Origin of the sequence: Chryseobacterium sp. 22543, assembly GCF_052044565.1 — a bacterium.
Taxonomy (GTDB): domain Bacteria; phylum Bacteroidota; class Bacteroidia; order Flavobacteriales; family Weeksellaceae; genus Chryseobacterium.
In genome coordinates this window covers 57,672-115,342 of the sequence record NZ_JBQENH010000003.1, presented here as the reverse complement: position 1 = coordinate 115,342, position 57,671 = coordinate 57,672, and the positions used below count along the sequence as shown (strand labels likewise).

Here is a 57,671-nt window from a genome sequence, read left to right as displayed (position 1 = left end):
GAGAGTTTTAATATTTAATTTTTCTGATTTTCTACTTCATCCAGAATTTCTTTTTTAGCGATATCAGTATCATCTTCCACAACAAGGTTTTCAAGAATGAAAGCTTGTCTGTCCGGAGTGTTTTTTCCCATATAAAACTCCAGAAGCTGTTCAATGGTTTGGTCTTTCCCCAATACCACAGGTTCCAATCTGATATCCTGACCTATAAAATTCTTGAATTCATCCGGAGAAATTTCTCCTAATCCCTTAAATCGTGTGATTTCAGGATTTTTCCCAAGATCATTTAATGCTTTTACTCTTTCAGCTTCTGAATAACAATATCTTGTTTCTTTCTTATTTCTTACCCTGAATAAAGGAGTCTGAAGAATATAAAGGTGTCCGTTTTTAATCAGATCCGGGAAGAACTGCAGGAAGAAAGTAATCATCAGCAAACGAATGTGCATCCCATCAACATCGGCATCGGTTGCAATAATCACCTGATTGTATCTCAGGTCTTCCAGACTTTCTTCAATATTTAAAGCAGCCTGAAGAAGGTTAAATTCTTCATTTTCGTATACCACCTTCTTGGTAAGGCCATAGCAGTTCAATGGTTTACCTTTCAGTGAGAATACAGCCTGTGTTTCCACATCTCTGGATTTTGTGATAGATCCTGATGCAGAATCTCCCTCGGTAATGAAGATCTGAGTATCACCTTTTCTTTCGGCTTTCTGATCGTTATAATGCTGTCTGCAGTCACGAAGTTTTTTGTTGTGAAGAGAAACTTTCTTAGCTCTTTCTCTAGCCAGTTTCTGAATTCCGGAAAGTTCTTTTCTTTCTCTCTCAGAAATCAATATTTTTCTTTGGATGGCTTCCGCAATTTCCGGGTTCTTATGTAAGAAATTATCCAGTTTACTTTTTAGAAAATCAATGATAAATGTTCTTACGGTAGGTCCGTTCGGCCCCATATCATTAGATCCTAATTTTGTTTTGGTCTGGGATTCAAAAACAGGTTCTTCTACATTGATGGAGATAGCGGCAATGATAGACTTTCTGATATCAGAAGCTTCAAAACTTTTATTAAAAAACTCACGGATTGTCTTCACATAAGCTTCACGGAATGCATTAAGGTGGGTACCGCCCTGCGTGGTATTCTGTCCGTTTACGAATGAGAAATAGGTTTCCATCTGAGATTTGTCAGTATGGGTGATTGCCACTTCAATATCATCATCTTTTAAATGAACAATAGGATAAAGGGTTTCACTTTCCAGTTCTTCTTCAAGGAGATCTTTAAGACCATTTTCAGAGAAATAGGTCTCTCCGTTGAAAAGAATTTTAAGCCCTGGATTCAGGTATGCATAATTTCGGAGCATTCTTTCGATATACTCTTTTCTGTATTTGAAATGCAGGAATATATCACCATCCGGAATGAAAGAAATTTCAGTACCGTTTCTGTCTGAAGTCTCTTTTTCTTCAAAGTTCTCTTTGATAAGTCCCTGGGAGAATTCTGCGGCTTTCATTTTCCCGTCACGGAAAGAACGTACTCTGAAATACTCAGAGAGCGCATTTACCGCTTTGGTACCTACCCCATTTAATCCTACAGATTTTTTAAATGCTTTACTGTCGTATTTACCTCCGGTATTCATTTTGGAAACAGCATCTACTACTTTTCCCAATGGGATTCCACGTCCAAAGTCACGAATTGTAACTTTTCCGTCATCCACTTTTATTTCGATTCTTTTACCTGATCTCATCCTGAACTCATCAATGGAGTTATCCAGGATTTCTTTAAGCAGAATATAAATACCGTCATCCGCGGAAGATCCGTCACCAAGCTTCCCAATGTACATGCCGGGACGCAGACGGATATGTTCCTGCCAATCGAGGGTTCTAATATTATCTTCTGAATAGGTTGGATTTATTTCTTGTGACATATATGATTTCAGCAAACATACAAAAGTACAAAATTGTATAAAATTATCCGAATTTTTCAGTTTGTTTTTTAAAGATTTCCCCAAAAAAATTGCAGTATTATCAATCAAATTATATAATTTTCACAATTATTCTACTAAATGTGAAAAAAATTATAATCTCTTGTTTATTTTTCTTCATTTTACTGGCTGTTTCATTATGTAATGCTCAAATTCCCGGGATGGTACATTATAATGAAGGAGACGGTCTCAACAGCTCATATACCTATGGATTGAATCAGGATGAAAATGGATTCATCTACCTGGGAAGCGACACTGGCTTTTTCAGGTTTGACGGAGCAGAATTTAAGCAGTTCGGAAGTAAAAACGGGCTCAAGAACATTGAGATCCTGGATTGTTTTCCAATTCCGGACAACGAAATGTTTATTATTTCTTTCCTGAATGATTTTGCATATCTGAAGAAAGGCAAAATCATCAACTCAGACCGCAATCCGGAGTTGAAAAAAATAAAATTTACTTATACTACACTCAGCCATATCAACGGAAATACGGTCTATCTGTATGAGGGAGACAATCCCAAAAACATATTAGTTTACAAGAACGAAAAAATCACGACAATACCTATTTTTATCCATCAGAATGCTTCGGATAATTATTTTACTTTCGGATTGAATATGGCAAACGGAAACCTTTATATTTCTGATAGATATAAAAAGAAGAATCTCGAAGTCTATAATGTTTTCACCCGAAAAAAAACAGTCTGCAATATTTCTATCGAAAAAAATACAGTGGTAACAAGGAAGGGAGATTTTTTTATTTTAAAAAACGGAAGAAAGATTGATATATACAGAGTTTATCATCAGTTCCATTTCAAAAAAATTGCTTCCTATACAGCTCCCGAAAACATACACCGTCTGGCCATTGATAAAAACTCCCGGATCTGGGCCTGTCTTGAAAATGGTGGTGTTTTATATTTCAAAAATCCTTTCATGGAAACAGAAGGCTTATCAAATCCTATCCGATTGATGGATGGCTACATTATCCATGATGTACTGACAGATAAAGATAACAATCTTTGGTTTTCTACCAGAAACAATGGCCTTTTCTTTATTTCGGACCTGTTTTTCAGAAATTATATTCATTTTCCTGTGAAGAACAATTCATCTCATATCACGGCTATTGCAAAAAACGGAAACAGGATCTACCTCGGTTATAATGAAGCCAAAGGCGGTATTTATCATAACGGAGTCATCACGAACCTTCATTTGGGAGAAAGCTCTCAAATGGAGAACAAAGCCATTTTGTCTGATGGAAATACAATCATCTTCGGACTTTCCAGAAATCCAGTCCGGTATAATACAGTAACAGGAGAAAAACAGGTCCTGAAGGAAAATGTCATTAAAAACATGGTTCCCTATACTTCGGGATCTGCACTTTTCTGTACTCTGGAAGGTCTTATTGCCTATAATCACCATAAAGGATCCTACGAAAAGCTGATGATGGGCAACCGGATTTATACTGCATTATCTTATACCCGGGACAGCATCTTTGCCGGAACATTTAAAGACCTCTATAAGCTGAATACCACTACAAAAAAGAAAAGGCTGTTTCTGGAGGGATATTATTTTACAGACATTAAAAAGCTCAGTGATAATCTGTATGCAGGTGCAACCAATCTTAACGGAATTATTTTGTTTAATAATTTCAGAGTGATCAAAAAAATCATGGAAAGCGATGGTCTTCCGACAAGACAGATCAAAAAAATAGAAATAGAGAATGAAAAGGTTTTCTGGGCAAGTACCAATTACGGTCTCAGCAGAATTGAATTTAAAGATAAAAAATTAAAAATCAATAATTTCACCCATACAGATGGTCTTCCCTCAAATGTTGTTGCAGGATGTATTATTTCCGGAGATACCGTTTATGCAGGTACATCAAAAGGTATGGGTATTCTCTCTATTAAAAACCTTTTGAGCCAGCAGAAATCTGTTCATAAAAAAGTAATCATTAATTCTGTAAAGATCGGGAATAATCTCTTTTATGATCCTGGCCAGCCACTGGAAGGCAAGACTCCGGATAACAGCCTGACTTTTAATGTAAGTTTTCCGGATTTTGCTTCACAAGGGCAAATCAGCTACCAGTATAAAGTTGAAGGACTAAGTGAAGACTGGCAAACCGGCAGTTCCCCGAATATTACTTTCAACTCTATTCCACCAGGGGATTATACTTTTAAAGTTTTCGGATTGGGTTACAACGGGAGAAAGTCGTATGTCTCTACCGATCTTCATTTTGAAATCAAACCTGCATTCTGGCAAACGTGGTGGTTTAAACTGCTTCTTGTCTTCATTGGAGCTGCTGCATTATCTATGCTGATCACATTTTATTTTCAGAAAAAGAGAAATAAAAAACTGGAGACTTTATATTATGAAAAGAAAATTGCAGAGCTGGAACTTCAGGCCATTAAAGCACAGATCAACCCGCATTTTATTTATAACTGTCTCAATTCCATTCATTTTTTACTGTATAAAAAAGATTATTATGAAGCGGAGAACTACCTTAATACCTTTTCTGTAATGATCCGGAAAACGCTTCATTATTCCGAAAAAACCTTCATGCCCATAAAAGAAGAAGCAGAATACCTGTCTTTATACCTGAATATGGAAAAACTGCGCCTGAAAGATCTTTTTGATTATAAAATTACCGTTTCTGAAAATGTAAATGAAAGCTGGACTGTTCCTTCACTCCTCATTCAGCCTTTTGTAGAAAATGCCATAAAACACGGTATAGCGAATCTTCAGGACAGAAAAGGAAACATTGAAGTGTTGTTTCAATATACAGGAACAGCTCTCTGTGTGATTGTTGAAGACAACGGTGTGGGCATTGGAAAGAAGCTTCATTCTAATGCAAATTCTTTTGGAGTAAAATTATCTGAAAAGAGAATTGAAACATTCAGACAGCTTTTTGATACTAATATCATATTAGAAATAACCGATCTTCAGGAGAAAGAGAAAAGACCGGGAACTCAAATCACACTTTATATTACACCTTATGAAAACCAAAATACAGGCATACATCATTGATGACGAGCAGGATGGAAGAGATTATATCTCCCTGCTGCTGGAGAATGAATTTCCAGAAATAGAGAACACCCACCAGGCAGCCAGTGTAGAGGAAGCCTATATTTATCTTTCCAAAAACTCACCAGACATTCTTTTTCTGGATGTTCAGCTGAAAGACGGAACTGCATTTGATCTTCTTTCAAAGTTCAGAGAAGTTGATTCAAAGATTATTTTCATTACAGCTTTTGAAAATTTTGCGATTCAGGCCATTAAAAACGGAGCTGCCGATTACCTTTTGAAACCCATCAAAAAAATGGAGTTCATCATTGCCGTGAATAAAGTACTGGAAAGCATCAGAAAAAGTAAAAATACAGTAAGTCTTCAAAATAATAAGATCAGCCTTCCAACACTGCAAGGATTTAAACTCACAGATATCAGTGAAATTATTCGCTGTGAGGCAGATTCCAGCTATACCACATTTTATTTCACAGATAAGAGCAAGATCATTGTTTCCAAAACACTCCACGAGTTTGAAGAACAGCTTTCAAAATATAGTTTTTTCAGGATCCATCATAAACATCTGATCAATCTGTCTCATCTTAAAGAATACATCAAAGGAAAAGGCGGCCAGGTAGTGATGGCAGATCATTCTGTATTGGATGTTTCTGTCCGCAAAAAAAATGATTTCCTTCACCGGATAGGATATCTTGATTAAAAAATAACTCAAGGCCCATCGAAAACTAAAATTACTATTCAACTACAATTAAATACAACTTACTGACACTTACTAGGATAACAAATACACTTATCAACCGGTATTACCGAACGCCTTAATATCATAATACCTTTACCAGAAGTCAATACACAAAATTTAATTCTAAAGTTTTTTGTTGATTTTTGATCTATAAAATCAATGCTGTATTATGATAAAAGCTTACATTTTTACCATCTGCATTTTTCTGGGCGGTCTGCTTTTCAAAGCACAGGCACCCTGCTCAGATTTTAATTCATCTACCTTGCCTGCCGGAAACTGGGTTCATGCTCCTTATCCTAATGGCAATGTAACCGTTTCAAGCGGCACTCCCAATGCTCTGGATGGTTCTCAGTTTCTAAAACTAATTGATGACTCCGGAGGTTCAAGACTTGTCAATACCGTAGATTTTAAAAATCTGGGGCAACGGTTTCCGGGGCAATGTTTATTTTTTGATTTCTATCTTGAAAATGATGGAACTTTTAATGGGTCTCCGCCCATACATCCAGCCATTCACATTATGTCCGGCAGCAAAATAATCACGTTTGTCGCCAATATCACCGTAACTGAAGGAAGCGGATGGGTACGGGTACGGGCTCCCATTGCCAATTGCAGCGGCTCTGTTCTGCCTTCCAATTCTGAAGGAACCTGGACAATGGATCCCAGCAGCGGTACAACCTGTATAGACTTCAACAACATCATCAATAATTCAACTGCTGTAATGATTACTCCCGATTATACATCAAATCCCTCTGAAATAGTATGGTATGACAACATCTGTGTAAAACCATGTGCTGACTGTGACCCGAATTTCAAACTTGAAACCTCATTCAGTTCTACAAGCAATACTGCAACAGCCAAGGTATTTTTAGACAGCTATAATCCTCCTAACAATTATTCTGTAAACTGGGGAGATGGAACACCGCTTACTGATCATATGACTTCACACACTTATAATACCCCCGGTTCATACACGGTATGTGTCATTCAATCTGATAGCAAAGGTTTAAAAAAATGCAGCACCTGCATTACATTTTGTTATTCAAGAAAAGTAATTTTAAAAGAAACTGACAACACAGGTCTCCGCAGTGAACATCCTGATCTGGAAGCCATTTCGAAAGAGGAGCTTCAGGCGGCCAGAAAAAGAGATATTTCTTTGGTTCCGAATCCTGCCAAAAATTATGTGGATGTACAGACATCTCTTTCAAAGAAGGAAAAAGCAGCCGTAAGAATTATTGACAGCTCAGGAAAAACAGTATTAGAAAAGTCTGAAAATCTCAATAGTGGAAACCAAAACATCAGATTGAATACTGAAAAGCTGATCCAGGGAACTTATATTGTTGAACTCACATCTGAAGGAAAAACCGGTTCACAAAAACTAATAATCTCCAAATAAATAGCCAAGAAAACAATAACCAAAATATGGTCTCAAAAGTCAAACAATTTAACTTTTGAGACTGTCTCTTTCCATCCCCCAATCATTTGTAAGGGGTAAATATTTATCTTTTTTCTAATTGTTCTATCATATTTTTCAGCATAGCAGGTACAATCAGCTTATGAAAAGGGTGAACAGGAAGAAAATATAATACACCCAGCCAGTTATGAAACTTTACTGTAGTTGATATGGTAAGTGATTTTTCGTCAAGATGTTCTTTATTTTCATCAAATAAAAGTGAAACTCTGAAATCCAGATGTTTATCATCTTCCCCAATAACAATTTCATTATTTGTTTTATCAAACACTTTAAAAATACCCATGCGCTCTCCCACTTCACATTTAAAATCCCTTTTCTGCTGACTTTCTGTTTCATATCCGGTCTTCAGCCCCAATAATCTTACTGCTTTATTTCTGAAACCAAACATTTTCTTTCCCCATTTAGGTCCGCTTGTAAAGAATATTTTTCCGATTTCTGAAATATCAATATTCCGGCTCCCATGGGTCAATTCTCCTTCAAAACTATCACTATAATCAAAATCTTTTTCCCCTTGGGATAAAACTGATTTTTCAGGAAACTCCGTCTTCTTAATCTTCATTGTCATTGTTTTTAATAGCTGTGTGTCTAACAAATGTAGGCATCTTTCTGTAAATTAAAAAGAGAAAAACCAAACATATGTTTAAAATCATATTTATTCATAAACTTTATCATTTAAACCATTAAACAGTTCAACATCAGCCTTAAACCTCTCTCTATTTAATTTTTATTTTTATAAATAGAGTCTGTTTTAAATATTTCATTAAATTCGATCAACAAAACTGTTTTTATGATACAACTTCCTTTATCAAAACTTTCCAATGTAGGAACTACTATTTTCAGTCAGATGACTCAGCTTGCCAACGAAAATGAAGCGATCAATCTTTCTCAGGGATTTCCGGATTTCATGCCTGATCCTGAATTGTTGAATCATGTAGATCACTTTATTAAAAAAGGCTTTAACCAGTATGCTCCGCTGGGAGGAATGATTGGACTGAAGGAAGAAATTGCCAGAAAAATTGAGAACAGCCATCATGCAATTTATCATCCTGACTCCGAAATAACAATTACAGCAGGCGGAACACAGGCTATTTTCACAGCCATTGCTTCTTTTATCAAAAAGGATGATGAAGTGATTATTTTTGAACCGGCCTATGATTGTTATGAACCTACTGTAGAACTTTTCGGAGGTATTGTAAAACGTTTTGAAATGAAAGCTCCGGATTATAAAATCGACTGGGCTGCCGTAAAAAATCTTGTCAGTGACAAAACCAGAATGATTATTCTCAATAATCCCAACAACCCATCCGGAAAAATCCTGACAGAAAATGATATACAAGAGCTTATTAAGCTGGTAAAAGGGACTTCCATTCTTATTTTAAGTGATGAAGTGTATGAAAATATTGTTTTTGACGGAAAACAGCATTTAAGCATTTGTAAATATCCGGAATTGAAAGAAAGGAGTCTTCTTGTTGCTTCTTTCGGGAAACTTTTTCACGTTACCGGATGGAAAGTAGGCTACTGCGCTGCTCCCAAAATCTTAACGGATGAATTCAGAAAAGTACACCAGTTCAACGTTTTCTGTGTGAATACTCCTATCCAGCTTGCACTGGGTGAGTACATGAAACATGATGAACATTATACCCAACTGAATCAGTTTTTCCAGGAGAAAAGAGATTTTCTGAGAAAAGGTCTTGCAGGAACATCTTTTGAACTGCTGGATTGTGAAGGAACTTATTTTCAGGCAGTAAAGTATGATAAGATTTCGGATAAAAACGATTTTGATTTTGCATCTGAGCTTACCATTAATCATAAGGTTGCCAGTGTTCCTTTCTCTTCATTTTATAAGAATAAACTGAATGAAAATGTGATAAGATTATGTTTTGCCAAGAAGCAGGAAACTTTGGAAAGGGCAATTGAGAATTTATCAAGAGTATCATCATAGTTTTTGCGTGCTTTTGTGGGAGCTTAGAGACAAAGATCTTTACTCCAATTACCATTGCGAGCAAAGCAATCTCATTGAAATTTATGGATTTAGTATTGAAAACGCTAAGACGCAAAGGAACTTTAAAAGTAAACGTTTTAAGGCGCAATGATTTTATCTCCGATAAAATTGTACTGTTCTAAAAATGAGGTAGATATTTCAAGGTCATTTCAGATGACGAGTTTATTTTTTTCTTTAATAAGTGACTTATTGTTCATGATTTTCATATATTTATAAAATAACTAATCCATTAAATATCAAAATCATGAAAAAGGGAATCATCTCACAAGGAAAAAAATTAAACAAAAAAGAATTAAGTACAATCAATGGAGGTTTAGGTAACGTAATATGTACCAATTCTTCTGGGTACTGTGTATACATCGGGCCTGGATGCAGAGAGCTTAAATGCCAGCTACCTGAACCCCTTGAAGCTGTTGAGTAATAATACTCCAAAAAAATGACAAATAATAATTCGGCCGGCTCAAATGAGCCGGCCGAATTATTATAAAGATGATTCTTCAAATGTTATAAAAACATTCCTCCTGAAACTTCAATTCTTTGTCCATTGATCCATCTTGCATCTTCCGTACACAGAAATGCCACTACACCGCCGATATCATCAGGAAGTCCTACTCTTCCTAAGGCCGTAGCACCCGCCACTACAGCGTTGATCTCTTCATTATCTCTTACTCTTCCTCCTCCGAAATCTGTTTCAATAGCTCCAGGAGCCACAACATTAGCTTTGATTTTTCTTGATCCTAATTCTTTGGCCATATATTTTGTGAGCATTTCTACCCCAGCTTTTATAGATCCATAAATAGAAGATCCCGGAGTTGCAAATCTTGCCAATCCTGAAGATATATTGATAATTCCTCCCCCATCATTCATGAATGGCAAAAATTTTTGAGTCAGGAAAAACACTCCTTTGAAATGAATGTCTACAACATCATCCAGCTGTTCTTCCGTTACTTCCGTAATGGGTGAATATAAAGCTGTTCCTGCATTATTGATCAGGTAATCAATATGAGTACTTCCTGTATTTTCCTGCAGATGATCCGTAACTTCTTTTACAAAGGCATCAAAACTTTTAATGTCTTTTGTATCCAGTTGGAAAGCAACAGCATTTCGGCCCATTGATTTTATTTCATTCACAACAGCTTCAGCCTCTTCCTTATTGCTTCTGTAGGTAATAATAACGTCTAATCCTTTTTGAGCGATCTTTAGAGCTGAGTTCTTGCCCAATCCACGGCTTCCTCCGGTTACCAGTGCGATATTTGCTTTTGTGTTCATTGTATTTTGATTATTTTGATGGTACAAAGTTGGGACATTTTCAGACTGAAGTGTTTGCTTGAATCAATCTGAAATTTGCAAAATTCAAATCAGGAACGAAATTCTAACGGGGTAAAGGAAGTTTTCCTTTTAAAAAAATTAGAAAAGTGGGCAATTTCTTCGAACCCCAGAGCATAGGATATCTCTGAGACGTTCCATTTGGTCTGTTTTAAGAGTATTTTTGCTTCCTGAGTGATTCGGTCAGAGATAAATTCTGTAGTCGTTTTTCCGGTGCTTTCTTTTAATCTTTTGTTTAAATAATTGACATGAACCGCCAGTCGGTCTGCATAATCTTTGGCGGTCTTCAGCTGCAGTCTCTGATCCCAGGATTCAATAGGAAATTGTCTTTCTAACAGCTCTATAAACAGAGAAACCACTCTCATAGATGCATCATTTGATGCGGATATTTTGGTAGCTGGCTGTAGTTTCTGCCCATAATGAATGAGTTCCAGAACATAGTTTCTGATCAGATCATATTTAAAAACATAATCTGAATCTATCTCTTTTTTTATTTTTTTAAAGAGGCTCTCTATCTCTTCTGCAAGCTCATTGTCAATTTCAAATACAGGTACTCCTCCAGGTTGAAAAATAGGGAGATCTTCGAGATTATAATAGGATTTATCTTTAATGAAAAAGTCTTCTGTAAATACACAGAAACTCCCCGACTGATCAGCATCTTCAGGTATCCAATGGTACGGAACTTTTGGAGTGGCGAATAATAAAGCGTTCTGTTTTATTGATATTACTTTGTCAGCATATTCTGCCCTGTTTCGCCCTCGTATAAAACTTATTTTATAGTATTTCCTTCTGTTATAAGGCATTTCGGAAGTAGTCTTTGCTCTTTCGAGTGTCTGGGCAATATCAAAAACATTAAAGTGTCCGATATCTTTATGAAGTCCTTTTGGAAAAATACTTTCGAGATCTTTACCTAATTTGGCGGCCATCTCTTTATAAAAATCTTCCAGTGAGGTATTTGCTACTTTTTCCATGGCAGATGATTTGTAAAATTCAAATATACGAACTTATGAAACAGCCTGTTTCAAATTGATTACATTTTCAAAATAAAACATCTTATTCATATATTGAAAAACTCTGCAGACTTATTGATTTAATGTAAAATCAATAACCAATATTAAAATATTTCATTAAAAAATTATTCTTTTTTTTCTAAACACAGTGATATACTTCATTTATTTTTCTTACATTCGCTAGCACTAACTCACTAAAAATCAAAACTAATGAAAAATCAAAATTTAACTAACGGAAAAAAATTGAACAAAAAACAATTAAGAGTAATTACCGGAGGAAAAGAAATGTGTCTTCTTCCAGATCTGACTTGTAAGAAATTTTCTTTTGCCTGTGCAGAATTACAATGCCAGCCTGGTATTGAAATTTAATAAACCAACAACACGAAAAAGCTGAAAAGCTTTTATCATTATAAAAAGTCGCTTCCCAGCAAGGGAGTGACTTTTTTAATTTTATTTCCGCATTTATTAGATAACAATACCTCCAATATTCTTTAGAACCCATTTACCTTCTACATATTCTGCTGCATAATCATTTGTAAAACTGCTGCCTGATTCATAGATATAAAATACATTTGGATCCCGATCATTGGTTTGAATTTTGGAAATATCTTCCTCAATGACATCGGTTATTCTGGTATAATAGGTTTGATTGTTTTTTTCTTCAGGTATAAATAATACTCTGATTTCAGGATTGATCTGGTGGAAGTAATCGCAATCATTCTTATAAATATGGAATGTATAATGTAATTTTTTCATATTTGTCATTCCATAATTTGGCAGCAACAATTCATAGAGCTGGGTAAATTTATTCTTTTCAGATGTAAACATAGGATTCATATCATCAAAATCGTTGATTCCGTCACCATCTGTATCCTTACTATCAGGGTTTAAACCAAAACTTTTTTCAAAAATATCATTGTAACCATCGTTATCTGAGTCTTTCATCAGGTCTTTTAAATTTATTTTAAATAATTTTCCATCTTCCATCGCTGAATAATCATCATAACCCGGAAGTCCCGCTATCTTTATGATTTTCACAAGACTTCCTTCAAATTGAAGAAACCCGTCTTTGATGATGGGCATTTCCAGCATTTCATTTATATAATAATGGCTAAAGCTCAATCCTATAAAATAAGCCTTAGGTATATTATTTTCAATTTTCAGCAGCCAGAATCCCATGCTATTTCGTCCTAAAGCGTACAGAATATTTCCTGCCTGCTGCTGAGAATAATATAAAAACTGATCTGAAAATTTATCCCTTACTATTTTAAATTCTTTGTCCTGTCTATTAAATATATTTTCAGACTCATCAGAACTGATATTGGCATGACTTACTATACTGTCTTCCTTAAAACTCCTGTATTCTTTAAGATTTATAATTTCAAGATAATCAGGTTTCTCGTTCAATATCTGTTGAATGGTATAAGGCTTCTGCTCTTTATAATCTTCAAATACCTGATCTCTGTGATTGACAAAGCACTTTTTTTCTATGGATTGGGAGCAGGAGAAAAATAAGATAGGAATAGCTAAATAAAAGATTCTCATAGTAAAAGTTTAGATCATGAATGCAAAAAACGCTCCCAAATACATGGAAGCGTTTTTTATTATAAACGAACTTTAATATTTTCTTATACATTGAATCTAAAGTGCATGATGTCTCCATCCTGTACTATATATTCTTTACCTTCTACAGAAAGTTTTCCGGCTTCTTTAATCTTTACTTCAGAACCGTAATGGATATAATCATTATACTTGATTACTTCTGCACGGATAAATCCTTTTTCAAAATCTGTATGGATTACTCCTGCAGCCTGTGGAGCGGTCCATCCCTGTCCAATAGTCCAGGCTCTTACTTCTTTCACTCCGGCTGTAAAATAAGTCTGAAGTTTCAAAAGATCATAAGCTTTTCTAATCAAACGGTTAACTCCCGGCTCAGTAAGACCCAACTCATCAAGGAAGATTTCTCTTTCTTCAAAAGTTTCAAGCTCGTTGATATCAGCCTCGATCTGTGCTGCCAATACTACTACTTCAGCACCTTCACCTTTAGCCATTTCTTCAATCTTAGCAATCCAGTCATTTCCGTTTTTGATAGAATTTTCATCTACGTTACAAACGTAAAGTACAGGCTTATTGGTTAGCAACTGAACTTCTCCGATAATTGATTTTGCAAAATCATCAGTCGCAAATTCTCTTGCATTTTTACCATCCTCAAGGAATTTCTGTAAGTTCTGAAGGATTTCGTAAGTAAGAATATCCTCTTTCTTTCCTGACTTGATGAATTTCTTAGCTTTTTCAACTGCTTTTCCTACTGTTTCAAGGTCTTTCAGCTGAAGCTCTATATCAATAATTTCTTTATCTCTTAAAGGATCTACTGAACCTTCAACGTGGATGATATTTCCGTTATCAAAACATCTTAAAACGTGAATGATTGCTTCACACTCGCGGATATTAGCCAAGAACTGGTTCCCCAATCCTTCTCCTTTGCTGGCTCCTTTTACAAGACCTGCAATATCAACAATCTCAACTACCGCTGGTAAAACTCTCTCAGGCTTTACTATTTTCTCCAGTTCAAAAAGTCTCTGATCCGGTACAGAAACCGTCCCAAGGTTCGGCTCAATAGTACAGAAAGGATAGTTTGCTGATTGAGCTTTTGCATTACTCAAACAGTTAAAAAGAGTTGATTTACCTACATTCGGCAGGCCTACGATTCCACATTTCATATTGTAAAATTCAAAGTTTAAGGTTTAGGGCAACCCAAGGTTTCTCCAACTTTAAACATTGAACTCTGAACCTTGAATTACGAGTGTGCAAAGATAGTGATTTTTGAGGGAGTTTCATAATAAAAAAATCTGTCAATATTCTGACAGATTTCCTAAAGGTTCGGATTCACCGGCTGTTTTATGGATTATTTCCCGTAGCATTCTGAGCCAGCGGGACATCATTCGGTGCTTCCTGTAAAGTTTTATCTAAAGTAAATAAAGATTCATCGGTAGCTCTGTCACCACCAGCGATTTTTAATTTATCAATTAAGTTTTGAGCTAATGTTTCTTCTTCAATCTGTTCCTGTACAAACCACTGCATAAAATTCCAGGTTGCCCAGTCTTTTTCTTCCATGGAAAGATCTACAATTCTGTAAATAGCGGTTGTATTGTCAACTTCATGTTTAAAAACGCCATCAAAACAAGCTGTAAGAGATTTCGGATCTGCAGGAGGAGCAGGAATAGCGTTTACTTTTGGTTTTCCACCTCTGTTTAAAATGTATTCCATGAATTTGATTGAGTGATTTCGTTCTTCCTGGGCATGACGGTAAAGAAAGTTGGCAATTCCCTGATAGCCTTTATCATCGGCCCAAATTCCATAGGATAAAAAAATGTGTGATGCATGAATCTCCTTATTCATCTGGTCACTAAGTGCTTTTTCCATATTGGTGGAAAGTCTTTTAGTATTCATAATGTTATATTTTGGTGATTATGGGATGAATCATGCAAAAATGATTCCGATGCAATTTATATTTTAAACATAATTATTTATTTAAATTTTTATTTAATTGAAAATCATTATTTTAAATTAATAATTTATAGTTATTCTAAAATAAAAACCAGTTTTCAAGTAGAACTGGTTTTTAAATTTATAACTGAGATTGCTTCCTCTTACGGTTCGTAATGACTAATAGTAGATAGAAGTTTTCAAATTAACTTTTTTGCCTTTTATCAAAAAATACTATTTAATTTTTCTGGCGATATAGTCACTTTCATTTCCTAATCTGTCAATGGCTTTTATAGCAACTGCACTCAGCTTTTTACCGTCTTTAAATTTAGGAATGTCTTTTGAAAGGGTATCTAACGTCAAAATTTCCGTTTGCCATACTCCATTGTATTGTGTAAAAAGAACCCACTGGAAAACATCAGCAGCATTTTTCGTACTCCAGCTTGTCTGTGCGAAGCTTCCGTTGTCTGCAATAAACAATGTAGGAGTTTGCAATGGAACCGCTTTTATCCATGGCGATTTTGGTACTAATGCTTTTTCACTGTACGGTCCGCTTTTCAAAGCAGGCAGCATATTTGGATTTTTCGTAAGCCCAGCAATACTCCAGTGAATTTCTCCGGCATCATTTTTCAGAATATTTCGGGAAATTGCAATCTGATTTTTGATTTCCGTAGGACGGTCTGATACTTTGATCTCAACAGTATTTAATCCCGGCCATAAGTGACGGTTCATAGTATTTTCAGACTGCCACCAGCTTAACAGGGCTTCAAAACTCTGTCCTTTGGAATCGATGGGCCAGTAAAGTTGTGGTGAAAAATAATCTACCCAGCCTTTATTTAACCATAATTTAGCATCTGCATACAGCTCGTCATACTGTGAAGATCCTACAACTCCAGCAGGATATCCAGGTTTCCATATTCCGAACGGGCTGATCCCGAATCTTACATTATTTTTTTCTGCATGAATTTCTTTGTAAATACGTTCTACAAATTTATTCACATTATCTCTTCTCCAATCTGCTCTGGATAAGGTACCGCCACTGCTTACATAAGCGTTCCAGGTTGCATTATCGGGAAAATCAGCACCTCTGTTATAGGTGGCATAAGGATAGAAATAATCATCAAAGTGAACGGCATCAATATCGTATCTTTTTACAATATCTTTCACCACATTGGATACGTGCCCTTGTGTTTTTGGATTAGCAGGATCAAACCAGTACATCCCGTTTTTTAATCTTAAAACAATATCGGACAGTTTATTGGCCATTGACAGACTATTCACGGCACCACCATTGGCATGGTGTGCACGATAAGGATTTAACCAGACATGCAGTTCCAAGCCTCTTTTATGAGCTTCTTCTATCCAAAACTGAAGTGGGTCATAGTTCGGAGAAGGTGCCTTTCCTGTTTCGCCGGTCAGAAAGTAAGACCAAGGTTCAATATTACTTGTATAGAGGGCATCTGCAGAAGGTCTGATCTGAAAAATAGCAGCATTGAAATTGTTATCTTTCAACATATCAAGCATACTGATTGCTTCTGCTTTTTGCTGTTCCACCGTAAGATCATTCCTTGACGGCCAGTTGATATTGGCTACACTCGCGATCCATGCTCCACGGAATTCTCTTTTGATTTCCGGAAGATTGGTTCTGAAATTTTCTTCAGTTGAAGCTGTTGTCCCTGTAGTTGGTTTTGTTATTACAACAGGCGCTTTTGGTGGAATTGTATTGTTAGTGGGTTTTGTTGGATTCTTCGTGGAAGGTGTTTTTACAACATTGTTCTGTACGGAACATGAGGTGTAAGATGCAAAAACGCCCAATAAAACGATAAGTTTTAATTTATTCATTCTCATAGTCACAACACTACTTTAAAATTTATTTTTTATTTGTCAGAGATTATTATGCCAAAATAAGCATTTTAATGGGTTTATATAGAAAAAGCCTCGAAAATCGAGGCTTTGATTTTATGTATAAGATTTTTATTATGCTTTTGCAGATCTTTCTACTCTTTTTCTTTCTTCTTCAGAAAGTAATTTCTTTCTCATTCTGATAAAGTTTGGAGTTACCTCAATTGCTTCATCAGCCTGGATGTATTCCATACATTCTTCAAGAGAGAATAATATTTTTGGTGCAACACCTGTATCTTTATCTTTTCCAGAAGCTCTCATGTTATTCAACTGTTTTGCTTCAACGATGTTTACTACCAAGTCACCTGGCTTATTTTGCTCACCGATAACCATACCTGCATAGATCTCCTCACCTGGATCAACATAGAACTTACCTCTATCCTGTAATTTAGCGATAGAATATTCTGTAGCTGGACCTTGAGTTTTGCTGATCAATACACCATTACTTCTTCCAGGAATAGCTCCTTTGAAAGGCTTATATTCTGTGAAACGGTGTGCCATAATAGCTTCCCCTGCAGTAGCTGTCAACATTTGAGAACGCAATCCAATCAAACCTCTTGAAGGAATTTCGAATTCCATGTGCTGCATTTCACCTTTAGTTTCCATAATGTGAAGGTCTCCTTTTCTCTGGGTCGCCAAGTCGATAACTCTTGAAGCATATTCTTCAGGAACGTCAACAACCAAAGATTCATAAGGCTCACATTTTTCTCCGTCGATTTCTCTCAAGATAACCTGTGGCTGACCAATTGTCATTTCGTAACCTTCTCTTCTCATTGTTTCAATTAAAACTGACAAGTGAAGAATACCTCTACCAAAAACCAAGAAAGTGTTTGCATCATCCGTCTGCTGAACTCTTAATGCTAAGTTTTTCTCTAATTCTTTGTATAATCTTTCTTTAAGGTGATTTGAAGTAACATATTTACCGTCTTTACCGAAGAAAGGTGAATTGTTGATAGAGAACGTCATGTTCAACGTAGGCTCATCAATTGCAGTTCTTTCCAATGGTTCAGGATTTTCAAGATCTACGAAAGAGTCTCCAATCTGGAAAGCATCAAAACCTACTACAGCACAGATATCTCCTGCTTGTACTTCAGTTACTTTTTTCTTCCCTAATCCTTCGAAAACGTATAGTTCTTTTACTTTTCCTTTTACAATTTTTCCATCTGCCTGAGCAAGACCGATCCATTGAGATTCTTTAAGTTCACCTCTTGTTACTTTTCCAATTGCAATTCTTCCTAAGAAAGAAGAGAAATCTAATGAAGTAATCTGCATCTGAAGGCTTCCTTCCGTTACTTTCGGTTCAGGAACATATTGTAAAATACCATCTAATAATGGCATAATATCTTCAGTTTGCTCTAAAGAAGTGTTGAACCAACCTTGTTTTGAAGATCCATAGAATGTAGGGAAATCCAATTGCTCTTCTGTAGCTTCAAGATTGAAGAATAAGTCAAATACCTTATCGTGAACTTCGTCAGGACGGCAGTTTGGTTTATCTACTTTATTGATTACCACTAATGGTCTCAATCCTAGTTCCAATGCTTTCTGTAGTACGAATCTTGTTTGTGGCATTGGTCCTTCGAACGCATCTACCAACAAAATAACTCCATCAGCCATTTTCAATACTCTTTCTACTTCTCCACCAAAATCGGCGTGACCAGGAGTATCAATTACGTTAATTTTTGTGTCTTTATAAGTAACAGAAATATTCTTGGATAAGATTGTGATCCCTCTTTCTCTTTCAAGATCGTTGTTATCCATAATTAACTCCCCACTCTCCTGATTTTCTCTGAAAATGTTGGTAGCGTGAATGATCTTGTCAACCAAAGTCGTCTTCCCGTGGTCAACGTGTGCGATAATCGCAATATTTCTAATGTTTTGCATAAAAGATTTTTACGGGTGCAAAAGTAGTGATTTTTAATGAAAAAATATTTACTTATACAAATATTTAATATTATGTTTAAAATACTTATTTACAAGACAATAAAAAAAGAGTGTTCCAAAAACACCCTTTAGTCTATCTATATACAGATTTGTACTTCACATGGATCTACTGCAGGCGGTTCTCCACAAATAATGTCAAATTCACCACAATTGCTGGAAAATCCGGTTCCCCAACCCCATCTTACAGCACATGTATCTGCATCTTTACATCTCACCATTCCTTTAATGATTCCTCCCTGAACTGATTTCATTTCAGTTCTGGAAATTTTTCTAAGATTTCTCATGTTGTTTTATTTATTTGTTATTAGCCTGATAAAATTATTAAAAAAAACGTAACAACAATTATTTATTACAATATTTAACATTAAAAAAAACAGCATAGCTTACTTTATATCAATATCTTATCAATCTGTAAAAAAGTACCAGGTCAATTAAAACCACAATAAAAAATTTCACAAGAAATGATTTTTTGGAAACTTTATGATTGAAAATAATCATTCCAGAGGCTGCTCCTACAACACCTATAAGAGATATTCCTAAAAGCATATTTTCTGAAATTCTCCATTGCTGTTTTTTGGCTTGCCATTTATCAAAACCGAAGACACCAAATGTAATAAGATTAGCTATGAATAGAAAAGGAATCATTTTAAAATTAATTTAAAACAAAAATAAAGTTTAATTTATATATAGGAAAATCCCGGAATTTAAATCAAGATACAGAATAAGATTATTTAAATTTGCCCTCCGTTAAAAAAACAAATTAATGACAGTACACGATCTGGCGGGAAGCTATGCTATTGAAGGAAGTAACCAGGAAGAGGCTTCGCAGGCTTCTTATCATGGTATATTAACCTTATCCATAGATGAAAACAACCGTATTATTGCTCAATGGGTTATTGGTGATCATCTGCAAAATGGTACAGGATTTTACAAAGACCATATTTTAGTCATCAACTTCAATTATGAAGGAGACGATCATAGCATCTATAAAGGAGTTGCTGTATACCGCTGTCTAAGTAAGGATATACTGGATGGTTTCTGGTCTGAAAAACATGGTAATCCTCTGTATCTAGGGAGTGAATATTGTGTGAGAATTCAGAATTCAAAAATTTTGAACTGATTTCTTTTTAAAAAGGGTAAAGAATGGTTTTAAAAATAAAAAGAGCTGCCTTAATCAAGACAGCTCATTCGTTATTAAAGTTTAAATAACTTATTTTTTAGCTTTTACATCGATAGTAATTTCGATATCTTTGCTGATCATCCATTCTGCCGGATCTGCTTCTGAAGTACCAAACTTAAGTCCCCAATCAGCTCTGTTTACAGTAAATTTAGCCTGAATAGCCGCTGAATTTTCTGCTACATCTACTTTAGCAGGGAAAGTAACATTCAATGTCTTTCCTGATAATGTAAGGTTTCCGCTTACTGTCTTATTAGCTCCTGCTACTGCATCTTTCGGTGCTTCTTTCAAATCTACAACACTTGTAATTTTGAAATCTGAGGTAGGGTTTTTCGCTGTATCAAAGAAATCAGGAGTTTTCAAGTGAGTTTCAAGGTCTGCAGGTTTTTTATCTTTTTCTGTTACTGAAGCCGGATCTACCTTAATAGAGTTCATATCGATTACGAAGTTTCCTGCAGAAACCTGACCTCCGTCAACACTGATATCTCCAGATTTTACAGTAAGTGTTCCCCAACGAGGTGCCATACCTCCTTTATGGAAAGCTTTCCAGTTTACTACTGAACCTACTGTATCTACTGCAAGTGTTTCACCTTTGCTCTCTGCTACGGTTTGTTCCTGAGCTGTAGCAGCAGTATCTGCAGTTTTTCCTTTATTACATGATGCCAAAAGCAATCCTACTCCTACTAATGCAATTACGCTAATTTTTTTCATATTGAACTGTTTTAAAAAAGTTTATTGAAATTTTGTTGTTTTCGGGTACAAAAATAGAAAAACCTATTCGGAGGCACCTTATCATACATCAAGAAATACAAAATTATATATTATTTGCAATTGTAAACCCATTTACGAGACACCTCTCTTCTGTATTGTGAGTCATAGCTGCTAGAGAATTCCTGATTCTTTACCGTTTCATTTCTAAAGCAATCTTCAGCATTGTCTTCCTGAAGATCACCTTTAGCAATCCATCCTGTATCGGAATAATCTGTATAACTGCCATCATGTTCATTTTTTAATACAACAATCCGTTCATACTCCTGTACCTTACACTTGCATATTTTAGGCTCTTCAGGCTCTCTTTGATAACAAGACGCTAAAAAAGAACAGCAAATGAATAATGTAAATATTTTTTTCATGTTATTAGTTTTGATATTATAAAAACATAAACTAAGTAAAATATTTAAATACAAAACCACAGTAAATAGAAATTTAAAAATTAATTTTCAATCACTTAAGATTACATTCATAAAGGCCGAAGATAGATTTTTAATTTATTTAATACAGGAAACCATAAACTTACACCAACGATTTGTCTAAACTTAAATCTTTATATAATCTTCATTGTTTATAAGTACAGTTTTACAACAATGATGATGCAAAGAAGTATAAAGTTATTATAATAGGATATGATAAAAACAATGATACTCCGCTTTATTATAATGAAGTACTGCCTTAATTAATTTTAAGTTTATTATTACAGCCTGATTGCATTTTGTTGTAATCAGGCTTTTTTATAGCTGTATTTTATTTTTTTCTCATTCCAAAACGCTATTTTAGCTATCCGAAAACAGAACAATGACGACCGTAGAATTTATACAAAAACAGCTCAATATTTCTGAGAAGAGCATCAACAATACTTTACAATTATTAGCAGAAGACTGCACTATTCCTTTTATTTCTCGTTACCGAAAAGACAAAACCGGAAATCTTGATGAAATACAGATCGAACAGATCTCAAAGATCAGTAAGCAGTTTGAAGACATTGTCAAAAGAAAAGAGTCTATCTTAAAATCTATAGAAGAGCAGAATGCTTTAGCCCCTGAGCTTCAACAGAGAATTGAAGATAGCTTTGATATTCAGGAGCTGGAAGACCTTTATCTGCCTTTCAAAAAACGTAAAAAAACAAAAGCTGATACCGCCAAGGAAAAAGGATTGGAACCTTTGGCAAGGATCATTATGAGTCAGAAAAATAATGACATTCAGTTTCTGGCTTCAAAATATCTGAATGATGAAGTTTCCTCTGAAGAAGAAGCGCTTCAGGGGGCAAGAGACATCATGGCAGAATGGATCAACGAAAATATGTATGTCCGCAAGAATCTCCGCAGACTCTTTCAGCGTAAGGCGGTTGTTACCTCCAAAGTTGTAAAAGCTAAAAAAGAGGAGGAAGACGCCCAAAAATTCTCCCAATATTTCGAATGGGAAGAAAGTCTCAGCAGAACACCTTCTCACAGACTTCTGGCGATGTTAAGAGCAGAAGCTGAAGGTTTTGTAAAAACGAATGTAGGGATAGATAAGGAAGAAGCCATCGATTTTATTGAGAAAGCTATTATCAAATCCAATAATGAAAGTTCAGAACAAATTGCTATAGCGATAAAAGACAGCTATAAAAGACTTCTGGAACCTGCTATCTCCAATGAAGCTCTACAGGAAGCCAAAGAAAAAGCAGATAAAAAAGCGATTGAGATTTTCTCTGAAAACTTAAGCCAACTTCTACTGGCTCCTCCTTTGGGGGAGAAAAGAATTCTGGCAATTGATCCGGGATACCGAAGCGGATGCAAAGTAGTGTGCCTGGATGAAAAAGGAGACTTACTGCACAACGAAACTCTTTACCCTCACGCTCCACAGAATGAAAGCGGGATGGCTATGAAAAAGATCCGTTCTATGGTAAATGCTTATAATATTGAAGCGATCTCCATTGGTAACGGAACGGCAAGCCGGGAAACAGAATTTTTCATTAAAAAGATTGCTTTCGATAAGCCGTTGCAGGTTTTTGTAGTTTCAGAAGCCGGAGCTTCAGTGTATTCTGCCAGTAAAATTGCAAGGGAAGAGTTTCCAACATATGATGTAACAGTGCGTGGAGCCGTTTCCATCGGAAGAAGACTTTCTGATCCGCTGGCTGAATTGGTAAAGATTGATGCCAAATCTATTGGGGTTGGACAATACCAACACGATGTAGATCAGACTCAACTGAAAAATGAACTGGATTCTACAGTGATGAAATGTGTAAATTCTGTGGGAATTAATTTAAATACAGCAAGCAAATCGCTTTTAAGCTATGTTTCCGGAATTGGAGAGAAAATAGCTGAAAATATTGTCAATTATCGTGCTGAAAACGGAGCATTTGAAGACAGAAAACAGCTTAAAAAAGTTCCTAGACTTGGAGAAAAAGCCTTCCAGCAAGCAGCCGCATTTGTAAGAATTGCGAATGCCAAAAACCCACTGGATAATTCCGCTGTACATCCTGAAGCTTATGGAATTGTAGAAAAAATAGCCAAAGACTTAGGTATTAAAACTGATGAGCTGATTGCCAATAAAGAAAAAATAGCTCTGGTAAAACCGGAAAGCTATATCACAGGAGAAATCGGGATCTTAGGAATCAAGGATATTTTAAAAGAGCTTGAAAAGCCGGGTCTGGATCCAAGAAAAGCTGCCAAAGTATTTGAGTTTGATCCTACAGTTAAAAGCATTAAAGACTTAAAAACAGGCATGATTCTTCCCGGAATTGTCAATAATATTACGGCTTTTGGATGTTTTGTGGATCTTGGAATAAAAGAAAGCGGATTGGTTCATATTTCCCAGTTGAAAGACGGCTTTGTATCGGATGTCAATGAAGTAGTAAAACTTCACCAGCATGTACGTGTAAAGGTAACAGAAGTAGATGAGGCGAGAAAAAGAGTGCAGCTGAGCATGATTTTGTAATTTTCGGCTGTAAATTAAAGTATAAACCACAAAATATTTATTTTGAACACAAAGAATTTAATTTTCGATCTTGACGGAACATTATGGGATTCCAGAGCGACAATCATTAAAATATGGAATGAAGTTTTAGGCAGGCATCAATTGATCCAAAGAGAACTTAAACCTGAAGATATGGATCAATATATGGGATTATTGGCTCATGATATTGTAAAAGATATTATTCCGGGCATTTCAGATCTGCAAGCTCAGGAGCTTCTCTCTGAAATTGTTGCCAAAGAAAATGAAATACTGCACATACAAGGAGGAATTTTATATGAGGGCGTAGAAAATACTTTGAGAAACCTGGCTAACACCCACTCTCTGTTTATCGTAAGCAACTGCCAGAACGGCTATATTGAATCATTTTTGGATTATTATCAATTCAATGATCTGTTTGTTGATTTTGAATCTCACGGGCGAACCCAAAAACCAAAATCTGAAAATATACAGCTGCTCATGGAAAGAAATCATTTAACCCTTGAAGATTCCATATATATTGGTGATACCCAAACTGATTATGATTCCGCACTGACAAATGGATTACCGTTTATTTTCTGCAAATACGGATTCGGAAAGCTGACTGATTCACTTTATGAACCATCAATTCTTACGTTTTCGGACTTAATACCCCATATTTCCGATAGTACAAAATAATGAAATTTCATACAATTAAAAAGGCTGGCCATTGAGGCAGCCTTTACTTTTTATATAGTAGAAAATTTTTATTTATAATCCTTAGAACTTCTTCTAGGCTCTTTTACTTCCGGCCATTTTACCGTTTCCCCTTTATCATCCTGAGGCATTACCCTCTTTTCCCTGTTGCTGAATTCAGGATCTTCGGAAGCCATATAAGCTAATGCAGCAGTTAAAATCACATTATTTTTCACCTCATCGAAAACAATTTTGTCATAGGTATCTTTTGTGGTATGCCATGTATATCCGAAATAACCCCAGTTCAGAGAACCCAAAGAAATTCCGGGAACTCCTGCTGCTACAAATGAAGCATGATCAGAACCTCCTCCTCCAGGCATTCCAGGAAAATCCGTTTTAATGTGGCTTCTTACCGCTTTTGGAACCCCATCCAGCCATCTTCCTACATAATCATAAGCTTTTACAAACCCCTGACCGCTGATATTGACAACACGTCCGGTCCCGTTATCCTGATTAAACGCAGCCTGTACTCCTTTAATAATCTGAGGATTATCCGCCACAAAACCTCTTGAACCATTTAATCCCTGCTCTTCGCTTCCCCAAAGTCCGATTACGATAGTTCTCTTGTTATTAGGATAATATTTCTTCAGAATTCTCATGGTTTCCAGCATGGTGATTGTTCCTGTTCCATTATCTGTAGCGCCCTGAGCTCCATCCCACGAATCAAGGTGAGCAGAAAGAATAATGTATTCATCAGGTTTTTCTTTTCCTTTGATCATTCCGATTGTATTAAAGCTTTTGGCTTCAGGAAGTATTTTAGACTGGGCATCAATTTTTATTTTAGGCTGAGTGCCCTTTTCTGCCATCCTGTAAAGCATTCCGTAATCTTCCACATCAATATCAATCATTGGAATTTTGGATGTTTTGGCACCAAAAATTCTGTTAGCCCCCATGATTCCTGTCCAGTTTGAAATAGCAATTCCTGCCGCCCCTGCTTTCTCCAACGCTTCTGGAAGGCTGTTATTGTCATATCCGATATTCTTCACATAAGCAGTAAAATCTTTAGCCACCTGTTCTTTCTCTGCTTTAAGTTTTTCATACAATTCCGGTGTAGCAAATTCTTTGATCTGCTCATCAGAACGTCCGATTTTCTGGTATTGTGCCATCAGTACTATTTTTCCTTTTGCAGAAGGTAGCCATTGCTCAAATTCTGCTTTGGAAGATACTTTTGGAAGAATAATAACTTCTGCCTCAATTGCTTTTTTAGTAGCCGGGCTCCATGCAAGCTGTGTAGCAGCCAGAGATTTTACACGCGGATATGTCATATCAACATGAGTAGTACCTCTCTGCCATCCTTTCCATGTTCCAAACTGCTGAAGATTGGCATCTACTCCCCATGAACGAAGCTTATTGGCACTCCACTCATTTGCTGCCAGCATTTCGGGAGTTCCTACAAGACGCGGTCCGATCCCGTCAAGCAGTTCAGATGCCAGGTTTTCAAGCTTGGAATTATTATTTACTTCATCTACAAAACTTTTTACGATAGGGTTTAGCCTTTCTTTTGGGTCCACCTTTACCTGAGCCCAGGAAAACTGGGCAGCCAGCACTACTGCAGGCACTGCAAAAAATCTATTTATCCTCATAATATATATTGATTGGTTTAAAGATAAAGGAAATTAGGGAGATGATGAAAAAATAAGCCTAAAAAAGAGGTTTTCTAATGATATTATCTATATTTTCACATGAAAATAATAACAAAAATCCACTGAAAATTATAATTCATAAAAAACTATCAATATGACAGCTTTAATGATGTTTGGATTAAAATTAGTTAGTCGCGTAGATATATATATTCAGAAGTGTAAGGAAAGCAAGAGTTATGCTTAAAATATTTAATGGTGAATATTGAATAACAGCAAAACCTCATAAACTGGGAGTTTTAACCCTATTTCAAATTCAAAACGTATTGTATTGAGGGGATAAAAAAAGCCGGCTTCAAAAGCCGGCTAAAAGTAAATTATTTTTTAGCTTCTTCTACAGAAACTTTTCTGAAGTCTTTGAACAGTTTGCTTAGTTCTAAAGCTGCTTTACGAGCTCTTGTACCAGCTGCTTTGTTACCTTTTTCTGCTTGTTGGTTTGCCTCAGTTGTGAACGCTTCAAATTCTGCGTTGATTTTTTCAATTAGTTCTTTCATTTATTTAAAAATTTAGGCTGCAAATATAGGTTTTATGGCGATTCCAGCCTAGCTGGAGTGAAAAAAGTTTAAGCTAAATGGCTAAAATATTCACTTCCACCTCTATAAAAGTGCATTTTTGGATGGTTTAACACCTGAAAACGATCATAGAACACGATTACAACCCTTATCTGAGGACTTCTGAAAGGAATTTTATTTCGCTTATTTTTTCATTATTTGGGTTTCTAAATCTTCATTTTTAGATCTTTTACTTTGAATAAAGTTCTTATGTTGCAAGAAACAATTCCCGAGCCTTTTCACCTGCTTTCTGTAATAAAATAATACTTTCAGAAGTAATCCGCTCTGCAAAAACAATCCGGAAATGAAATTGATATTTATCTGTAAAAGAAAAAGTGTTCCCGGGAGTAAATAAAATCTGGTGCTTTTCACAGTATTCATAGAACTTTTCCATATCTGTGTTCTCCGGAAGCCGCCCCCAAATAGTGTATCCGCCCTGAGGTCTGTGAAAATAAGAACCTTCGGGGAAGGAATTTCTTAAAGCATCCAACACCTGAATAGCCTGCTGGTTGAGCTTTTTCCGGAATGAACGCAAATGTCTTTCATAACTGCTTCCTTGCAGCAGTTTTAAAACCAGTTCCTGATAAATGGGTGAAACCGTCCGCCCTAATGTAAACCTGACTCTTTCGGATTTTGCATAAAAATTTCCAGCATAAAGCCAGCCTAAACGTATTCCCGGTGCCAATGTTTTTGAAAATGATGAATAGGTCATCACGCTTCCGTTTTTATCCAAGCTTTTTATAGAGTGGGGTCTTTGTTCATCGAAATAAAGATCGGAATACATATCATTTTCAATGATACACAACTGATGAGTTTTTGCAATACCAAGAATTTCTTTTTTTGTTTCGTCATCCATCATCATTCCTGTTGGATTATGAAAATTCGGAGTTATAACAAGAGCGCGGATGTTATTTTCCTGACAGACTGTTCTAAAATATTCCGTATCAAAACCGCTTCTGTAGTGTATGGGAATCTCTATCACTTTCAGTTCCAGATGAGCAATTACTTCCAGTACGGAAAACACACACGGACTGTCAACAGCGACCACATCTCCAGCTTTGGTGACCGATTTCAAAGCGATTGTGAGTGCCTGTAGTGCACCGTCTGTAATGATTATTTCATCAGGATTTAAAGTACTGCCGTAAGTTCCCATTTGTTTTGCAATCTGTTTCCTTAATGTTTCCAGGCCATTTGACGGGTAATACCTGAGCAACGATGCTCCTTTTTCACGAATCACTTCCTGCATCGTTCTGAGGATGAGTTTCTGCGGAATCAGCAAATCTCCGGGAACAGCTGTGTTGAAAGAACTGGATTCCGAGGTCCTTTTGGAAGTCAGCATCATACTTTTCATAAATTCTGCATCTCTTACTACAACAGGCAGTTTTGTTCTGATTTCCGGAATATTCTCTTCCTGAATTTCTGCAACAAAATATCCTGACCTTGGATAGCTCCTGATTAAACCTTTAATCATAAGGTATTCAAAACCACTTTGTACAGAGCTTGTACTAAGCTTATATTTTTCTTTAATTTCCCGAACAGAAGGAAGCCTGTCTTTTTCCTGCAAAATCCCACTGTGGATTTGCTTCTCAATGACTGCTGTAAAAATTTCGTACTTATAAGATTTCGCCATAACACATCAACTGTACTGAACAAATTTACAAAAATACATTTCTGTACCGATGATATTTTAGCGAACTGTATCCTTTTTGAACGGATTAATCTTATAATTTTGAATAAAAAAGATCCCATGGATATCATTTCAAAATTTACAGTAGGTTCTGAAGAGGGAATTTCTGATCTTATAACCATTATTGATTCTTCCGTTTATACACTGCATAAAGACTTTGTAAGTGAGGAAAACATTAAAAAATATATTCACAATGAAATAGATCCGAGAAAGATGATCAACAACCTGAATGATCTTTCCAATCAGCTGATCATGACGTATGCAGATCAAAAACCTGTCGGATACAGCATTATAAAAAGTGGTTCTCTGCATCCTGGCATACCGGATGGCAAAAGAGCAACAGAAATCAGTTTTGTGATTCTTTCAGCGTTTGATTTTCCTGAAATAAGGCAGTCACTTTGGAAAAAATGCAGATCAGCTGTGAGCTTCACAGATATCCTTTGGATTAATATGCTTGATCATAATCCGCTTTCGGAATTTTTAAAAGAGTCTGGGTTTGTACCTACTATCAGTTCGAAAGCTGGCCCATTTCAGCTTCCATCACATATTTTGGAACTGGAGATTAATAAAGGCTAGTACAATCTTTTTTAACCACTGATTTTACAGATTTTGCGTATATTTTATAGCGCTTACGTATATCTCATCATCAATAGATCTTTTTTATATTGATGATATTGAGGAAGGCTATTATTCTTATTTTTATTATCTCACTTAAAATAATTTTAAATAAGTAATAGTTTGCCTATCTTTGATTTTTATAATTTTTTACTTATGAGTGATCAGCTGGAAACCATAGAGGATTATTACAAACGTATCCGTAAGAACCAGATCAAGATGTTTGATTCTGAGGATTTTGAAATGGGTAAATCCCACTTCAACATTTCGATGCGGAAGTACTGCAGTTTTAAGAGTCCTTACAACCGCCGTGATTATTATAAAATTAGCTTTATCATTGGAAAAGGAACCATTCATTATGGCACCCATCAGCTGTATATTGACCGTCCGGCATTATTCTTTCCTTCTCCAAGCATTCCCTACTCCTGGGAGTGTGACAGCGATCTCCAAGAAGGGTATTTCTGTCTGTTCAATCAAGAATTTTTTAATGGAAATTCAGAATTTAATCTGTTCAAAAAGACTTCAATGTTCAAAGAATGGAGCAAGCCGGTAGTTTTTCTGACCGAAGAGCAGACCCAGCTGGCCACCCTCTATTTTGATCAGATTTACAAAATGAATAATTCGGCCTATCCTTTCCGTTGCAGCAGTATCAAAAGCAATCTGGCTTCTGTTATGCATCTGGCATTGGAAAACCGCGTGGAAGACATCAATCCTAATGAACTTCCTGCAAACGTGCGTTTATACAGATTATTTGATGAACTCCTCAACAAGCAGTTTCCTTTGGACTCCCCTGCTTATCCGCTTGCGTTAAAAACTCCTTCGGACTTCGCTGATCATCTTAATGTGCATGTCAATCATCTGAATTCCTCGGTGAAATCTGTAACTCATCTTACTACAACACAGATTATTAAAGAAAAGATGTTTGAAGAGTCTAAAAACCTGCTGAAGTATACCAATTGGGATATCGCTCAAATTGGCTATACATTAGGTTTTGATCAGCCTGCTCATTTTAATAACTTTTTTAAAAAACATGCCCGGACTTCACCATTAAAATTTAAGAATTTATCCTAATATTTGATTTTTGTAATTTTTACTTTGTCTTTTAAAATTCACTTTCATATTTCTTGACTTATTTTTGCATAGTAAAAAATGAATGAACATGTTGAGAGAAGCATCTGAAAAAAGAATCAGATTAATTACCATTATGGCCTTCGTGTCTATCCCGCTTTCGGGGTTTGTCACGGATATATATTTACCATCGTTCCCTTCTATGGCCAAAGAAATGATGGTTTCAGAAAAAGATATCCAGATCACTCTGACCTCATATCTGCTGAGCTACGGAATTTCTCAATTGTTTGTAGGAGGAATTCTGGATAGTATCGGCCGCTACCGTCCGAAATTGATTGCATTGTTCTTATTGATCCTGACGAGTATTTTAATTACGATGACCAACAGTATTTTACTGATCTGTCTGCTTCGTATTCTTCAGGGTGCGGCAGTTTCGGTTCTTGTTGTGGCAACGCGTGCTATTTTTGTAGATATTTATGATGCAGAGAGGGTAAAACATTATTTGAGTTACTTTACGATTGTCTGGTCATGCGGTCCTATTCTGGCTCCGTTCCTCGGAGGTTATCTTGAGAAAATTTTTAACTGGCATGCTAACTTTTATTTTCTGGCTGCCTATGCCGGATTTTTGTTCTTGTTTGAGTGGTTCTTTAGTGAAGAAAGCCTTCCTCAGAAAAAGAAACTGGATCTTTCGGAGAATATCAGTCTTTACAAAATGATGCTTAAAAACAGGATTTTCATGCTGGGAATTTTCATTTTGGGATTGAGCTACTCTATTGTTATGTTATTTAATATTACCGGACCGTTTATTATTGAAAATACCTTCCATTTTACACCCGTAGTTATCGGATACTGTACATTAATCCTGGGGTTCTCATGGATGATTGGAGGTTTTATCGGGAAGCGTAGACTGACCCTTGATTTCAAACCAAGAATACTACAGCCTATCCTGCTTCAGCTTATTCTGATTGCAGGGCTGATTATCACGAGCTATTTTGCAGAAAGCCTTTTCATTATGATCCCTTTTGCCTTTTTTATTCACATCTGTTCCGGAATTTTATTTACCTCCTTTTTTACGACAAGTATGCTTTACTTTCCTAAAAATGCAGGAACAGCTGGCGGATTGATGGGTGGATTGGTATATGTAATCACTTCAATAACGAGTTTTATCATTTCGGTAAGTGGAACTGTTAATGAACAAAAAGACCTTTCCTGGCGTTATCTGATCATCGCATGTTTCCTTTTCGGAATCATCATTATCATGAATAAAGCCGTAAAAAAAGAAAAAGCAGGGATTTAATCTCTGCTTTTTTACTTCTATTTTATACTTTCCAGATATTCTTTTAATATAATTGCATGGCAATGTTCTTCATCTTTTGCGGCATACAGAAGTGTAATTTTTTCCTGATCTTTATGGCGTTTCAGAAAGTCTTTGCCAAGATCAGCTTCATGGAGTTCTTTCCTATATTTTTCCGAAAATTCTGTCCATAATTCAACTGAATGATGAAACCATAGTCTTAACTCTGTTGATGGTGCCAGATCTTTCTCCCACTCATTGAGATCGGCATTTTCTTTAGAAAGTCCTCTTGGCCACAAACGGTCTACCAATACACGATAGCCATCGTTTGGAGATGGAATTTTATATACTCTTTTTAACGCAATTACAGACATTATTCTTGTTTTTAAAAACTTCTAAGTTATCAGACTACAAAATTTGTTCCTGCGCGCCTGTTTTCCTATTTCTTATCTCTTGCTATAGAATACTTTATTTTCAATTAGTTTTAATTAAAACTAATTTTTCGTATATTTGTTAGGGTAAGCAGTGATGAAATTCTTTCAGACCACCTCTTACCTTGCCATATCATTATTATACAACATGCCTGAAAAACAGAACAATATATCAGAACTGGCTCTGGAGCTTGGCCTGGCAATGAGTGAAATGAAAAGCCGGCTTCGACAGAAGATTCAGACCACGATTAATGAATATGATCCGGATCTTTCTTTTGAACTTATTGAAATTCTGGGCCTGCTTTCACGTAATAATGGTATCAACCAGCAGGAAATAGGAAATAAAGTAAGCAAAGACAAATCAAGCATTACTTATCTCATCAACAGCCTTGTAAAACGTGATCTTGTTGAGCGGATTGCTGATAAAAATGACAGAAGAAATAAACAGGTCTTTTTGACTCCGAAAGGTCAACAGATTATAGAAACCGTTTATCCGTGGGCATTGGATCTTTACAAAAAAGCGGCTGGAGATATTGATACGGAAGAGATTTACAAAGCGCTGCTTCTTGTAAAAAAAATGACAGCAAACCTGGAAGAATCAGGACCAAAACATAATACAATATGAGAACAATCCTTGTACCCGTTGATTTTACATCAACTACGGAAAATGCAGTAAGAGTTGCCGCAGATTGGGCAAAAACCTACGAATATCAAAACATTATCTTACTCAAAACAGCAGGAGAATCTGAGTTTGATTATCTGCATATTGCAGAAGGACATTCATTTGTGAATGAAGAAAATGTCAATAATTTACTGCAAAGGACAGAATCACTATTTGATCAGTTAAGCAGTATTATTACAGAAAAGTCACCTGAAATTAAAGTTTCCAGGATATTAAGCGACTGGGCTCTTACCAGAAGCATCAATGAACTTTTAAAAAACCAGCCTTCTGTAGAGCTGATTATCCTGGGAAGTGACGACCAGACTTCTTCTACTGAGAGCTTTGTTTCCGAGAATATTATCAGCATTGCAAGAACGAGTCCTGTGAAGACCTTAATTGTTCCCAACAGCTATCACTACACTCCTATCAAAAATATATTTATTCCTTGTGATATAAAGGGAATTAAAAGATTAGAAAGATTGTTTCATCACAAATCTGTTATCCACAAACAGGATGTACGTCTCATGTTTTTGAATATCAATACCAATGAGAAAGAGGATGAGGACAAAAAAAGAGAGCTGGAAGAGTATATTCGTGAACGTTTAACGGAGATTCCAAGCAGTATTCATTATTCTCATGATGAAAATGTTATTAAGGGAATTCTGTCCTTTGCAGCCTCTAATGAAGCGGATCTTATTATAGCTTTGCCAGGTCAGCATAGCTTTCTGTATTATCTGGCAAGCAGAAGTATTTCTGAGGGAATCTACCAGAACACCCATCAGCCCGTACTTATTTTAAAATAATAAGGTTTTTAAAAATGAATGCGTAAAAGCTAATAATAAATTTTAGTACTTTCAATTTTAACAAGTTCCTGTTCCTGCATTTTCTTGACATACCTGATCACCGTTTCTACCCGAAGACCGGTTAAGGTAGCTATTTGCTGTCTGGTATAAGGAATCAGAAAGGAATAGGTTTCTTCGAATCCGAAATAATTTTTAATATGATCAAAAAGCTTTGTAAGCTTCACAATAGGATCTGAAATAGCAAGAAAGCTGGAAATCATAAATCTGAAATGCATTCTGGCAGCCATATATTTATTAATCTCCAGCATTAAATCCGGTTTTTCCAACAGTATCTGCAGAAATTTTGCTTTGGAAATCTTAATAATCTCACACTCAGTAATGGCAATAGCATTGATTGCATAATAATGATCTGTAAATAAATAGCTTTCACCAATGCAGTGTCCATCAAAAGGGAATCCATGAACAAATTCTTTTCCGTCTTCTAAAAAAGTATTCAATTTCACAGTACCATACCTGATCTGGAAATAATATTTAGCTACAGTTCCTTCTTTAAAAATAATATCTGCCGCATCATATTTTTCCAGAATGGCTCCCCGGGAAAATAATAAGTCTTCATATATAATCATCTTGCCATTATTAATTTGAGTAAAAATACTTAAAGTATAAGCAATGTTGCAACTGATCAAATACCAAAGAAAAAATGATTTTTGACATCAACACTACTCTTTTTTATTATGCTGTAATTTTCTTTTTATGTTTTGTACCCCAGTCTGCCAGAGCAGCAATCACATCTTTCAGGGACTCACTGTATTCTGTAGGAACATATTCTACCAACACCGGTTTCTGATCGGTAAGAACAGTTCTTTCAACTAAATGATTCACTTCCAGCTTTTTCAATTCGCTGGACAAGACTCTTGCCGAGATTCCATTGATGGTTCGCTGTAATTCATTGAAGCGGGTATGTCCGCCTAAAATAGCAATCATTACTCTAATGGTCCACCTGCCCCCCAAAACATATAAAGCATCCTCAGTAGCAGCCAGATGCGTACTGCATTGCGGCCTTGAATACACTATTTTTTCTTCTTCCATTGTCTCTGTTTTATCTGGTTACTAACCTAAATGTTATTACTAACCTTTTGGTAACTACTATATTTTTATTAGTAAATATAGATAATTTTGAAACATCAATTTTAAAAAAAAATAAAAATGAAACGAGTACTTCATATTATCTCTAGCCCAAGAAGCGAGTCTTCCATCAGTAAAAAACTGGGAAATGCTGTTGTAGAAAAAATCACGGCAAAATATCCTGACAGTGTTTTTAAAAAACGTGATCTGGCCAACCCGCTTTTTCCTCATTTAGAAGAAAGCCATATCAATGCATTTTTCACTCCGGCCGAAAACCGTACTTCTGAGCAGTTGGAAACGGTAAAGCTTTCTGATACAGTAATTGATGAACTTCATGAAGCAGACATCATCATCATTGAAGCTCCACTATACAATTTCAGTATCACATCCACTCTTAAATCATGGCTTGATCACATTGCGAGAGCAGGAAAGACGTTCAGCTACAGTGAAAATGGTCCCGAAGGTCTGGTAAAGAATAAGAAAGTATACCTTGCTTTTTCAAGTGGCGGAGTATATTCAGAAGGAGAAAGACAGGCCTACGATTTTGTAGTTCCTTACTTAAAGCAAACTCTTGGATTTATGGGAATGACTGATATTTCTGTTGTTCGTGCAGAAGGTCTTTCTGTTCCGGTTATTCAGGATACGGCGCTGCAAAAAGGGATTGAAAGTATTGTTGTAGAGTAAAAAATTAAAAATGCTGTCTCAAACTGTCATTCTGAATGATATAAAATATAATGAAGAATCTCATCTGAGCGAGTGTCAAAAAGATTCTTCTTTCGTCAGAATGACAAAAACTAAATTATTTGGTTTTTGAGACAGCATTTTTTTACTAAGCCTTCATTATCATTGAAAAAGTAATCTATACAATTAAAACAATATTTTCCTCAACATATGTAAAGACTTTCCTTGTTTTTATCTCTCATTTTTACTGGATTAAAATAAAAATTATGGAAAATAATAAACAACCTCAGCTGATCAATCCTGCAGAACTGTTTAATCCTGGGCCTTATGGTTTTTCACACAGTATTTCTGTGAAATCTCCTTTCCAGATGTGTTTTATATCCGGACAGAGCGGCGGTACAGGAGAAAATCATCTGTTGGCTGATGATTTTAAAATACAGGTTCAGAATGCTTTGAAAAATTTAAAAATCGTTTTACAGAGCCATTCTATGACGTTTGATAATGTTGTAAAAATCACTCTTCTTATCGTTGATCACAACCAGGAAAAACTTAAGATATGGGCGGAAGAAGCTAAGAAAGTATGGAAAGAATCATTCTTGCCTACAAGCACACTTATTCCTGTGAACCAACTGGCTTTACCTGGGATGTTGTTCGAGATAGACGCCATTGCGGTGAAAAATTAATTCCTGTTAAGACGTTCAATAAGTAACGATGAAAAGCTTCTTACTCCGGTTCTGATACTTTCTTCATCTACCTGAAAGTTAGGAGAATGATTCATGGCAATCACTCCTTTTTCAAAATTGGAACCTCCTAGAAAAAAGTAAACGCCTGCTATTTTCTGTTGAAAATAAGAGAAATCATCATTAAAAAATGGAACCTGTCCATAATCTATAGCAACTGTATTTTTTCCATAGAGATTCTGAAGAATTTCCGTGGCTGATTTTGTAAGCTTTTCATCATTGATAACCGTTGGATTTCCCTGTACAAATGAAACAGAAAGAAGCTTGTCTTTATATCCGTTATCTTCTATAATTTTCTGAACTCCAGGAATTATTTTATCTAAATTAGAAGAATTCGTCTCATACAGATAGGTTTCAAAAAAGGACTCATTATTCTTAGAATAGGCCGTAAATTTTCCATCCATGAACAGATAGTCTTTAAAAATAGTATCAGGATTTGCCAAGCCAATTTTAGAATCAATAATAGATTGTAGTTCCCAGGGCTTAGCTTCAGGCTGAATACGGTAGAGAAAATTACTGATCTTTTTCGTTAACCCTTTTGTTTCATCTTCGGATAATCCATTTTTTAACTGAATCCTTATTTTCTTCTGATAGGCAAACATTTCATTTGGTTTCACCATTATCTGTCCTACAGGTATGGCCGTTACATGCAATCCATATATTTCGTCAGGATTTATTATAGAAAGCAAGCCTTTATCCAACATTTCTTTAGCTCCCTTGAAAGTTTCTTCTTCAGGTTGAAATATGAAATAGACGGTTCCTTTTAAGGATTTTTTATTTTTTGAAAGAACTTCAGCAATTCCTAATCCAATCGCCATATGTATATCATGACCGCAGCCATGCTGAATACCTTTTATTTTCGATTTGAAAACTTCAGGATCAGGATAATCATTGGGTAATGCATCCATATCTGATCTCCAGACTATTTTTTTACCTTTTTGATCTCCTTTCAGAATCCCTACAACGCTGTAACCATATCCACCGGTCTTAACTTCCAACCCCAGATCAAGTAAATATTGTTTAATTCTTTCCTGAGTTTGCTTTTCATAACCTGCCAATTCTGGATTTTCATGAAATTCTCTTCTGATATTAACCAATTTATCAAATATCCTGTCTGTTTCAATCTGAACAGATTGATGGATATTGTTGGTAGATTGAGCAACTGCCTCCTCCTTTTTGTTTGATCCTTGTGCAGACAATGTCAGAGAAATGAAACACAGTACACTAAAAGCAAGTTTTTTCATGGTTATAATTTATACGTTTATCAGGGTTTATTTCAACAGATAAGTACAGAATAACTTTTATTATTACACTTTACAGCAATATATTCCCTGATGTCTAAAGGTAAGATTATTTCATTTTTAATTAAAAAAAATAATTACATCTCACACAATTTCAATATTTTGTTTTCACAAATGAGACTTCTAATACTCTTTTTAAGGGTAATAAATCCTACCCTATTATTTAAAATAATTCTAAACTAGGTGAAAACACAGCGCTTTAAAAACACCATGAATAAAGGATTTGTTACAAAAAATTAAAATTACACCATTGTAAATTACGTAGAAATACTGAATCTAATCTGAGAGGATCTGATTAATTTCGGATAAACAAAAACTGACAACTATGGATAGCTTGAAAAGTATGCATTCATTTCTGGAAGAGAAATGGTATCTGAAAATCCGGCAGCTATAGATCAATCGGTATGATAACTTCCTGTTGAAAGGAGTTGAAGATATCTAACCCAAATTTTTAACGAAATGAATATTATTAACAAAATCCTCAACGTCGACGATTATTATTTCGACGTGTTTATGTCTATCTCGGAAGCGCTTGCCGGGTTTACTGTAAACGAGTTACAGTCTACAGGTTTGGCAGAAACCTATTACACCTACATTCTCAAAAGCTTAGATGCCGCTACTTTCGTAGAATTCCTTACTGTATCTAAAAACATTCTTGAAAAACATTCCGGTAAAGATGAATTGAATAAGGCTATTCAATCCGAAATTATCTCCAATCCCGGAATGAATGATATTTCCGGAAAAGTGATCACCATGTGGTATCTGGGAACCTGGGAAGGCGCTTATATCAATGATCTTTCTTACAAAGAAGGTCTTGTCTGGAACCTGATGCATTCTCATCCGCCCGGAGCAAAACAGCCTGGCTACAAATCGTGGAATATAAAACCTGTAAACAGCAACTCATGAATCCAACAAATAACAAAAAAGATGTGATCATCGTAGGAACGGGGATCGCAGGATCATTAATCGCAAAACTGCTGACTGATCATGTATTTGACGTAACAAAAGGTAAAATGATCCACCGTGCAGATGCAGGAAAATCGGATAATATCAGGGAAATATCAATCCTTATGTATGAAGCGGGTCTGGAAGCTGGTATTGAACTGGATTCCGTATCCTCAATGACCACTTACAATGAGTATATCCGTACTTTTTACAGAGAAGAAGCCAAAGTTCCCAACTCTCCTTATCCGAATTTGAAGCAGGCACCTTCTCCAAATGTTCTGGATATGGAGCACATTGTTCAGCCCTTTCCAGATAAAAAAGGATATCTGGTACAATTCGGACCAATGCCGTTCGCAAGTGATGCCATCAGAGTGGGAGGCGGAACGACCCTTCACTGGCTGGGAACGACTCCAAGAATGCTTCCGAATGATTTCAAACTTACCGAGAAATATGGCATTACCATTCCCCAGCCGAATTCCGATAAGCCAAGTCCGGTTAATTGGCCGATAGATTATGAAGAATTAAGGCCTTATTACGAAATGGCAGAATTTGAAATCGGGGTTTCCGGAGATGTTTCAAAACAGGAATATCCAATTTTGGAGAATAGGGAACAATATTATGGAGATTATGTATTCCCGATGGAAGAAATTCCGCAAAGTTATATGGATCATAAGATCATTGATGGGCTTAAAGGTACGAGTGTAAAGCTAAGCTCCGGAGAGATTCCTTTGATGATGGTACCATCTCCTCAGGGAAGAAATTCTATTCCGAATCCAAAATACGGGAAAACAAAGATCATCAAAGCCGAACCAAAAGAATCGGGTTACAAACTGGTTTTGGACAGCTCTGAAAAAGAAGAATATAAGGCTCTCGGTTCTGTCTGGAATCCTTATATGGGCGAGCGCTGTGAAGGAAATGCGTCCTGCGTTCCCATCTGTCCGGTTCAGGCTAAATATAATGCTTTAAAGACCTTGAAAAAGGCATTGTATAAGCTTAATGATAATGAAAACCTTAAGCGTAATCCATACATGCAGATTCAGGCTCAGAGTGTTGTGTACAGATTAAGTGTTGACCAGAATGATAAAGAGAAAATTTCCAAAGTTCATCTGAGAAGGTATACTTCAAAGGAAAAAACAGATTTTGTTGAAGAATCTATTGACACCTCAGACGCTATTGTGATTCTGGCTGCCAATGCTTTTGAGAATCCAAAAATCCTGCTGAATTCCAAATATACCGTTAATAATGTTGTAAAAACGGCTGCCAACAGCAGTGACCAGGTGGGAAGAAACCTGATGGATCATATGGTAATGCTTACCTGGGGACTTTTCCCCGAACCGGTTTATCCATACAGAGGTCCTGGTTCCACCACCAATATCTCGTCTTTCCGTGACGGAAACTTCAGAGGTGAATTTTCTGCATGGATCTCTCCTCTTGACAACTGGGGCTGGGGCTGGCCGGCATTTTCTCCGGGATCAGATGTTGCCTATTTTATCACCAAGGAGAAGCTTTTCGGAGCAAAATTAAGAGAAGCACTTACGAACAGACTTTCAAAACAGGTTTTATTCCACTTCGAGATTGAACAGCTGCCGAATCCAAATAACAGAGTAACCATTGATGATCAGTATCTGGATGTACTTGGAATTCCGCGTCCTGTAATTCATTATGAATTAACAGAATATGAAATGAAAGCTATGGAACAGGCAAAAAACGCTTCTGATCAGATGTTCAAAAGATTACATATTAAAGATTTCACATCATACACCGCCGAAGACAAAAACTCTGTCATCTACAATGGAGTAAGATATTCCTATAACGGAGCAGGTCATATAGTAGGAACTCACAGAATGGGTTCTACAGCAGAGGATTCTGTCACCAACAGCTACTGTAAGGCTTGGGACCACCCGAATTTATACATTGTAGGAGCAGGAAACATGACCACTTTGGGAACTTCAAATCCTACTTTAACATTATCAGCATTCACAATCCGTTCAGTAGAATCTATCCTTGCTGATCTTGAAACTCAACTTAAAAAATAACAACATGAGACAAAGACTTATCAATAAAACAGCACAGCCACAGGAAACATTAACAGCAGGAAGAATGGCCGCAAGAAACGCGGTCGCTACAGAAGCCGTTTCATTGCCTTCTCTATTATTTGATTCAACACTTAGCAAAGAAGACTGGACTGAAGGATTAAAACACCACAGCAAAATATTAACTCATCTTTTACTGAATGATCAGATTGATGATTTTAATGCTTATTTAGGTTCTCAGTTCGGTTCAGAAGTGTCTGAATTAAAAAAAGGAGTAAACGAAATTGATTATAAACCCATTTTACAGGACCTTTTACAGACAGCCATTCTCATTGAGCATTCTACCATTCCGCCTTATCTTACAGCTTTGTATTCTATCAAGGATGGAACTAATGCTTTAGCTTCACAAATCATCCGAAGTGTTGCCGTAGAAGAAATGCTTCACCTGATCATGGTTTGCAATGTCCTGAATGCAATTGACATTCAACCCTCTGTAAACAAACAGGAGAACTACCCTACTTATCCGATGAAATTACCCATGAATGTTGATTTCTATATAGGTCTGGAAACATTCTCGAGTAACAGTATTGCCACTTTTATTGCCATTGAAAGCCCAACCAAACCTTTGGTAAAAGCTCCGAAATATGACCATGTAACAGATTCTTCGGCATTATATTCTCAAAGAGCTTCCGTACAGAATACCAATTTGTGGACTCTTGAAAACATGAAAGGTTTCATCATGGAAAATGTTCATACTATTGGTGAATATTATGATGTTTTATTCTTCTATATTGTTATTTTCCAAATCATTGCTTATTACAAAGAACACGGAACTCTTCCGAAGAATTTCGAAGAATTAAATACGGGAGGAATTTTTACAGGAAAGCCATCCAAACAAATCCGTCCTGAGCAATACTATGGAAGTGGCGGAAAATTACATTTCGTAGAAGCTCTAGATGGAGTAATTGCTGTTTTTCAGGAAATTAAAGGACAGGGAGAAGGCGCTGACGATTCTATTTTCGATGTTGATCCGTCACAATTTGAAGAAGGGATGGAGCTGGCTCATTATTTCAGATTTAAAGAAGTATTCCATGAGCATTTCTATCTCGGTGGAAACTATGAGCCTTTTATGGATGAAAACGGAATGATGCCTGTTACTACACCACCAACCGGAAAAGCCCTACCTGTAGAATGGGATGAAGCCTATCCTATGAAGCCTAATCCAAAAGTGGAAGATTATATTAAGAACAAAGAATTACATGCACAGGGCGTTGAGTTTAATAAAACTTACAGACGTTTATTAGATGCTATACAAAGTGCTGTGGAAGGAAACCAAAGAGAATTGGAAAAATCCATTATGTACATGTATGCCTTGAAAGAACAGGCTGTCAATCTGATGAAACAACCATTGGATTCACAAAATAATGCAGGTCCGACTTTCGAATACACTGATTTATAACCATAAAAACGATATATCATGCTTAAAAGAAAAAAAGAAAGTCCCAAAGCGGGAGAAGAACTGTTGCTCCGTAAAATGCCAGGCCAAAATGAAGTTAATCTGGCTGAGCTAATGGATGGATATTCAAAACTTCTTATTGATGATCCGGTGAGACCATTCAGAGAAGATAACCTTCAAGCCATCGAAAATAGTGTAGATTATGGAATCCTTGCAGCTTTGGATGGTACGTGGGTAAGCTATAATGTTAATTACAATAAAGATATTACAAAACCCTCATTAGCAAGCGGGGTGCATACTACCATTATGCCTTCTCCAGGAACCAATTCAGGAACAATTCCCGGAAAATTCGCTTTTGATAGTGAAGAATATATTGAGAAACTAACATTTTCAATCGTTCCCGGTGGAGTTCGTAACCGTGGTGGTGCGAGTGAACTTTTCTGTGGAGCTGTTAAATATGAGCAAAGCATAAAGAGCGTTAACACTGTACAGGGACAAGATGCTTTGAAATACACCCCTATCCACGAAGAAAACGGAATGTATCTATGGCTGAGTGATGTTTATAATCATGCAGCAACCAAAGAGTCTATTGAAAGAGATCGTGGTATTCATGCTGTTTCAACAGAAGATGCGAAATATGGATATACCGGCGAATACAGAGATGAGCCTTTGCTAAGGGTAACACCAGACGGAGAAGCCAACCCCAAATATATTCTTCAAAGCCAGCTGCAGACGGGACAGCCTTATTACGAGATTATTCCGGCACAGGAACTCAAGCCGGGAGCAGGACTTGATGGTCCTTATTTCATCCCGGACTACTCTATTTCCCGAAGTGGCGTTATTCCTCATGGAAGTACCATTACATTATTGGGAGATATTATTCCTCAAAATAAAGATAATACAACCTTCTATTTAGTGGAAGGTTCTCCTCAATTTCCTTATGGTAAAGAAGCTTGGGAAACGAATTACCTTTCCATTTCACGTACGATGGGGAATGCAGGAGTAACACCTGAAGACATCATTGATCTTGACAAACCTGCACCGGATTGGGTTCATGAAACCCTTAATGATGATAATGATCCGGGGTCAAATAAAATCTACACCCAGAGAATACTCGCAGATGATTTATATCCTTATTCTGTACGACCTGATCTAAGGCTCAGGGATACATTAAGAGGCCAGAAGGTCAGCAATTATGTACATGTGAGAATGTCTTCCAAAATGAAAACCGGCGCACAGGGAGGTATTTTAAATGTTCCTTTTGTAAACCGTTTTGTTCCTACTGTTGAAGTGGATATGGATATGTGGATTGAAACCATTATTGAAGATGGGAAAGAGGTTCTTCAGCTGCAATATGAGCAAATTGTATTCTTCGAATTTGATTTCGGGAATGATGGAGGTACCACAAGCTGGCCTCATATCCAGGTCAATACGCTTCGTAAGTTAGCAGACATCCCTGAAGATCAGAGAAAAGTGATTGAAGAACAGTTCTTCAATACTGGTGAAAATTCCAGTGCAACTTCAGGATGTCCATATCATAAAGGATAGAATATCATAAATATTATACAAAAAAGAGGCTGATTATTGCCTCTTTTTTTATGTTTTCTAAGATATATTAAAGATTCTCGTAGGTTTGGTCCACCATGAAGGATACTGCTTTTTTGATCTTTTCACGTCCTTCAGGTGTATTGGTGTCTATCCCGCAGAAAATACTGCCATTCAGAGAGGCAAACATATTGAGGTAATAAAGCCCTGAAACCATAATCGCCATGATAGAGCGATAGGTATCCATTTTATCTTTGAAACGGGATTCCATCAATAATTTGAAGATATATTCTCCGTTTTCCTCCTGGGTATCAATTAGTTTTTTTAATGATTTTCTGGGTTCGGAAATAGTCCACAACAATAGTTTTTGAGCCTCCTTGTTGGTGTATACGTGATCAAATTGTGAAAGCAGCATGTGCTCGATAAATTCTCTTCCTCCATCTTCCAGGTTCGGTTTCATCTTTTCTACTTCCTCACTCGTTACTTTCACCCAAAAGTCCTGTGTACGGACATATTCGTCCATCAGACCATCCATACCGCCAAAATAGGTATAGATCATTTTCTTATCTACCCCGGCAGTTGCAGCGATATCGTTGATCTTCAATCCTGCATGTCCTTTCGTTTTCAGAATTTTTCCAACTGCATCTAAAAATTTTTTCTTACTGCGTTCTTTGTTTCTAATACTCCCTGATGCTGACTTTCTTTCCATGACTAAACATTCAATATACAAGTTTAAGAAAATTTTTTATTATTTTAGACACCTTCGAGTGTCTAATTTCAACTATTTATATATATTTGCAAAAACTAAAACCATCCATTATATAAAAACACTATCGAGATTGAAAAATAAAACTATTCAGATTGTATCGTTAGTTCCCTCAGTTTAAAATGTTTCGAACATAAACGACTGGGGTAAAACACAACCCAACAGCATCATTTTATTTAATGGTGCTGTTTTATTCTCAGAAAGCTGATATGATATTAAATAAAATACTTTTCAATAGAAATTTTAACTTATTCTCTTCAATTACTGAAATGTAAATCTTATTTTAAAAAGATTTTCTGTCTTTTCTTATATGATCAAATTGGAATATCAGCATCATTCAAAAGAATAACTTCTTATTATTATAAAATTAATATACTGCAATTCAGCACATTAAATAAAATAAAGAAAATTTTCACTATTTTAAACACTTTATAGTGTCTTATTTTATATATTTGTACAAACTAAAACCATCTATATATTTTAAAACACTTTTAGGTTGAAAAATAAGACAATTCAGACTGTTTTATTTAGGTTCCCTTACTTTAAGACAATTTCGAACACGAAACACTAAGGTAGAAACACAACAACACAATTGACCATTAGAAATTTCTAATGGTTTTGTTTTTTATCGGAATTTAATTCCTGAGATTATAACACACCGAATATTACAGATTCTCATAAGTCTGATTCAATAAAAAGGAGATTGCTTTTTTGATTTTTTCCCGTCCGCTGGAAGTATCCACGTCTATTCCACAGAAGATACTGCCGTTTATGGCAGAGTACATATTCAGATAATAAAGTCCGGAAACCAGGATAGCCATTATCGAACGTAATTCTTCACTATTTTCTTTAAAATAAGGATCCATCAGCAGTTTAAAAATATATTCACCATTTTCTTCCTGGGTGTCGGTCAGTTTTCTTAGTGATTTTCTGGATTCCGAGATGCGCCATAGAAGTAATTTCTGCGCTTCTTTGCTTTTGTAAACATAATCAAATTGTGACAGAAGCATTTCTTCCATGAAAGATTTTCCCCCGTCATCCAATTTTGGTTTTATCTTTTCTATTTCATCAATGGTTACTTTACTCCAGTAGTCCTGAGACCGGATATATTCATCTATAAGCCCATCTACTCCGCCAAAATAAGTATAGATCATCTTTTTGTCTACCCCGGCGGTAGCAGCAATATCAGTCACTTTCAAAGCAGTATGTCCTTTTGTTCTCAGTATCTTTCCTACTGCGTCCAAAAACTTTTTTTTACTGCGTTCCTTGTTCCGGATACTACCTGCTGCTGACTTTCTTTCCATGGTAAACTTTTCAATCATACAAGTTTATGAATTTTTTTTTACTTTAGACACTTTTTAGTGTCTAAATGTGTATATTTGCATAAACTAATAACCATTTTATATAAACGAACGATCAAAGTTGTGAGGTTGAGTGAGATCAGATTGTACCGTTAGTTCTCTCAGTTTAAATGTTTTTAACATTTCATGGCTGAGGTAAAACATTACTCGCAGCACCATTTTTATGGTGCTGTTTTTATTTAACAGACGTATTTTCTTTCATTTAAAAGTTATAAATACTCATTCTGTTGATTTTTTTAATTTTATTTTCACCTTAAAACACCCTATATCACAGGATTTTATCAATTTAATTAAAATAATTTTATTTTTTTTAAATTTTAGACACTTAGAAGTGTCTTATTTTGTATATTTGCTTCAAACTAATAACCATTTTACATAGAAGCACTATTGAGTTGAGAAAAATTAAAAAGTTTCGAAAACAAGCAACTAAGGTAAAAACACTAAATGCAACAGTATCATTAGCTCTTTAATGATACTGTTTTTAAAATTTAGATTTTGATTTTGAAATACAGAAAATTGTATATACCGGTTTCGGTATAGAGTAGTTGATATGAAGAGAGACTGTCCCAGGACAGTCTCTTATTTTTAAAGGTCAAAGTTTAGTTTGTTATCCTTTTGCTTTTTCGTCTGTAAAAAAATGATATCCTTCCTTTTTTTCAATAAGCTGTAATGGATATAACGATGGATTATACTCACCGTTCAGCACTTCATTCAATGCATGCTTTTTCGATTCGCCAAATGCGATAACCAGAATATTTTCAGCATTATTGATCACAGGTGCAGTCAAAGTAATTCTGAACATTTCCTGAGGCTTCAGATAATAAGCAGAAGCCCACTTTTCTTTTTCATTTAAAACCTCCTCGCCAGGAAATAAAGAGGCAGTATGACCGTCATCTCCCATTCCTAAAAGGATAAAATCAAAAATACCCTCGTTCCCAAGCACACTTCTAATCTGTTCTTCATAAGTCTTTGCATAGTCTTCAGGAGTTACTCCTTCAGCATACATAGGAAAAATATGGTTTTTATCAACGGGAACCTGGCTGAGAAGAGCCTCATCCGTCATTCTGAAATTGCTTTTATCATCTTGTAAAGGAACCCAACGTTCATCAACCCAGAAAATGTATACCTTATTCCATTCAATCTGTTCTTTATATTCCGGAGTTGCCAATAGTTTGAAAATGGCTTTTGGGGAAGAACCGCCACTGAGTGCCACCACAAAACGCCCACTTTTTTGAATAGATTTTTTTGAAAGGTCAACAAATGCATCTGCTGCCTCTGTGTACAGTTTTTCCAGATCGTCAAATACTGTAATATTCATTTTTTGTCTGTTTAAATTTATATTGTTTTATACCCAGCTATGTCCCTGTCTCTCCACCAAAGCATTGCAATCTTCCGGTCCCCAGCTTCCTGCTTTATAATTCGGGAAGGATAAATCTTTATTATTTTCCCATGCTTCCTGTATTGTTGTCACAACATCCCAAGCCTCTTCTACCTGATCCGAACGCATAAATAAGGTAAGATCTCCTAAAAGAGCGTCCTGCAGCAAAGTTTCATAAGCTTCCGGAGTATCATCCTGACAGGCAAAATTATCAAAAATCATTTCTGCTGGTTTCAAATCCAAAGTCAGTCCCGGTTTTTTCGTCATAAACTGTAATCTGATATCCATCATCGGCTGAATATTAATAATCAATCTGTTAGCTGATAAAAGATGTGGGCTGTCTGAAAATGTGGAATGAGGAAGCGGCTTAAACTGAATGGTAATATAAGAATGCTTTTCTTTCATTTTCTTTCCTGTACGAACATAAAAAGGAACATCCTTCCATCTTTCGTTATCCAGATAAAATTTTATTGCAGCAAAAGTTTCTGTATTGGAGTCTGAAGCAATTCCGTTTTCCTGACGATAACCTTTCACTTCTACCCCGCTTATGGTACCTTTTCCATATTGACCTCGTACAGCATAATGATCTACCTGATCAGGAGAAATTCTGCGGATACATTTTAAAACATCTACTTTACGGTCTCTGATCTCGCCAGACTGCAATGAAGCCGGCGGTTCCATAGCCACCATACACAAGATTTGCAACAGGTGATTCTGAATCATATCCCTTAATGCTCCCGTCTGTTCATAGAAAGCACCTCTTGTCTCCACTCCTACTTCTTCCGCTACGGTAATCTGTACGGATTCTATATATTTATGCTTCCATAAAGGTTCAAAAATAGAATTCCCAAATCTGAATGCCAATATATTCTGTACTGTTTCTTTCCCTAAGTAATGATCAATACGATAAATCTGTTCTTCTTCAAATGTTTTTGCCAGAAGACTGTTCAGCTCAATCGCCGACTGTTTATTATGTCCAAAAGGTTTTTCAATAATAATTCGGTCTTTCTTCGGATCGGAAGCTAATGATGTTGTTTTGATATGATTGGAAATAGTGGTAATGAAATTAGGCCCTATTGACAGGTAAAACAACCTGTTGGCTCTCATCCCGTAAACAGCATCAAAATCCAATAATTTCTGCTGTAGATTCTGGTAAGAAGTTTCCTCATCCAGCTGATGTTGAAAATAAGTAATATGAGCCTGAAAGCCTGCCCAATCTTCAGAAGTTACTTTTTTTCTGGAGAAGCTTTCAAGGTTTTCCTTGATATAATTTCTGAAATTCTCATCAGTATTTTCGGCTCTTCCCAATGCTACAATATTGAAGCCTTTGGGCATTCTGCCGTCGATATATAAGTTATAAAATGCCGGAAAAAGTTTTCTTTTTGCCAGATCTCCCGTTGCACCAAAAATAACGATAGATGTTGGCTGCAAGATTTTATTTTGATTCATTTTTTTTCCGAATTTAATTGTTTGCACTTTGCCAAGAAGTATGGAAAACACCATCTCTGTCAATACGCTGATAAGTATGAGCTCCGAAATAATCACGTTGAGCCTGGATCAGATTTACGGGCAGAGATTCTGTAGTATAGGCATCAAAATATCCCAAAGCTGTCTGAATTCCCAAACTTGAAATACCGTTTGCAGCAGCATATCCGGCAGTTTTTCTTAGAGCTTTGATTTTCAATTTTACCAATTCAGAAATATCATGATCAAGCAGAATATTAGAAAGATCAGGGTTTTGAGTATAGGCAGAATAGAATTTTTCCAGCAATACGGAACGAATGATACATCCTCCTCTCCAGATTTTCACAACATTTTTCAATGGAATTTCAAAACCGTATTCCGCAGATGCTTTTACCAGCAAAGACAAGCCTTGTGCATAACTGATTAATGTTGAAAGAAAAAGAGCATCCCCTACTTCCCTGATAAACAGTTCTGTATTTTCCGGCTTTGTGATTTCTTTTTCAGCATATATTTTGGAAGCCTGAACTCTCTCATCTTTATAGGCAGATAAAATTCTTGAAGTTACCGCAATATCAATGGTAGGAATAGAAACACCAATTTCCATGGCCTGCTCAGAAGTCCATTTTCCGGTTCCTTTTGCTCCTGCTTTATCTAAAATCTGATCAACAAGATAATTTTCTGTGAATGAATCTTTCTGAGTAAAAATATCTCTGGTAATCTCAATAAGGAATGAATTCATTTCTCCGTTATTCCAATCTCTGAAAACCTCGTAAAGCTGTTCGTTATTCAGCCCGGCACCTCTTTTAAGCAGATCATAAGCTTCACTGATAAGCTGCATTATGGCATATTCAATACCGTTGTGCACCATTTTCACGTAGTTCCCGGCAGATCCTTTCCCCATATATGCTGTACATGCTTCGTTGTCTACTTTTGCAGCAATAGCTTCAAGCATTGGTTTAAGAAGTTTGAACGCCTCCAGATCACCTCCAGGCATTATACTAGGACCTCTTCTGGCTCCTTTTTCTCCACCTGACACTCCCATTCCCATAAAATGCAGTTTTTTAGATGCCAGATCAGCAACACGTCTGTTGGTATCTTCAAAATAAGAATTCCCTGCATCAATTACGATATCACCTTCATTCAAAAGCGGGGTAATGTTTTCCAGGACTGCGTCTACAGGTTTTCCTGCAGGAACCATAAGAATAATTTTCCTTGGGACTTCTAATGCAGATACAAAATCTTCTAAAGAGCCTGTACCTTTTACTTTCATTTCTGAAGCAGCACCATTCTCTAATTCTTTTACTTTCTCCTGATCAAGGTCAAATCCTGCGATTGAAAACCCGTTGTCAGCGATATTATAAAGAAGATTCCGCCCCATTACTCCAAGGCCAACTATTCCATAACTATATCTTTCCATTATATTGGTATTAATATGAATTTAATTACAGAGAATAAAATTACGTAAATGCCTATAAGGAAAAAAATAAAGGAAGAAAAAAATTCGCCAGACTTTCGTTTTGCCCTCATTTATAAGCTACTAATATTCACATTTTCACAGGTTTTTCTTTTTATAGAAAAAAATTCAATCATTATTATGGTAATGATCTATTAAAACAGTCTGTTTTTTGGCATAATTAAACTTATATTTGCCAAAATTTATAAAGTAATGAACTATAAACTTGAACTCAACACTCAGGAACCTAATTCTAAAATTGTTTTTAATACCATCAAATTTGATTCGTTCAAGATTAATATAGTTGAAAGATATATCGGGTCAATGAAGGCTCGTCCTGCATTATGTGAAGTTTTATTTAAAGTAAGAACTTTGGATGATGTACTCATCAACAGAAGAGATGGTAATATAAGAGTAAAGATTAAAGGTGATGATTTTGAAACATATCAAAAATTATCCAGAGACCTGAATTCTTATGAGTATAAAAACAAGTTGATCAACAGAAAAGAGGTAGAAGAGAATTATGTTCATTTCATCCTGAGTTTAGTGATCACAAATTATCAGCTTAATTAAGCTGTTCCGGGAATTGTCCCCCTACAAAAATATAGAGGGACAATTCTCAAAACATATGTATAAGAAACAGACAGTTCTTAGTATTTAAAAACTGTAAACTACCCGAAAAGATATTTGTTTTTCAGCATTTTCAATCTGAAAAACATTTAGAAAAAATAAAGTTTAAATCAAATTATTTGTTATTATGTAGGATATTGCTTCGATAATATTTTTTACACCAATTCTTTCAAACAATTTGCTTCTGTGAAACTTTATGGTACTGGGTGACACAAATAATTGCTCTGCAATTTCTTCTATTTTTAATCCCTGAAAATAGAGTCTTATAATTTCAATTTCCCTTATTTTTAGGGTAACTTTACATTCTTCCGTCCATTTTCCCGTAAAGAAATTATATTTCCAATAACTTTCTGAGGTGTTGGATATAATCCGGATATTTCCTGCAGTCCGATTAAGGAAATAGGACACGACACAGACTATTTTAGAGATTTCTCCATCACCATCAAGCTCTACAGGTGTAATCCTGTGATTAACAATCACATCTACGCTATTGGTATATTTAAGATGGAAATCATAGGTAATAGTGTGTACTTTTTTCTCTTCCGGTGAAAGACATTATGTTATCCGATGGAGACAGGGAACTACAGGAACATGGCTTCCCAATGCAGCAGGTCAGACTCTTACGGCAGGACAAAGTTTTTACACGATTACCTGACTTACTGAACAGACTGCATCAGGTACAAATCGCAACAATATGTAATGGAAACCAGGGAGCTTTCTCACCAAAATACAAGTTTTACCACTCCGCCGTTAACTTATTGTAACATGACCGGAACAGGAACAAACGATTATATCTCTAATGTGAAAGTTACTCCTGTCAACTTTCCGGTAGTGGATAATACTTCGGTTCAAACAAACTATATCAGCTACATTACACCGGTGACACTTATCTATTGAAATACAGAAAAGTAGAAATTCCAAGCTGGACTGATGTTACAGTATCCACCAATACTTACACAATCACGGGTTTACTGGAGCTTACAAAATATGAAATGCAGGTTTCCAATATCTGTAACGGAATACCGGGAAATTTCACAAAACTGTATTATTTCACCACACCTACAGTAATCTACTGTCCGATATCAGCAGCTAATTCTACAGCGGAATTCATTTCAAAAGTTACGGTAAAGCCTAATGTAATAAGGAAATGATCAATGAATCTATGGCATCTACCTATTCCGATTTCACAGGAAATCCTTTAAAGTTTATTGACTTGATTCAAGGTTTCACAGGAAACCATATTATACTTGATAAGACTTTAAGTTCTGGTATCAATGCAGGTGTTGCGATCTGGATTGATTTCAACAGGAACGGAGAATTTGATATCAATGAAAGAATTCTCGCAGACGGACCTAATGGAAATCCAACAGCAAGTACTACCTTTTCTGTTCCTCATGATGCTTTCATAAGCCTGACTGATCATAAGTATGTAGTCATGAGAGTCGCATTACAGAAAGACGGAATTCCTGTAAACTGCATGAATTTCAAGGATGGTGAAGTGGAAGACTACACTGTCAGAATCTCAAAACTGGCGGTTTCTAATTCTCTTAACCAGGCAGATATTCACATTTATCCTAATCCGGTAAGTTCGGTATTGTATGTAAAAAACATAAGTACAAAAGCTAAATATAAAATCTACAGTGCTGTTGGAAGACTCATATCTACCGGAATAATTCTGAACAATACTATTGATCTCAGCAATCTTATCAACGGAATATATATGATAGAAATAGAAGATGGAAATACAAACGTTCATAAAAAATTAATAAAAGAATCATAATTGATTTTTAAAAAAGAATTCGTAATTTTTAAGATCAAAATTCAGCAATGCATGAAAAGCTTTATATTTAGTTTACTGTTCCTGATATTAGGCATTCCTATTTGTGCTCAGAGAGATACAGATCACTGGTTTGCACCTTATTACGCCTCTGTAAATTATACGCAGGCATTATATCTTTCTACCGATTCTGCAACTCCTTTTGTTGTTACGATTAACAGCAACAACGTTCCGATTGGTAATGTAACCATTAGTAAAGGTGCTCCTCAGACGTTTGTGGTACCCATTGGTAATATAGCCGCCAATGTTACGACAGATGCTTTCACAACCATCAATAAAGGTTTATATGTGCAAGGGGCCAAGCCATTCTACTGTTCATTAAGGATGGTAAGCAGTACTACACACGCTGAAATCATAACAAGTAAAGGAAAAGCCGGGATTGGCAAAGAATTTTATGTAGCCGGAACTCCTACTACCGCATCACTTACGTTGTATAACTTCACGGCAGGTATATTGGCAACAGAAAATAATACGGTTGTAACCGCTACATGGAATGGAAATGTAACATTTTTTGGAGGAACACCAACAAATCATTCGCAGACAATTACTCTTAATAAAGGACAATCTTTTATTTTTGCCGGAGGTCCGGGAGCAAATGGTCAAAACCTATCTGCTTTTATTGGAGCTAAAATTGTTTCTGATAAACCCATTACCCTTACCAATGGAAATGTAAATGGAAATTTTGGAAGCAACACCAGTACGGGCTCGGATGCAATTCTTGATCAGTCTGTACCTACGGATAGACTTGGAAGTACTTTTGCCATGGTAAGAACCAGATCTACCAATGCTGACCTGGAAGGAGGTATCGTTGTAGGAACAGAAAACAATACCCAAATATTCATCAATGGTTCCAGCACTCCTATTGCAACCATCAACAGTGGGGAATTTTACAGAATTTCAGGAAGCAGCTATGTTCAGCAGGGAAATTCCGGGCATTTTAATATGTTTATTACGACTTCAAAAAATGTCTATTTATATCAGATGGTTTCTGTAAACAACAGCAGTGCAACCTGTGGTTTCAATTACATACCACCATTAAACTGTTTTCTACCCCGAAAAATTGAAGAAATCGGGAAGATCAATGAAATGCCAACAGGACCGGGAGTAACAAGTACTGTCCCAACCGGAGCTATTGTAAAACTGAATATTTTAACAGAAGTTGGAGCCAATGTAATGGTAAATGGAAATACTCCTACAGCTGCAGAAGGACCTTTTGCATTGACGGGGAATAACGGCTGGGTGACCTATGCTATCCCATCTATCACCGGAAATGTAACAGTTGTTTCTGATAAGGCCGTAACCGCAGGTATTAACGGTGGATACAGTACATCCGGATATGGTGGATACTTCGCAGGTTTCTCTTCTATTCCATTGATTTCCAAAAAGACAGGAGAATGTATTCCGGGCATTGTACTGGAAGTAAGTGACAGCTATGACACCTACCAATGGTTCCTGAACGGTAACCCTATTACCGGAGCCAATGCCAATACTTATACTCCACTGATTGCAGGAAATTATACGGTAAAAATTGCAGTAGGCAATTGTAATCCGGCAACTACTCCGGTTTATAAGGTCTATACCTGTCTTGAAGAATCTACCAAAGCGGTAACGGTTTGTGAAGGACATCAGACTATAGTACCGGAGTTTACCAATTCTACCCAAACTTATGTCCCAAGTACAGTAACTATTATTACACCTCCGACAGATGGTACAGTTACTATTGATGCATCAGGAGTACTTAATTATGTTCCCAATTTCGGTTATCTGGGTACGGATACTATTGTTTATAAGTTTTGTGGAAACAATCCGGATTTTACAGATTGTGAGCAGGTAACTTTAACTTTAACGGTTTCTGAAACTCCAATCGTTAAAGATGCTGCCTTACGATCATGCTTTGAGCCTTCCAATCACGCACTTGGGGTATTTGATTTAACTTCAGCAGGGGTTAATATACAACCAGGAACTATTAAACATTATTATCCGTCTCCAACAGATGCACACAATGGGACAAACCAAATTCTGAATCCAGCCAATTACATTGCTCCTACTGGTGTAGTTTATGTTAAAGTAAGTAATGCCAACGGATGTTATAGAATTGCAGAAGTCACTCTTACAGTTATCGCTCCTATGTACTCAGATGTATTAAAGGATAAAATTATCTGTATGGAAAATACAACCACATTAGATGCAGGGCCAGGTTTTACTTCTTATGAATGGAGTACGGGAGCGACAACACCGTCCATCAAAAATGTAGGAGTTGGAACCTATTGGGTAGATCTGAAAAACAGAGAATGTACCACCAGACAAACGGTGAAGGTGTATGCTTCTGAAAACCCTGTCATTTCGGAGATTACGATTAACAATAATTCGGTTACATTAAATGTGATTGCAGGAACAGCGCCTTATCAATATTCCATGGATAATATCAACTGGCAGAATGAAAATATATTTACCAATATACCCCGCGGAAGCAAAACTTTCTACGTAAAGGATTCATACAATTGTATTCCTCTGCAGGTAGAAATCACAGTTCCTAATCTGATCAACATCATCACTCCGAATGGTGACGGAATAAATGATATCCTTGATTATTCTGCTTTAGCAAATAAACCTAATTTTATATTCAGTATCTATGACAGATACGGAAGTAAGATTCATGAAGGAAGTAAACTGAACGGATTCAAATGGGACGGAGCCGTTGACGGCAAAAAAGTATCTACCGGAACCTATTGGTTTGATATGGGCTGGAATGAGACCAACAAAAAACAGACTCCAATAAAATACACCGGATGGATTACAGTAAAAAACAGAAATTAATCCCAACCTTCCACAGTAAATCATTGGCATTTAAACATCTATTTATTATGAAAAAGTTATTATATATATTCCTCATTATTTCTTCAGGTCTACTTTGGGCTCAGAAAAACAGCAACGTACAATTTGCTGTTTACAATGATGCCATTGGAACTGCCAGCATGTTTGATCTTTACAAAAACAGTATTGAGAAAGTAAACGTTTATAAAACCAAGGCCGCTCTGCCTTCTCATTTAAAGAAATTTGATTATCTCGCTGGCAACGGCTTAATAGAGATTAAGTTTAAAAAAAATGAAGGTTATCCTGATAGTTTATCACTGGAAATGCTCAATGAGCAGAGCAATCTTCCAAAGGACAGACCTGTGTTTATTGAAGGATATCAGTTTAATGATACCACTACCCGGGTCTATAATGAAATGATTGGCAACATTGAACTGGCAGATTTTAACGGTCAAAAATGTATCCATATTTCCACCATAAAAAATTAATGACCTGCATTAACAGGATATTGATTAAAAAAACAGAGGCTATTTCATGAATGAGATAGTCTCTGTTTTTTCATTGAAGCTTTTAATTTTATTTTAAAAATCTGGATTTCTTGTGATAGAAAAATTCAGGTATATGTAAGTATAGAATCTTATTTCTGATATTTCTAAAGGATAAACTTTAAGCGATTATGATATCTTTTCAAATAAACTGGTGTATTATTTTTAATACACAACACATTACACCAAAAAATGTTTCTTCCATTTCGCAACAGTATTCCGGCTCAATTTAAAATATCTTGCCAATTCAGAGTTACTCAATTTATTGTTTTTCTGATAATCAAGGATTTCAAGAATCGCCGATTGATCATAAGAACGATGTCTTTGATTATCAAACTGGGTCTTCTTATCAGCTTTAGGAAAAATAATATCATTGATGGTAATAACATCTTTTACCGAAAATCTACTTTTGGATAATATGGATTCACATTGTTCTTTTTTGGTGGGATGCTGCAATCGTAAGATATCTTCGTATATTCTTTTATAATCAGGTGATTCACTTTTTTGCATAAATTCTTTATATGTTTTAATCAAATAATACCCCAAAAGGGGGCCGAAGCGTGGCTGATCTCCGGCCAATAATAACTAAACTCTTAGCCACAAAGAATAATTTATCTTTGAAAAGTTCACTTACAACAATTTATCTTTTCTTGGAATACAAATTTGATTAATCCTCATTGTTTTTCCAAAAAAACACCTATCACATAGGTGTTACAATACATTGAAATACCAAATTATAAATAGTAAAATAGCGATGTGATACAATAAGCTTCTATTTATTTTTTTTCATCCACAGATAAATATCCTCATCCGATGGAATCCCTAATCTTTTACGCAAACGGTTTTTTCTGGTCTGTACAGATTGGGGCTGAACAAAAGTATAGGCAGCGATATCCTTGGTAGAAAAATTAAGAAATAACAGAGCACAAAATTTTAATTCTGTACTTTGCAGTTCTGGTTCTATTTTCAATAACTTTGATATAAACTCAGGATATACTTCCTGAAATCGGGTAAGAAATTCCGGGTCATTATTTTTAGCCAACTGGGAGACTTCCTCAAATGCAAAATTCAATTTTTGATTAAGTTCCTGAGTTTCCTTTTCTTTTATATTTAGCACTCTATTTTTCTTTTTCATCCTGTTATGTACAAAAAAGATGATAATAATTGCACCCACAAATCCTATAAGTATAACGTATAATAAAATGTGGGTTCGGTGCTCCAAAGGCTTCTTTTTTTCTTCTACAAGAAGACCTACTGTATCTTCCAGATTCTCTTCATCTATCCTCTTTAAGCTATCATTAAGACTATTATATTTGAGCTCATATCTCTTTCCATTATCTATCTGACCGGTTTTTTCATATGACTTGGCTATTAAATGATATAACTCTGATAATTTTTTTAAATTCTTTGCTTTTGTGGCAAGCTTTATTGCTTTTTCATAATCTACAATTGCGGAATCATATTGCTTTCTCACGTCATGAATTTGTCCTAAAAGCTTCAATGTTGCAAAATCATTATTCCCCCAATCAACAGGCACAGACCGAGCTAAATTCATATAAAACTCTGCAGAATCAATTTTATTTTCATTCAGCTTTGCTTCAGATAAAAGCAGCAATGCCGCTTTTAAGCTTGTATTCATTCCGACGTCCATTTTTTTTGATTTCTTCAATTCATCAACAATCTTCTTTCCATAGTACGTAACAGAGTCATACTTTTTTTTCTCAAGATAATTTTTCCCAACCTGAACCAGAATCATTCCTTTTATGGCATGTCTGGTAGAATCATTTTTTAAATCATTTGCCATCAACAAATTCTTTCTTAATTTTTTTAGTGCTTCATCATACATTTTAATTCCTCTGTAATTAATACTGTATAATATATTCATGGAAATTTCCTGATCTTCAGCATCCGAATTTTTAAATTCAGGTTCCATCATCTTTAAGAAGTAATTGCTTTTATTATACTTGTGCTGCATAGAAAAAGCAAGCGCTAAATTATAATAGGCAGACAATTTACCTTCTGCATAATTAATATGCTTAGCGTCATCCAGTATCGAAAGATTCAATGTAACCATTTCATCTGTCTGCCCTTCAATAAGAAGTGCATTAGATTTCTCCAGTCTCTTTTCAATAGTTCTTGTGGTAATTTTAGACTGTGCAAAAAGCAAAAATGGAAAAAACAAAAAGATAAATTTCATCATATAGTAAGCATGTGTAACAATTTATATACATAACAAATATAACAGTAAAATCAAATAAAATTAAAACCAAATAAATGATTTAATTATTAAAAAATCAATAATAATAAGAAAATACAATATCCAATTAATCATTATACGAGAACTACTGCTATTTCAGGAGCAATTA

55 protein-coding genes are annotated in these 57,671 nt (G+C 35.8%); 27 read left to right on the top strand and 28 right to left on the bottom strand.

Features of this window, described 5'->3' with window-relative positions:
* Positions 1-14: 14 nt before the first annotated feature.
* On the bottom strand, positions 15-1,910 hold the full coding sequence (locus tag ACTJIP_RS11285) for a DNA topoisomerase IV subunit B (protein ID WP_077418042.1): 1,896 nt from the start codon (positions 1,908-1,910) through the stop codon (positions 15-17).
* Positions 1,911-2,128: 218 nt separating this feature from the next.
* Between ACTJIP_RS11285 and ACTJIP_RS11280 the strand changes: the two genes are divergently transcribed.
* From ACTJIP_RS11280 to ACTJIP_RS11270, 3 genes are all read left to right on the top strand, one after another.
* Positions 2,129-4,987: a histidine kinase gene (locus tag ACTJIP_RS11280; RefSeq protein WP_440704589.1), complete on the top strand. Its 2,859-nt coding sequence runs from the start codon at positions 2,129-2,131 to the stop codon at positions 4,985-4,987.
* Positions 4,956-5,681 (top strand): LytR/AlgR family response regulator transcription factor, encoded by a 726-nt coding sequence (locus ACTJIP_RS11275; protein ID WP_077416742.1) that lies wholly within the window; start codon positions 4,956-4,958, stop codon positions 5,679-5,681. The genes ACTJIP_RS11280 and ACTJIP_RS11275 overlap by 32 nt, the downstream gene beginning before the upstream one ends.
* A 208-nt stretch (positions 5,682-5,889) precedes the next feature.
* Positions 5,890-7,113, top strand: a complete 1,224-nt coding sequence (locus tag ACTJIP_RS11270; RefSeq protein ID WP_180563921.1) for a T9SS type A sorting domain-containing protein — start codon at positions 5,890-5,892, stop codon at positions 7,111-7,113.
* 103 nt (positions 7,114-7,216) lie between these two features.
* On the opposite strand, the gene ACTJIP_RS11265 is transcribed toward ACTJIP_RS11270, so the two are convergent.
* Positions 7,217-7,750 carry a DUF2867 domain-containing protein gene (locus ACTJIP_RS11265; protein ID WP_180563922.1) on the bottom strand — a complete coding sequence of 178 codons (534 nt, stop codon included), beginning with the start codon at positions 7,748-7,750 and terminating at the stop codon, positions 7,217-7,219.
* Positions 7,751-7,978: 228 nt separating this feature from the next.
* Between ACTJIP_RS11265 and ACTJIP_RS11260 the strand changes: the two genes are divergently transcribed.
* Positions 7,979-9,133: a methionine aminotransferase gene (locus ACTJIP_RS11260; RefSeq protein ID WP_077416736.1), complete on the top strand. Its 1,155-nt coding sequence runs from the start codon at positions 7,979-7,981 to the stop codon at positions 9,131-9,133.
* Positions 9,134-9,437: 304 nt separating this feature from the next.
* Entirely contained in the window at positions 9,438-9,614 is a 177-nt protein-coding gene (locus ACTJIP_RS11255; RefSeq protein ID WP_440704588.1) for a bacteriocin, read from the top strand.
* An 83-nt stretch (positions 9,615-9,697) separates the two neighbouring features.
* Here the strand turns inward: ACTJIP_RS11255 and ACTJIP_RS11250 are convergent, their stop codons facing one another.
* Positions 9,698-10,462, bottom strand: a complete 765-nt coding sequence (locus ACTJIP_RS11250; protein WP_180563923.1) for an SDR family NAD(P)-dependent oxidoreductase — start codon at positions 10,460-10,462, stop codon at positions 9,698-9,700.
* Positions 10,463-10,551: 89 nt separating this feature from the next.
* Complete coding sequence (locus ACTJIP_RS11245) at positions 10,552-11,490, bottom strand: helix-turn-helix domain-containing protein (RefSeq protein WP_180563924.1); 939 nt, start codon at positions 11,488-11,490, stop codon at positions 10,552-10,554.
* A gap of 249 nt (positions 11,491-11,739) precedes the next feature.
* Between ACTJIP_RS11245 and ACTJIP_RS11240 the strand changes: the two genes are divergently transcribed.
* Positions 11,740-11,898, top strand: coding sequence for a hypothetical protein (locus tag ACTJIP_RS11240; protein WP_175627246.1), 159 nt, complete (start codon positions 11,740-11,742; stop codon positions 11,896-11,898).
* Between the two features lie 96 nt (positions 11,899-11,994).
* Here ACTJIP_RS11240 and ACTJIP_RS11235 read toward each other — a convergent pair whose 3' ends face one another.
* The 7 genes from ACTJIP_RS11235 to ACTJIP_RS11205 form a co-directional block, all read right to left on the bottom strand.
* Positions 11,995-13,074 carry a hypothetical protein gene (locus ACTJIP_RS11235; RefSeq protein ID WP_077416728.1) on the bottom strand — a complete coding sequence of 360 codons (1,080 nt, stop codon included), beginning with the start codon at positions 13,072-13,074 and terminating at the stop codon, positions 11,995-11,997.
* 83 nt (positions 13,075-13,157) lie between these two features.
* Positions 13,158-14,249: a redox-regulated ATPase YchF gene (ychF, locus tag ACTJIP_RS11230; RefSeq protein WP_077416726.1), complete on the bottom strand. Its 1,092-nt coding sequence runs from the start codon at positions 14,247-14,249 to the stop codon at positions 13,158-13,160.
* 178 nt (positions 14,250-14,427) lie between these two features.
* Positions 14,428-14,979 (bottom strand): ferritin, encoded by a 552-nt coding sequence (locus ACTJIP_RS11225; RefSeq protein WP_077416724.1) that lies wholly within the window; start codon positions 14,977-14,979, stop codon positions 14,428-14,430.
* Between the two features lie 270 nt (positions 14,980-15,249).
* A complete protein-coding gene (locus ACTJIP_RS11220; protein WP_440704587.1) occupies positions 15,250-16,863 on the bottom strand; it encodes a glycoside hydrolase family 10 protein in 1,614 nt (537 codons plus the stop codon).
* A gap of 129 nt (positions 16,864-16,992) precedes the next feature.
* Positions 16,993-18,798 carry a translational GTPase TypA gene (typA, locus tag ACTJIP_RS11215; protein WP_077416721.1) on the bottom strand — a complete coding sequence of 602 codons (1,806 nt, stop codon included), beginning with the start codon at positions 18,796-18,798 and terminating at the stop codon, positions 16,993-16,995.
* 137 nt (positions 18,799-18,935) lie between these two features.
* Complete coding sequence (locus ACTJIP_RS11210; RefSeq protein ID WP_047385392.1) at positions 18,936-19,142, bottom strand: bacteriocin-like protein; 207 nt, start codon at positions 19,140-19,142, stop codon at positions 18,936-18,938.
* Between the two features lie 109 nt (positions 19,143-19,251).
* On the bottom strand, positions 19,252-19,503 hold the full coding sequence (locus ACTJIP_RS11205) for a DUF1294 domain-containing protein (RefSeq protein WP_077416719.1): 252 nt from the start codon (positions 19,501-19,503) through the stop codon (positions 19,252-19,254).
* Positions 19,504-19,621: 118 nt separating this feature from the next.
* On the opposite strand from ACTJIP_RS11205, the gene ACTJIP_RS11200 reads away from it, so the two are divergent.
* Positions 19,622-19,978 carry a hypothetical protein gene (locus ACTJIP_RS11200; protein ID WP_180563926.1) on the top strand — a complete coding sequence of 119 codons (357 nt, stop codon included), beginning with the start codon at positions 19,622-19,624 and terminating at the stop codon, positions 19,976-19,978.
* Between the two features lie 90 nt (positions 19,979-20,068).
* Here the strand turns inward: ACTJIP_RS11200 and ACTJIP_RS11195 are convergent, their stop codons facing one another.
* Both ACTJIP_RS11195 and ACTJIP_RS11190 read right to left on the bottom strand, forming a co-directional pair.
* On the bottom strand, positions 20,069-20,746 hold the full coding sequence (locus tag ACTJIP_RS11195; protein WP_440704586.1) for a YceI family protein: 678 nt from the start codon (positions 20,744-20,746) through the stop codon (positions 20,069-20,071).
* Between the two features lie 110 nt (positions 20,747-20,856).
* Positions 20,857-21,168: a hypothetical protein gene (locus tag ACTJIP_RS11190; RefSeq protein WP_077416713.1), complete on the bottom strand. Its 312-nt coding sequence runs from the start codon at positions 21,166-21,168 to the stop codon at positions 20,857-20,859.
* A 439-nt stretch (positions 21,169-21,607) separates the two neighbouring features.
* On the opposite strand from ACTJIP_RS11190, the gene ACTJIP_RS11185 reads away from it, so the two are divergent.
* Positions 21,608-23,731: a Tex family protein gene (locus tag ACTJIP_RS11185; protein WP_077416711.1), complete on the top strand. Its 2,124-nt coding sequence runs from the start codon at positions 21,608-21,610 to the stop codon at positions 23,729-23,731.
* Between the two features lie 42 nt (positions 23,732-23,773).
* Positions 23,774-24,424, top strand: coding sequence for an HAD family hydrolase (locus ACTJIP_RS11180; protein WP_440704585.1), 651 nt, complete (start codon positions 23,774-23,776; stop codon positions 24,422-24,424).
* A 68-nt stretch (positions 24,425-24,492) separates the two neighbouring features.
* On the opposite strand, the gene ACTJIP_RS11175 is transcribed toward ACTJIP_RS11180, so the two are convergent.
* From ACTJIP_RS11175 to ACTJIP_RS11165, 3 genes are all read right to left on the bottom strand, one after another.
* Positions 24,493-26,064 carry a M28 family peptidase gene (locus tag ACTJIP_RS11175; protein ID WP_440704584.1) on the bottom strand — a complete coding sequence of 524 codons (1,572 nt, stop codon included), beginning with the start codon at positions 26,062-26,064 and terminating at the stop codon, positions 24,493-24,495.
* A gap of 374 nt (positions 26,065-26,438) precedes the next feature.
* Complete coding sequence (locus tag ACTJIP_RS11170) at positions 26,439-26,615, bottom strand: histone H1 (protein WP_047377485.1); 177 nt, start codon at positions 26,613-26,615, stop codon at positions 26,439-26,441.
* 265 nt (positions 26,616-26,880) lie between these two features.
* Positions 26,881-28,302, bottom strand: a complete 1,422-nt coding sequence (locus ACTJIP_RS11165) for an aminotransferase-like domain-containing protein (RefSeq protein WP_219072823.1) — start codon at positions 28,300-28,302, stop codon at positions 26,881-26,883.
* A gap of 117 nt (positions 28,303-28,419) precedes the next feature.
* Here ACTJIP_RS11165 and ACTJIP_RS11160 point away from each other — a divergent pair, with 117 nt between their 5' ends.
* From ACTJIP_RS11160 to ACTJIP_RS11150, 3 genes are all read left to right on the top strand, one after another.
* Complete coding sequence (locus ACTJIP_RS11160; protein WP_440704583.1) at positions 28,420-28,935, top strand: hypothetical protein; 516 nt, start codon at positions 28,420-28,422, stop codon at positions 28,933-28,935.
* 195 nt (positions 28,936-29,130) lie between these two features.
* Complete coding sequence (locus tag ACTJIP_RS11155; RefSeq protein WP_047385402.1) at positions 29,131-30,045, top strand: helix-turn-helix domain-containing protein; 915 nt, start codon at positions 29,131-29,133, stop codon at positions 30,043-30,045.
* Between the two features lie 88 nt (positions 30,046-30,133).
* Positions 30,134-31,339: an MFS transporter gene (locus ACTJIP_RS11150; RefSeq protein ID WP_077416700.1), complete on the top strand. Its 1,206-nt coding sequence runs from the start codon at positions 30,134-30,136 to the stop codon at positions 31,337-31,339.
* 17 nt (positions 31,340-31,356) lie between these two features.
* Here ACTJIP_RS11150 and ACTJIP_RS11145 read toward each other — a convergent pair whose 3' ends face one another.
* The gene (locus tag ACTJIP_RS11145; protein ID WP_428168890.1) at positions 31,357-31,710 is read right to left on the bottom strand and encodes a DUF488 domain-containing protein; all 354 of its coding nucleotides are present in this window, start codon (positions 31,708-31,710) and stop codon (positions 31,357-31,359) included.
* Positions 31,711-31,864: 154 nt separating this feature from the next.
* Here ACTJIP_RS11145 and ACTJIP_RS11140 point away from each other — a divergent pair, with 154 nt between their 5' ends.
* Positions 31,865-32,392, top strand: coding sequence for a MarR family winged helix-turn-helix transcriptional regulator (locus ACTJIP_RS11140; protein ID WP_228408871.1), 528 nt, complete (start codon positions 31,865-31,867; stop codon positions 32,390-32,392).
* Positions 32,389-33,231: a universal stress protein gene (locus ACTJIP_RS11135; RefSeq protein ID WP_077416696.1), complete on the top strand. Its 843-nt coding sequence runs from the start codon at positions 32,389-32,391 to the stop codon at positions 33,229-33,231. The genes ACTJIP_RS11140 and ACTJIP_RS11135 overlap by 4 nt, the downstream gene beginning before the upstream one ends.
* A 29-nt stretch (positions 33,232-33,260) precedes the next feature.
* On the opposite strand, the gene ACTJIP_RS11130 is transcribed toward ACTJIP_RS11135, so the two are convergent.
* Positions 33,261-33,857 carry a Crp/Fnr family transcriptional regulator gene (locus ACTJIP_RS11130; protein WP_077416694.1) on the bottom strand — a complete coding sequence of 199 codons (597 nt, stop codon included), beginning with the start codon at positions 33,855-33,857 and terminating at the stop codon, positions 33,261-33,263.
* A gap of 106 nt (positions 33,858-33,963) precedes the next feature.
* Positions 33,964-34,320, bottom strand: coding sequence for a winged helix-turn-helix transcriptional regulator (locus tag ACTJIP_RS11125; RefSeq protein ID WP_077416692.1), 357 nt, complete (start codon positions 34,318-34,320; stop codon positions 33,964-33,966).
* A 117-nt stretch (positions 34,321-34,437) separates the two neighbouring features.
* Here ACTJIP_RS11125 and ACTJIP_RS11120 point away from each other — a divergent pair, with 117 nt between their 5' ends.
* Both ACTJIP_RS11120 and ACTJIP_RS11115 read left to right on the top strand, forming a co-directional pair.
* Positions 34,438-35,040: an FMN-dependent NADH-azoreductase gene (locus ACTJIP_RS11120; RefSeq protein ID WP_180563935.1), complete on the top strand. Its 603-nt coding sequence runs from the start codon at positions 34,438-34,440 to the stop codon at positions 35,038-35,040.
* A gap of 263 nt (positions 35,041-35,303) precedes the next feature.
* Positions 35,304-35,720, top strand: coding sequence for a RidA family protein (locus ACTJIP_RS11115; protein WP_180563936.1), 417 nt, complete (start codon positions 35,304-35,306; stop codon positions 35,718-35,720).
* Here ACTJIP_RS11115 and ACTJIP_RS11110 read toward each other — a convergent pair.
* On the bottom strand, positions 35,717-37,021 hold the full coding sequence (locus tag ACTJIP_RS11110; protein ID WP_440704582.1) for a M20 metallopeptidase family protein: 1,305 nt from the start codon (positions 37,019-37,021) through the stop codon (positions 35,717-35,719). The two genes, ACTJIP_RS11115 and ACTJIP_RS11110, sit on opposite strands and share 4 nt — an antisense overlap.
* A gap of 516 nt (positions 37,022-37,537) precedes the next feature.
* Here ACTJIP_RS11110 and ACTJIP_RS11105 point away from each other — a divergent pair.
* From ACTJIP_RS11105 to ACTJIP_RS11090, 4 genes are read left to right on the top strand one after another with little or no spacing between them, the layout of a single operon-like run.
* A complete protein-coding gene (locus ACTJIP_RS11105) occupies positions 37,538-37,984 on the top strand; it encodes a hypothetical protein (RefSeq protein ID WP_180563938.1) in 447 nt (148 codons plus the stop codon).
* The gene (locus tag ACTJIP_RS11100) at positions 37,981-40,059 is read left to right on the top strand and encodes a GMC oxidoreductase (RefSeq protein ID WP_077416683.1); all 2,079 of its coding nucleotides are present in this window, start codon (positions 37,981-37,983) and stop codon (positions 40,057-40,059) included. The genes ACTJIP_RS11105 and ACTJIP_RS11100 overlap by 4 nt, the downstream gene beginning before the upstream one ends.
* A 4-nt stretch (positions 40,060-40,063) precedes the next feature.
* Positions 40,064-41,515 carry a ferritin-like domain-containing protein gene (locus ACTJIP_RS11095; RefSeq protein ID WP_180563939.1) on the top strand — a complete coding sequence of 484 codons (1,452 nt, stop codon included), beginning with the start codon at positions 40,064-40,066 and terminating at the stop codon, positions 41,513-41,515.
* Between the two features lie 18 nt (positions 41,516-41,533).
* Positions 41,534-43,060 carry a peroxidase, FMP-type gene (locus tag ACTJIP_RS11090; RefSeq protein WP_440704581.1) on the top strand — a complete coding sequence of 509 codons (1,527 nt, stop codon included), beginning with the start codon at positions 41,534-41,536 and terminating at the stop codon, positions 43,058-43,060.
* Positions 43,061-43,127: 67 nt separating this feature from the next.
* On the opposite strand, the gene ACTJIP_RS11085 is transcribed toward ACTJIP_RS11090, so the two are convergent.
* The 5 genes from ACTJIP_RS11085 to gndA form a co-directional block, all read right to left on the bottom strand.
* Positions 43,128-43,766: a TetR/AcrR family transcriptional regulator gene (locus ACTJIP_RS11085; protein ID WP_077416677.1), complete on the bottom strand. Its 639-nt coding sequence runs from the start codon at positions 43,764-43,766 to the stop codon at positions 43,128-43,130.
* Between the two features lie 722 nt (positions 43,767-44,488).
* Entirely contained in the window at positions 44,489-45,127 is a 639-nt protein-coding gene (locus ACTJIP_RS11080; protein WP_077418037.1) for a TetR/AcrR family transcriptional regulator, read from the bottom strand.
* Positions 45,128-45,791: 664 nt separating this feature from the next.
* Positions 45,792-46,502 (bottom strand): 6-phosphogluconolactonase, encoded by a 711-nt coding sequence (gene pgl / locus ACTJIP_RS11075; protein ID WP_077416675.1) that lies wholly within the window; start codon positions 46,500-46,502, stop codon positions 45,792-45,794.
* Between the two features lie 27 nt (positions 46,503-46,529).
* Entirely contained in the window at positions 46,530-48,011 is a 1,482-nt protein-coding gene (zwf, locus tag ACTJIP_RS11070) for a glucose-6-phosphate dehydrogenase (RefSeq protein WP_077418034.1), read from the bottom strand.
* 13 nt (positions 48,012-48,024) lie between these two features.
* The gene (gene gndA, locus ACTJIP_RS11065) at positions 48,025-49,443 is read right to left on the bottom strand and encodes an NADP-dependent phosphogluconate dehydrogenase (RefSeq protein WP_440704580.1); all 1,419 of its coding nucleotides are present in this window, start codon (positions 49,441-49,443) and stop codon (positions 48,025-48,027) included.
* Between the two features lie 249 nt (positions 49,444-49,692).
* Here gndA and ACTJIP_RS11060 point away from each other — a divergent pair, with 249 nt between their 5' ends.
* Positions 49,693-50,052, top strand: a complete 360-nt coding sequence (locus ACTJIP_RS11060) for a prevent-host-death protein (RefSeq protein WP_077416671.1) — start codon at positions 49,693-49,695, stop codon at positions 50,050-50,052.
* A gap of 162 nt (positions 50,053-50,214) precedes the next feature.
* Here the strand turns inward: ACTJIP_RS11060 and ACTJIP_RS11055 are convergent, their stop codons facing one another.
* Positions 50,215-50,589 carry a response regulator transcription factor gene (locus tag ACTJIP_RS11055; RefSeq protein ID WP_175627244.1) on the bottom strand — a complete coding sequence of 125 codons (375 nt, stop codon included), beginning with the start codon at positions 50,587-50,589 and terminating at the stop codon, positions 50,215-50,217.
* 43 nt (positions 50,590-50,632) lie between these two features.
* On the opposite strand from ACTJIP_RS11055, the gene ACTJIP_RS11050 reads away from it, so the two are divergent.
* The 6 genes from ACTJIP_RS11050 to ACTJIP_RS11025 are packed head-to-tail and all read left to right on the top strand — an operon-like array spanning position 50,633 to position 55,248.
* Positions 50,633-50,764 carry a hypothetical protein gene (locus ACTJIP_RS11050; protein ID WP_262484616.1) on the top strand — a complete coding sequence of 44 codons (132 nt, stop codon included), beginning with the start codon at positions 50,633-50,635 and terminating at the stop codon, positions 50,762-50,764.
* A 44-nt stretch (positions 50,765-50,808) separates the two neighbouring features.
* The gene (locus ACTJIP_RS11045; RefSeq protein ID WP_077416668.1) at positions 50,809-51,006 is read left to right on the top strand and encodes a hypothetical protein; all 198 of its coding nucleotides are present in this window, start codon (positions 50,809-50,811) and stop codon (positions 51,004-51,006) included.
* Positions 51,003-51,260 carry a fibronectin type III domain-containing protein gene (locus tag ACTJIP_RS11040; protein WP_077416666.1) on the top strand — a complete coding sequence of 86 codons (258 nt, stop codon included), beginning with the start codon at positions 51,003-51,005 and terminating at the stop codon, positions 51,258-51,260. The genes ACTJIP_RS11045 and ACTJIP_RS11040 overlap by 4 nt, the downstream gene beginning before the upstream one ends.
* Positions 51,257-51,889 (top strand): GEVED domain-containing protein, encoded by a 633-nt coding sequence (locus ACTJIP_RS11035; protein WP_077416664.1) that lies wholly within the window; start codon positions 51,257-51,259, stop codon positions 51,887-51,889. The genes ACTJIP_RS11040 and ACTJIP_RS11035 overlap by 4 nt, the downstream gene beginning before the upstream one ends.
* Before the next feature lie 51 nt (positions 51,890-51,940).
* Positions 51,941-54,763 carry a T9SS type B sorting domain-containing protein gene (locus ACTJIP_RS11030; RefSeq protein WP_077416662.1) on the top strand — a complete coding sequence of 941 codons (2,823 nt, stop codon included), beginning with the start codon at positions 51,941-51,943 and terminating at the stop codon, positions 54,761-54,763.
* A gap of 47 nt (positions 54,764-54,810) precedes the next feature.
* Positions 54,811-55,248 (top strand): hypothetical protein, encoded by a 438-nt coding sequence (locus ACTJIP_RS11025; protein WP_077416660.1) that lies wholly within the window; start codon positions 54,811-54,813, stop codon positions 55,246-55,248.
* A gap of 237 nt (positions 55,249-55,485) precedes the next feature.
* On the opposite strand, the gene ACTJIP_RS11020 is transcribed toward ACTJIP_RS11025, so the two are convergent.
* Positions 55,486-55,815, bottom strand: coding sequence for a transposase (locus ACTJIP_RS11020; protein WP_077418031.1), 330 nt, complete (start codon positions 55,813-55,815; stop codon positions 55,486-55,488).
* 262 nt (positions 55,816-56,077) lie between these two features.
* The gene (locus ACTJIP_RS11015) at positions 56,078-57,505 is read right to left on the bottom strand and encodes a helix-turn-helix transcriptional regulator (protein WP_428168898.1); all 1,428 of its coding nucleotides are present in this window, start codon (positions 57,503-57,505) and stop codon (positions 56,078-56,080) included.
* Positions 57,506-57,671: the final 166 nt, after the last annotated feature.

Coding starts and splice junctions, on each gene's coding strand:
- ACTJIP_RS11285 (WP_077418042.1), bottom strand. CDS start 1,910: ATGTCACAAGAAATAAATCCAACCTATTCAGAAGATAATATTAGAACC.
- ACTJIP_RS11280 (WP_440704589.1), top strand. CDS start 2,129: ATGGTACATTATAATGAAGGAGACGGTCTCAACAGCTCATATACCTAT.
- ACTJIP_RS11275 (WP_077416742.1), top strand. CDS start 4,956: ATGAAAACCAAAATACAGGCATACATCATTGATGACGAGCAGGATGGA.
- ACTJIP_RS11270 (WP_180563921.1), top strand. CDS start 5,890: ATGATAAAAGCTTACATTTTTACCATCTGCATTTTTCTGGGCGGTCTG.
- ACTJIP_RS11265 (WP_180563922.1), bottom strand. CDS start 7,750: ATGAAGATTAAGAAGACGGAGTTTCCTGAAAAATCAGTTTTATCCCAA.
- ACTJIP_RS11260 (WP_077416736.1), top strand. CDS start 7,979: ATGATACAACTTCCTTTATCAAAACTTTCCAATGTAGGAACTACTATT.
- ACTJIP_RS11255 (WP_440704588.1), top strand. CDS start 9,438: ATGAAAAAGGGAATCATCTCACAAGGAAAAAAATTAAACAAAAAAGAA.
- ACTJIP_RS11250 (WP_180563923.1), bottom strand. CDS start 10,462: ATGAACACAAAAGCAAATATCGCACTGGTAACCGGAGGAAGCCGTGGA.
- ACTJIP_RS11245 (WP_180563924.1), bottom strand. CDS start 11,490: ATGGAAAAAGTAGCAAATACCTCACTGGAAGATTTTTATAAAGAGATG.
- ACTJIP_RS11240 (WP_175627246.1), top strand. CDS start 11,740: ATGAAAAATCAAAATTTAACTAACGGAAAAAAATTGAACAAAAAACAA.
- ACTJIP_RS11235 (WP_077416728.1), bottom strand. CDS start 13,074: ATGAGAATCTTTTATTTAGCTATTCCTATCTTATTTTTCTCCTGCTCC.
- ychF (WP_077416726.1), bottom strand. CDS start 14,249: ATGAAATGTGGAATCGTAGGCCTGCCGAATGTAGGTAAATCAACTCTT.
- ACTJIP_RS11225 (WP_077416724.1), bottom strand. CDS start 14,979: ATGAATACTAAAAGACTTTCCACCAATATGGAAAAAGCACTTAGTGAC.
- ACTJIP_RS11220 (WP_440704587.1), bottom strand. CDS start 16,863: ATGAGAATGAATAAATTAAAACTTATCGTTTTATTGGGCGTTTTTGCA.
- typA (WP_077416721.1), bottom strand. CDS start 18,798: ATGCAAAACATTAGAAATATTGCGATTATCGCACACGTTGACCACGGG.
- ACTJIP_RS11210 (WP_047385392.1), bottom strand. CDS start 19,142: ATGAGAAATCTTAGAAAAATTTCCAGAACTGAAATGAAATCAGTTCAG.
- ACTJIP_RS11205 (WP_077416719.1), bottom strand. CDS start 19,503: ATGATTCCTTTTCTATTCATAGCTAATCTTATTACATTTGGTGTCTTC.
- ACTJIP_RS11200 (WP_180563926.1), top strand. CDS start 19,622: ATGACAGTACACGATCTGGCGGGAAGCTATGCTATTGAAGGAAGTAAC.
- ACTJIP_RS11195 (WP_440704586.1), bottom strand. CDS start 20,746: ATGAAAAAAATTAGCGTAATTGCATTAGTAGGAGTAGGATTGCTTTTG.
- ACTJIP_RS11190 (WP_077416713.1), bottom strand. CDS start 21,168: ATGAAAAAAATATTTACATTATTCATTTGCTGTTCTTTTTTAGCGTCT.
- ACTJIP_RS11185 (WP_077416711.1), top strand. CDS start 21,608: ATGACGACCGTAGAATTTATACAAAAACAGCTCAATATTTCTGAGAAG.
- ACTJIP_RS11175 (WP_440704584.1), bottom strand. CDS start 26,064: ATGAGGATAAATAGATTTTTTGCAGTGCCTGCAGTAGTGCTGGCTGCC.
- ACTJIP_RS11170 (WP_047377485.1), bottom strand. CDS start 26,615: ATGAAAGAACTAATTGAAAAAATCAACGCAGAATTTGAAGCGTTCACA.
- ACTJIP_RS11165 (WP_219072823.1), bottom strand. CDS start 28,302: ATGGCGAAATCTTATAAGTACGAAATTTTTACAGCAGTCATTGAGAAG.
- ACTJIP_RS11160 (WP_440704583.1), top strand. CDS start 28,420: ATGGATATCATTTCAAAATTTACAGTAGGTTCTGAAGAGGGAATTTCT.
- ACTJIP_RS11155 (WP_047385402.1), top strand. CDS start 29,131: ATGAGTGATCAGCTGGAAACCATAGAGGATTATTACAAACGTATCCGT.
- ACTJIP_RS11150 (WP_077416700.1), top strand. CDS start 30,134: ATGTTGAGAGAAGCATCTGAAAAAAGAATCAGATTAATTACCATTATG.
- ACTJIP_RS11145 (WP_428168890.1), bottom strand. CDS start 31,710: ATGTCTGTAATTGCGTTAAAAAGAGTATATAAAATTCCATCTCCAAAC.
- ACTJIP_RS11140 (WP_228408871.1), top strand. CDS start 31,865: ATGAAATTCTTTCAGACCACCTCTTACCTTGCCATATCATTATTATAC.
- ACTJIP_RS11135 (WP_077416696.1), top strand. CDS start 32,389: ATGAGAACAATCCTTGTACCCGTTGATTTTACATCAACTACGGAAAAT.
- ACTJIP_RS11130 (WP_077416694.1), bottom strand. CDS start 33,857: ATGATTATATATGAAGACTTATTATTTTCCCGGGGAGCCATTCTGGAA.
- ACTJIP_RS11125 (WP_077416692.1), bottom strand. CDS start 34,320: ATGGAAGAAGAAAAAATAGTGTATTCAAGGCCGCAATGCAGTACGCAT.
- ACTJIP_RS11120 (WP_180563935.1), top strand. CDS start 34,438: ATGAAACGAGTACTTCATATTATCTCTAGCCCAAGAAGCGAGTCTTCC.
- ACTJIP_RS11115 (WP_180563936.1), top strand. CDS start 35,304: ATGGAAAATAATAAACAACCTCAGCTGATCAATCCTGCAGAACTGTTT.
- ACTJIP_RS11110 (WP_440704582.1), bottom strand. CDS start 37,021: ATGAAAAAACTTGCTTTTAGTGTACTGTGTTTCATTTCTCTGACATTG.
- ACTJIP_RS11105 (WP_180563938.1), top strand. CDS start 37,538: ATGAATATTATTAACAAAATCCTCAACGTCGACGATTATTATTTCGAC.
- ACTJIP_RS11100 (WP_077416683.1), top strand. CDS start 37,981: ATGAATCCAACAAATAACAAAAAAGATGTGATCATCGTAGGAACGGGG.
- ACTJIP_RS11095 (WP_180563939.1), top strand. CDS start 40,064: ATGAGACAAAGACTTATCAATAAAACAGCACAGCCACAGGAAACATTA.
- ACTJIP_RS11090 (WP_440704581.1), top strand. CDS start 41,534: ATGCTTAAAAGAAAAAAAGAAAGTCCCAAAGCGGGAGAAGAACTGTTG.
- ACTJIP_RS11085 (WP_077416677.1), bottom strand. CDS start 43,766: ATGGAAAGAAAGTCAGCATCAGGGAGTATTAGAAACAAAGAACGCAGT.
- ACTJIP_RS11080 (WP_077418037.1), bottom strand. CDS start 45,127: ATGGAAAGAAAGTCAGCAGCAGGTAGTATCCGGAACAAGGAACGCAGT.
- pgl (WP_077416675.1), bottom strand. CDS start 46,502: ATGAATATTACAGTATTTGACGATCTGGAAAAACTGTACACAGAGGCA.
- zwf (WP_077418034.1), bottom strand. CDS start 48,011: ATGAATCAAAATAAAATCTTGCAGCCAACATCTATCGTTATTTTTGGT.
- gndA (WP_440704580.1), bottom strand. CDS start 49,443: ATGGAAAGATATAGTTATGGAATAGTTGGCCTTGGAGTAATGGGGCGG.
- ACTJIP_RS11060 (WP_077416671.1), top strand. CDS start 49,693: ATGAACTATAAACTTGAACTCAACACTCAGGAACCTAATTCTAAAATT.
- ACTJIP_RS11045 (WP_077416668.1), top strand. CDS start 50,809: ATGGAAACCAGGGAGCTTTCTCACCAAAATACAAGTTTTACCACTCCG.
- ACTJIP_RS11035 (WP_077416664.1), top strand. CDS start 51,257: ATGATCAATGAATCTATGGCATCTACCTATTCCGATTTCACAGGAAAT.
- ACTJIP_RS11030 (WP_077416662.1), top strand. CDS start 51,941: ATGAAAAGCTTTATATTTAGTTTACTGTTCCTGATATTAGGCATTCCT.
- ACTJIP_RS11025 (WP_077416660.1), top strand. CDS start 54,811: ATGAAAAAGTTATTATATATATTCCTCATTATTTCTTCAGGTCTACTT.
- ACTJIP_RS11020 (WP_077418031.1), bottom strand. CDS start 55,815: ATGCAAAAAAGTGAATCACCTGATTATAAAAGAATATACGAAGATATC.
- ACTJIP_RS11015 (WP_428168898.1), bottom strand. CDS start 57,505: ATGATGAAATTTATCTTTTTGTTTTTTCCATTTTTGCTTTTTGCACAG.